At 57.1% G+C, this 51,672-nt stretch carries 51 protein-coding genes (1 of these 51 cut by a window edge); 33 read left to right on the top strand and 18 right to left on the bottom strand.

The genetic code is table 11. The features are described 5' to 3' along the window. On the bottom strand, positions 1 to 189 hold a 189-nt coding region (locus WD823_RS08330), incomplete at its 3' end, for a hypothetical protein (protein WP_368429029.1). 72 nt (positions 190 to 261) lie between these two features. Here WD823_RS08330 and WD823_RS08325 point away from each other — a divergent pair. From WD823_RS08325 to WD823_RS08290, 8 genes are all read left to right on the top strand, one after another. Further along, complete coding sequence (locus tag WD823_RS08325) at positions 262 to 1,449, top strand: O-succinylhomoserine sulfhydrylase (protein ID WP_368429028.1); 1,188 nt, start codon at positions 262 to 264, stop codon at positions 1,447 to 1,449. Between the two features lie 44 nt (positions 1,450 to 1,493). Then, positions 1,494 to 2,228 (top strand): (Fe-S)-binding protein, encoded by a 735-nt coding sequence (locus WD823_RS08320; protein ID WP_368429027.1) that lies wholly within the window; start codon positions 1,494 to 1,496, stop codon positions 2,226 to 2,228. Beyond that, positions 2,228 to 3,634 carry a LutB/LldF family L-lactate oxidation iron-sulfur protein gene (locus WD823_RS08315; protein ID WP_368429026.1) on the top strand — a complete coding sequence of 469 codons (1,407 nt, stop codon included), beginning with the start codon at positions 2,228 to 2,230 and terminating at the stop codon, positions 3,632 to 3,634. Before WD823_RS08320 ends, WD823_RS08315 begins: the two co-directional genes overlap by 1 nt. Beyond that, positions 3,631 to 4,278, top strand: coding sequence for a lactate utilization protein C (locus WD823_RS08310; RefSeq protein WP_368429025.1), 648 nt, complete (start codon positions 3,631 to 3,633; stop codon positions 4,276 to 4,278). The genes WD823_RS08315 and WD823_RS08310 overlap by 4 nt, the downstream gene beginning before the upstream one ends. A 24-nt stretch (positions 4,279 to 4,302) precedes the next feature. Then, positions 4,303 to 5,805: a CoA-acylating methylmalonate-semialdehyde dehydrogenase gene (locus WD823_RS08305; RefSeq protein ID WP_368429024.1), complete on the top strand. Its 1,503-nt coding sequence runs from the start codon at positions 4,303 to 4,305 to the stop codon at positions 5,803 to 5,805. 183 nt (positions 5,806 to 5,988) lie between these two features. Further along, positions 5,989 to 6,135 (top strand): hypothetical protein, encoded by a 147-nt coding sequence (locus WD823_RS08300; RefSeq protein ID WP_368429023.1) that lies wholly within the window; start codon positions 5,989 to 5,991, stop codon positions 6,133 to 6,135. Positions 6,136 to 6,155: 20 nt separating this feature from the next. Beyond that, on the top strand, positions 6,156 to 7,394 hold the full coding sequence (locus WD823_RS08295; RefSeq protein WP_368429022.1) for a glycerate kinase: 1,239 nt from the start codon (positions 6,156 to 6,158) through the stop codon (positions 7,392 to 7,394). 6 nt (positions 7,395 to 7,400) lie between these two features. Further along, positions 7,401 to 8,120 (top strand): hypothetical protein, encoded by a 720-nt coding sequence (locus WD823_RS08290; RefSeq protein WP_368429021.1) that lies wholly within the window; start codon positions 7,401 to 7,403, stop codon positions 8,118 to 8,120. A 78-nt stretch (positions 8,121 to 8,198) separates the two neighbouring features. Here WD823_RS08290 and WD823_RS08285 read toward each other — a convergent pair whose 3' ends face one another. Both WD823_RS08285 and WD823_RS08280 read right to left on the bottom strand, forming a co-directional pair. Then, on the bottom strand, positions 8,199 to 8,960 hold the full coding sequence (locus tag WD823_RS08285; protein ID WP_368429020.1) for a UDP-2,3-diacylglucosamine diphosphatase: 762 nt from the start codon (positions 8,958 to 8,960) through the stop codon (positions 8,199 to 8,201). 17 nt (positions 8,961 to 8,977) lie between these two features. Next, entirely contained in the window at positions 8,978 to 9,478 is a 501-nt protein-coding gene (locus WD823_RS08280) for a peptidylprolyl isomerase (protein ID WP_368429019.1), read from the bottom strand. A gap of 179 nt (positions 9,479 to 9,657) precedes the next feature. Here WD823_RS08280 and gltX point away from each other — a divergent pair, with 179 nt between their 5' ends. The 11 genes from gltX to rimI all read left to right on the top strand — a co-directional run bounded on the left by gltX (position 9,658) and on the right by rimI (position 21,380). Beyond that, positions 9,658 to 11,067, top strand: coding sequence for a glutamate--tRNA ligase (gene gltX, locus WD823_RS08275; protein ID WP_368429018.1), 1,410 nt, complete (start codon positions 9,658 to 9,660; stop codon positions 11,065 to 11,067). 6 nt (positions 11,068 to 11,073) lie between these two features. Beyond that, the gene (gene cysS / locus WD823_RS08270) at positions 11,074 to 12,459 is read left to right on the top strand and encodes a cysteine--tRNA ligase (RefSeq protein ID WP_368429017.1); all 1,386 of its coding nucleotides are present in this window, start codon (positions 11,074 to 11,076) and stop codon (positions 12,457 to 12,459) included. A gap of 172 nt (positions 12,460 to 12,631) precedes the next feature. Then, a complete protein-coding gene (locus WD823_RS08265; RefSeq protein ID WP_368429016.1) occupies positions 12,632 to 14,365 on the top strand; it encodes an acetolactate synthase 3 large subunit in 1,734 nt (577 codons plus the stop codon). Further along, complete coding sequence (ilvN, locus tag WD823_RS08260) at positions 14,365 to 14,856, top strand: acetolactate synthase small subunit (protein ID WP_368429015.1); 492 nt, start codon at positions 14,365 to 14,367, stop codon at positions 14,854 to 14,856. The genes WD823_RS08265 and ilvN overlap by 1 nt, the downstream gene beginning before the upstream one ends. Before the next feature lie 26 nt (positions 14,857 to 14,882). Further along, positions 14,883 to 15,899: a ketol-acid reductoisomerase gene (gene ilvC / locus WD823_RS08255; RefSeq protein ID WP_368429014.1), complete on the top strand. Its 1,017-nt coding sequence runs from the start codon at positions 14,883 to 14,885 to the stop codon at positions 15,897 to 15,899. Between the two features lie 22 nt (positions 15,900 to 15,921). Further along, positions 15,922 to 16,566, top strand: coding sequence for a phosphatidylserine decarboxylase (locus WD823_RS08250; protein ID WP_368429013.1), 645 nt, complete (start codon positions 15,922 to 15,924; stop codon positions 16,564 to 16,566). 21 nt (positions 16,567 to 16,587) lie between these two features. Beyond that, on the top strand, positions 16,588 to 17,364 hold the full coding sequence (gene pssA, locus WD823_RS08245; protein ID WP_368429012.1) for a CDP-diacylglycerol--serine O-phosphatidyltransferase: 777 nt from the start codon (positions 16,588 to 16,590) through the stop codon (positions 17,362 to 17,364). A 273-nt stretch (positions 17,365 to 17,637) separates the two neighbouring features. Further along, positions 17,638 to 19,185, top strand: coding sequence for a 2-isopropylmalate synthase (locus WD823_RS08240; RefSeq protein WP_368429011.1), 1,548 nt, complete (start codon positions 17,638 to 17,640; stop codon positions 19,183 to 19,185). A gap of 51 nt (positions 19,186 to 19,236) precedes the next feature. Then, entirely contained in the window at positions 19,237 to 20,115 is an 879-nt protein-coding gene (locus WD823_RS08235; RefSeq protein WP_368429010.1) for a hypothetical protein, read from the top strand. 36 nt (positions 20,116 to 20,151) lie between these two features. Then, entirely contained in the window at positions 20,152 to 20,874 is a 723-nt protein-coding gene (locus WD823_RS08230; RefSeq protein WP_368429009.1) for a uracil-DNA glycosylase family protein, read from the top strand. Next, positions 20,871 to 21,380, top strand: coding sequence for a ribosomal protein S18-alanine N-acetyltransferase (rimI, locus tag WD823_RS08225; protein ID WP_368429008.1), 510 nt, complete (start codon positions 20,871 to 20,873; stop codon positions 21,378 to 21,380). The genes WD823_RS08230 and rimI overlap by 4 nt, the downstream gene beginning before the upstream one ends. 12 nt (positions 21,381 to 21,392) lie before the next feature. Here rimI and WD823_RS08220 read toward each other — a convergent pair whose 3' ends face one another. After that, positions 21,393 to 22,184, bottom strand: a complete 792-nt coding sequence (locus WD823_RS08220) for a M48 family metallopeptidase (protein ID WP_368429007.1) — start codon at positions 22,182 to 22,184, stop codon at positions 21,393 to 21,395. Between the two features lie 141 nt (positions 22,185 to 22,325). On the opposite strand from WD823_RS08220, the gene WD823_RS08215 reads away from it, so the two are divergent. The 5 genes from WD823_RS08215 (at position 22,326) to WD823_RS08195 (ending at position 27,122) form a co-directional block, all read left to right on the top strand. After that, positions 22,326 to 22,937: an NUDIX hydrolase gene (locus tag WD823_RS08215; RefSeq protein ID WP_368429006.1), complete on the top strand. Its 612-nt coding sequence runs from the start codon at positions 22,326 to 22,328 to the stop codon at positions 22,935 to 22,937. A gap of 681 nt (positions 22,938 to 23,618) precedes the next feature. After that, a complete protein-coding gene (locus tag WD823_RS08210; RefSeq protein ID WP_368429005.1) occupies positions 23,619 to 24,560 on the top strand; it encodes a hypothetical protein in 942 nt (313 codons plus the stop codon). 199 nt (positions 24,561 to 24,759) lie between these two features. Further along, the gene (locus WD823_RS08205) at positions 24,760 to 25,017 is read left to right on the top strand and encodes a hypothetical protein (RefSeq protein WP_368429004.1); all 258 of its coding nucleotides are present in this window, start codon (positions 24,760 to 24,762) and stop codon (positions 25,015 to 25,017) included. A 189-nt stretch (positions 25,018 to 25,206) separates the two neighbouring features. After that, the gene (locus WD823_RS08200; protein WP_368429003.1) at positions 25,207 to 25,410 is read left to right on the top strand and encodes a cold-shock protein; all 204 of its coding nucleotides are present in this window, start codon (positions 25,207 to 25,209) and stop codon (positions 25,408 to 25,410) included. A gap of 131 nt (positions 25,411 to 25,541) precedes the next feature. Next, positions 25,542 to 27,122, top strand: coding sequence for a peptide chain release factor 3 (locus WD823_RS08195; protein ID WP_368429002.1), 1,581 nt, complete (start codon positions 25,542 to 25,544; stop codon positions 27,120 to 27,122). Between the two features lie 43 nt (positions 27,123 to 27,165). Here the strand turns inward: WD823_RS08195 and WD823_RS08190 are convergent, their stop codons facing one another. Both WD823_RS08190 and WD823_RS08185 read right to left on the bottom strand, forming a co-directional pair. Next, on the bottom strand, positions 27,166 to 27,873 hold the full coding sequence (locus WD823_RS08190; protein WP_368429001.1) for an FKBP-type peptidyl-prolyl cis-trans isomerase: 708 nt from the start codon (positions 27,871 to 27,873) through the stop codon (positions 27,166 to 27,168). A gap of 210 nt (positions 27,874 to 28,083) precedes the next feature. Then, the gene (locus WD823_RS08185) at positions 28,084 to 28,335 is read right to left on the bottom strand and encodes a hypothetical protein (RefSeq protein ID WP_368429000.1); all 252 of its coding nucleotides are present in this window, start codon (positions 28,333 to 28,335) and stop codon (positions 28,084 to 28,086) included. Positions 28,336 to 28,374: 39 nt separating this feature from the next. Here WD823_RS08185 and WD823_RS08180 point away from each other — a divergent pair, with 39 nt between their 5' ends. Together WD823_RS08180 and WD823_RS08175 are read left to right on the top strand one after the other, a co-directional pair. Beyond that, positions 28,375 to 28,524: a hypothetical protein gene (locus tag WD823_RS08180; RefSeq protein ID WP_368428999.1), complete on the top strand. Its 150-nt coding sequence runs from the start codon at positions 28,375 to 28,377 to the stop codon at positions 28,522 to 28,524. Positions 28,525 to 28,684: 160 nt separating this feature from the next. Then, positions 28,685 to 29,272, top strand: coding sequence for a glycine zipper 2TM domain-containing protein (locus tag WD823_RS08175; protein WP_368428998.1), 588 nt, complete (start codon positions 28,685 to 28,687; stop codon positions 29,270 to 29,272). Between the two features lie 42 nt (positions 29,273 to 29,314). On the opposite strand, the gene WD823_RS08170 is transcribed toward WD823_RS08175, so the two are convergent. The 4 genes from WD823_RS08170 to WD823_RS08155 form a co-directional block, all read right to left on the bottom strand. Next, complete coding sequence (locus tag WD823_RS08170; protein ID WP_368428997.1) at positions 29,315 to 32,269, bottom strand: valine--tRNA ligase; 2,955 nt, start codon at positions 32,267 to 32,269, stop codon at positions 29,315 to 29,317. 76 nt (positions 32,270 to 32,345) lie between these two features. Next, the gene (locus WD823_RS08165) at positions 32,346 to 34,049 is read right to left on the bottom strand and encodes a hypothetical protein (RefSeq protein ID WP_368428996.1); all 1,704 of its coding nucleotides are present in this window, start codon (positions 34,047 to 34,049) and stop codon (positions 32,346 to 32,348) included. 2 nt (positions 34,050 to 34,051) lie between these two features. Then, entirely contained in the window at positions 34,052 to 34,498 is a 447-nt protein-coding gene (locus WD823_RS08160; protein WP_368428995.1) for a DNA polymerase III subunit chi, read from the bottom strand. Then, entirely contained in the window at positions 34,495 to 36,006 is a 1,512-nt protein-coding gene (locus tag WD823_RS08155) for a leucyl aminopeptidase (protein ID WP_368428994.1), read from the bottom strand. The genes WD823_RS08160 and WD823_RS08155 overlap by 4 nt, the downstream gene beginning before the upstream one ends. 215 nt (positions 36,007 to 36,221) lie before the next feature. On the opposite strand from WD823_RS08155, the gene lptF reads away from it, so the two are divergent. Together lptF and lptG are read left to right on the top strand one after the other, a co-directional pair. Continuing rightward, positions 36,222 to 37,319: an LPS export ABC transporter permease LptF gene (gene lptF, locus WD823_RS08150; protein WP_368428993.1), complete on the top strand. Its 1,098-nt coding sequence runs from the start codon at positions 36,222 to 36,224 to the stop codon at positions 37,317 to 37,319. After that, entirely contained in the window at positions 37,316 to 38,395 is a 1,080-nt protein-coding gene (lptG, locus tag WD823_RS08145; RefSeq protein WP_368428992.1) for an LPS export ABC transporter permease LptG, read from the top strand. The genes lptF and lptG overlap by 4 nt, the downstream gene beginning before the upstream one ends. 40 nt (positions 38,396 to 38,435) lie before the next feature. Here lptG and WD823_RS08140 read toward each other — a convergent pair whose 3' ends face one another. Next, a complete protein-coding gene (locus WD823_RS08140) occupies positions 38,436 to 38,927 on the bottom strand; it encodes a disulfide bond formation protein B (RefSeq protein WP_368428991.1) in 492 nt (163 codons plus the stop codon). A 156-nt stretch (positions 38,928 to 39,083) separates the two neighbouring features. On the opposite strand from WD823_RS08140, the gene WD823_RS08135 reads away from it, so the two are divergent. The 3 genes from WD823_RS08135 to WD823_RS08125 all read left to right on the top strand — a co-directional run bounded on the left by WD823_RS08135 (position 39,084) and on the right by WD823_RS08125 (position 43,458). Then, entirely contained in the window at positions 39,084 to 40,268 is a 1,185-nt protein-coding gene (locus WD823_RS08135; RefSeq protein WP_368428990.1) for a nitrate/nitrite transporter, read from the top strand. Between the two features lie 239 nt (positions 40,269 to 40,507). Next, positions 40,508 to 42,340: an SLC13 family permease gene (locus WD823_RS08130; protein ID WP_368428989.1), complete on the top strand. Its 1,833-nt coding sequence runs from the start codon at positions 40,508 to 40,510 to the stop codon at positions 42,338 to 42,340. A gap of 176 nt (positions 42,341 to 42,516) precedes the next feature. After that, positions 42,517 to 43,458: a prenyltransferase gene (locus WD823_RS08125; RefSeq protein WP_368428988.1), complete on the top strand. Its 942-nt coding sequence runs from the start codon at positions 42,517 to 42,519 to the stop codon at positions 43,456 to 43,458. A 168-nt stretch (positions 43,459 to 43,626) separates the two neighbouring features. On the opposite strand, the gene WD823_RS08120 is transcribed toward WD823_RS08125, so the two are convergent. From WD823_RS08120 to WD823_RS08105, 4 genes are all read right to left on the bottom strand, one after another. Next, positions 43,627 to 44,058: a hypothetical protein gene (locus WD823_RS08120; protein WP_368428987.1), complete on the bottom strand. Its 432-nt coding sequence runs from the start codon at positions 44,056 to 44,058 to the stop codon at positions 43,627 to 43,629. Between the two features lie 59 nt (positions 44,059 to 44,117). After that, positions 44,118 to 44,288 (bottom strand): hypothetical protein, encoded by a 171-nt coding sequence (locus WD823_RS08115; protein WP_368428986.1) that lies wholly within the window; start codon positions 44,286 to 44,288, stop codon positions 44,118 to 44,120. 96 nt (positions 44,289 to 44,384) lie between these two features. Continuing rightward, the gene (locus WD823_RS08110; protein WP_368428985.1) at positions 44,385 to 45,029 is read right to left on the bottom strand and encodes a hypothetical protein; all 645 of its coding nucleotides are present in this window, start codon (positions 45,027 to 45,029) and stop codon (positions 44,385 to 44,387) included. 740 nt (positions 45,030 to 45,769) lie between these two features. Continuing rightward, positions 45,770 to 46,162, bottom strand: coding sequence for a hypothetical protein (locus WD823_RS08105; protein WP_368428984.1), 393 nt, complete (start codon positions 46,160 to 46,162; stop codon positions 45,770 to 45,772). A 372-nt stretch (positions 46,163 to 46,534) separates the two neighbouring features. Between WD823_RS08105 and WD823_RS08100 the strand changes: the two genes are divergently transcribed. Continuing rightward, a complete protein-coding gene (locus WD823_RS08100; protein WP_368428983.1) occupies positions 46,535 to 47,482 on the top strand; it encodes a transposase in 948 nt (315 codons plus the stop codon). Positions 47,483 to 47,630: 148 nt separating this feature from the next. Here WD823_RS08100 and WD823_RS08095 read toward each other — a convergent pair whose 3' ends face one another. Together WD823_RS08095 and WD823_RS08090 are read right to left on the bottom strand one after the other, a co-directional pair. Next, entirely contained in the window at positions 47,631 to 48,185 is a 555-nt protein-coding gene (locus WD823_RS08095; protein WP_368428982.1) for a hypothetical protein, read from the bottom strand. 39 nt (positions 48,186 to 48,224) lie between these two features. Beyond that, positions 48,225 to 50,294, bottom strand: a complete 2,070-nt coding sequence (locus tag WD823_RS08090) for a redoxin domain-containing protein (RefSeq protein WP_368428981.1) — start codon at positions 50,292 to 50,294, stop codon at positions 48,225 to 48,227. On the opposite strand from WD823_RS08090, the gene WD823_RS08085 reads away from it, so the two are divergent. After that, positions 50,289 to 50,675 (top strand): hypothetical protein, encoded by a 387-nt coding sequence (locus WD823_RS08085; RefSeq protein WP_368428980.1) that lies wholly within the window; start codon positions 50,289 to 50,291, stop codon positions 50,673 to 50,675. The genes WD823_RS08090 and WD823_RS08085 overlap by 6 nt on opposite strands. A gap of 14 nt (positions 50,676 to 50,689) precedes the next feature. Here the strand turns inward: WD823_RS08085 and WD823_RS08080 are convergent, their stop codons facing one another. Then, positions 50,690 to 51,672 carry the 3' portion of a hypothetical protein gene (locus WD823_RS08080; RefSeq protein WP_368428979.1) on the bottom strand. It continues 1,408 nt past the right edge of the window, so only the last 983 of its 2,391 coding nucleotides appear in the window; its start codon lies beyond the right edge, outside the window; its stop codon occupies positions 50,690 to 50,692.

The raw sequence follows: 51,672 nt of genomic DNA, 5'->3' as shown, positions 1-51,672 counted from the left end.
TCGATTGGCGCCGATTTGAGCTTCAGCTTGCGGGCGCGATACAAATGCCGCTAAAGCGAGAGTATCCCGCTCTAGCCGCATTCGCGGCTTTTTTCGTTTCTGGACTCCCGCAAGCCCGTGCAGTGACACCTGCAAAAGCTCTATCGAAGGCAAAATGTCGTCATGCCGGTGAAAACCGGCATCCAGCATATTAATCTGGATTCCGGCTTTCGCCGGAATGACGGCGATAGATAAAAGTTTTAAGAACAGGAGCAGCAGGCCATGACTGATGATTTTGAAAAATGGGGTTTTGATACCCGGGCGGTAAGGGCGGGGCAGCATCGCACCAGCGAGGGCGAAAACTCCGAGCCGCTTTTTGTCACCTCGAGTTACGTCTTCAAGAACGCCGCGGAGGCGGCGGCGCGGTTTGCCGGGACGATGCCGGGGAATATCTATTCGCGTTTCACCAATCCCACGGTGCGCGCGTTCGAGGAGCGGCTGGCGGCGCTGGAGGGCGGCGCGACCTGTGTCGCCACCGCCTCCGGCATGGTCGCGATCCTGTCGACCTGCCTGGCGCTGTTGAAGTCGGGCGATCATATCGTCACCTCGCGCAGTCTCTTTGGCGCGACGATCCTGTTGTTCAATAATTATCTCGCCAAGTTCGGCATCGGAACCACTTATGTGCCGCTGACGGATTACGCCGCCTGGGAAAAGGCGATCAAGCCGAATACCAAGCTGCTGTTTCTCGAAACGCCCACCAATCCGCTGATGGAAATCGCCGATATCGCCCGACTGGCGAAAATCGCGCATGCCAAAGGCTGCCTGCTGGTGGTGGATAATGTATTTTGCACACCGGCACAGCAGCTGCCGTTTAGGTTAGGTGCCGATATCGTGATCCACTCGGCGACCAAATACATCGATGGCCAGGGACGATGTATCGGCGGCGCCGTTATCGGCAGTCAGGAGCTGGTGGGAGAGAAGGTCTACGGTTTCATGCGCACCTGCGGTCCGAGCCTGAGCCCATTCAATGCGTGGGTGTTCCTCAAGGGTCTGGAAACTTTAAGTCTCAGGGTCAAGGCGCACAGCGCGAATGCATGGGAACTGGCGCAATGGCTCGAGCAGCAACCGCGCGTCAAGCGCGTTTATTATCCCGGGCTCGCTTCCCACCCGCAGCACGAGCTCGCGAAGCAACAACAGTCCGGTTTTGGTGGTATCGTGTCGTTTGAAGTGAAGGGCGGGCAGGAAGCGGCCTGGCGCGTGATCGACAGCGTGCGTGTTATTTCCATCACGGCGAATCTGGGCGACGCCAAATCCACCATCACCCATCCGGCCACGACCACGCACGGCCGGCTGGAACCCGAACAGCGCGCCGAAGCCGGCATCAGCGATGGCCTGGTCCGGATTTCGGCCGGACTGGAGGACGTTGAAGACCTCAAGAAAGATCTCGCGCGCGGGCTGACACAAAAGTAAGATGCGCCTTGCGTATGAGGCCGGAAAATTAACTGAGGAATGTCATGCGTGTTGGCCTGTTCGTAACCTGTCTTGTCGATCTCATGCGGCCGAGAATCGGATTTGCGGCCATCCGCCTGCTGGAATCGGCGGGATGCGAAGTTGTCGTTCCGGCCACCCAGACCTGCTGCGGCCAGCCGGGATACAACTCGGGCGAGCAGACATCCGCCAAAGCACTGGCCAGGAAACTTATCGGGGAATTCGACGGCTGTGAATACGTAGTCGTTCCTTCCGGCTCCTGCGCCGGCATGATCCGCGTCCATTACCCGGCGCTGTTTAAAGATGATCCTACGATGATTGATGCCGTCAATCGGCTTTCATCGCGCACTTATGAGCTCGCCGATTTTCTCGCGAACGTGGCCAAGCTGAAGCACATTCCCGGCCGCTTTTCTGGATCCCTGACTTATCACGATTCCTGCTCCGGCTTGCGCGAATTGGGGGTGCAAGCGCAGCCGCGCGCGTTGCTTTCGAAAATGCCGGGGGTAAGCATCACCGAGATGCGCGAGGCCACAACCTGCTGCGGTTTCGGCGGCACGTTTTCGGTCAAGTTCGGCGAAATTTCCGCAGCCATGGCGGACAAGAAATGCCAGCACATCGCGCAGACCGGCGCCGATGCCGTCGTGGCCGGTGACTTGGGCTGCCTGCTGAACATCGAAGGCCGCCTGCGCCGCCGCGGCGATGTGCACACGCGTGTGCTGCACGTTGCGGAAGTCCTCGCCGGGGATGAACGGGAGGGCTGATGCAAGTAACCGCGATGCATTTCAAGCGCAAGGCGGCGGAAAATCTGCACAATGAAAAATTGCAGCGCGCGCTGGAAAGGCTTCAGTCGAAGTTCGTGGACAGCCGCGCGGCGGCCAACGCGGAACTGCCGAATTTCGGGGAAATACGCAACGCGGCGGCGGAAATCCGCCGCAAGGTGACCGAAAATCTTGACCGTTATTTGCTCCGGTTTGAACAGGAAGCCACCGCGCGCGGCGCCGTCGTGCATTGGGCGGAGACTCCGGACGACGCTAACCGTATTGTGGCCGACATCGCGCGCCAATACGGATTGCGCAAGGCGGTAAAATCCAAATCCATGGTCTCCGAAGAATGCGCGCTCAACGATCATCTGGCCAGCGAGGGTGTCGAGGTGCTCGAGACCGATCTCGGGGAATACATCCTGCAGCTGGCGAAGGAACCGCCTTCGCATATCGTGGCCCCGGTGGTGCACAAGAGCAAGGAGGACATTTCCGATCTGTTCGAGAAAAAGCACCATCGAACGCGCACCACGCAGATCGGCGAACTCTGCCGCGAAGCGCGTGAAATCCTGCGTCCCGGGTTTCTGGCGGCGGAGCTGGGAATCTCGGGCGGAAATTTCATCATCGCCGAAACCGGATCGGTCCTGATTGTAACCAACGAAGGCAACGGGAGGCTCACCACCACGCTCCCCCGGGTGCATGTCGCCATTACCGGCATAGAAAAGGTGGTGCCGACCCTTGAAGACGTGACAACACTCTTGCGCCTGTTACCACGCGCCGCCACCGGCCAGTCCATCACCAATTACGTTTCGGTCTTGACCGGGACCAAAGGGCAGAAAGAAACGGACGGCGCCGAACGCTTTCACATTATCTTGCTCGACAACGGCCGCAGCCGATTGCTCGGCACCGAGTTGCAGCCGATGCTGCGCTGCATCCGTTGCGGTGCGTGCATGAATCACTGCCCGGTGTATCAGAACGTGGGCGGACACGCCTACGGTTGGGTCTATCCGGGTCCCATGGGCTCGGTCCTGACGCCGGCTTTCGTGGGCTTGGCCAACGCGCTCGATCTGCCCCATGCTTCCACGTTTTGCGGCGAGTGCGCAGTGGTCTGCCCGGTGAAAATCCCGCTCCCGGATTTGATGCGGCATTTGCGCACCCGGCAGATGGAACAGCGGTTACGCCCCTGGACGGAGCGCGCGGCGCTCGGTGTCTGGTCATGGATGGCGCGACGTCCGGCGGTCTACGCCGTGGGCGCGCGCATTATCGCGCGATTGTTGCAACTGCTGGCCGGTGATAAAAAGCGGTTACGTTATTTAATAGGCGTTTCCGGCTGGACGAAGGGGCGCGATTTGCCTGCGCCCGCGGGCCGTACTTTCCGCGATCTGTACAAATCGGGGAAATCGTCATGAGTGCGCGCGAGAATATATTGGCCCGGATTGCCCAGGCGCGGAATCCCCGAGTCGAGGTGGATGTTGACAACGAAATTCGCCGACACGCGCGCGGCCCCATCCCGCCGCTTGAAAAAGACCTGGTGAAACGTTTTTGCGAACAGGCAGCCCGCTTGGCGAGCGATGTCGTCTCCGTGGCGACAACTTCGGATGTGTCGGGTTTGGTCGCGAGATATTTGAATGAGCGCCGGCTTCCGTTGAAAGCGGTTTGTTGGCCCTCGATGGCAGCGCTCGACTGGCGCGCGGCTGGCATCGAGGTGGAACCGCGTGCGGCGCGCGGAGACGACTTGGTCGGAATCACCGGGACGTTCCTTGGTATCGCCGAAACCGGTACACTGATGCTGTTATCCGGTCCCACCACGCCGGCAACGGTTAGTTTGCTGCCGGAAACGCACGTGGCCGTGGTGGAAAAACCGCAAATCGTGGCCACCATGGAAGACGCGTGGGATCGGCTGCGCGCGGAACACAGGGTGCTGCCGCGCGCCGTGAATTTCGTTTCCGGCCCCTCACGCACGGCTGACATCGAGCAGACGGTGACGCTTGGGGCACACGGACCTTATCGGGTATTGATTATCGTGGTGGACGGACAGGTTTCCGGCCAGTGAATTCTCTTCTAGCGAGGTAGTGTCATGTCACAACCAGTCTTGTCCTTGTGGATCAATGGCAAAGCCCAGGCGAGCACGGGCTCGCGCACGGCTGAAATATTCAATCCGGCGACCGGCAAAGCGATACGTCGCACGTCCCTGGCCAACAAGCAGGATGTCGATCTCGCGGTTGCCGCGGCCAGCGCGGCGTTTCCCGGGTGGCGCGATACCACGCCGCTGCGGCGCGCGCGTGTTCTGACCCGCTTTCGCGAGCTGATGGAGGCACACAGCGGCGAACTCATTCATCTTACAAGTGAAGAACACGGCAAAACGCACAGCGATGCCGCCGGCTCGCTACAGCGCGGCATCGAGGTCATCGAGTTTGCGAGCGGTGTACCGCATTTGCTCAAGGGCGAAAAGGCGGAGGATGTAGGCCGTGGCGTGGATTGTCATTCGCTGTTGCAACCGCTGGGGGTGTGCGCCGGCATCACGCCGTTCAATTTTCCGGTCATGGTGCCGCTGTGGATGTTTCCCGTCGCCATCGCCTGCGGGAACACTTTTGTTCTCAAACCTTCGGAAAAAGTGCCTTCGGCGAGCTTGCGCATGGCCGAATTATTCCGCGAGGCGGGCTTGCCGGACGGCGTGTTCAATGTCGTCCCCGGGGACAAAGAGGCCGTGGATGGATTGCTGACTCATCCGGAAGTCCGCGCCGTGTCGTTCGTCGGTTCGACGCCGGTGGCGAAATATATTTATGAAACCGCGGCGCGCCATGGCAAGCGGGTGCAGGCCCTGGGGGGCGCGAAGAATCACGCCGTGGTCATGCCCGATGCCGATCTCGATTTTACCGCCGATGCCTTGATCGGGGCGGCCTACGGCTCGGCCGGCGAGCGCTGCATGGCGATCTCCACGGTGGTGGCCGTGGGTGCGGCCGGAGATCCGCTGGTTGAGAAGCTGCGTGACAGAGCTGACCGAATCAAAGTCGGGCCGGGCGAGGAAAAAGATACTGACATGGGCCCGCTGATCACCGCCCCGCATCGCGAACGCGTGCAAAAGCTGATTGACAGTGGTGTCTCCGAAGGGGCGAAGCTCGTGCGAGATGGTCGCGGGCTCAAGATTCCCGGTAAGGAAACCGGTTTTTATCTCGGGCCATCCCTGTTCGACAAAGTCAGCACGACCATGGAGATCTATAAAGAAGAAATTTTTGGACCCGTGTTAATCGTGTTGCGGGCCAACAATATCGATGAAGCGATACGGATCATCAACAACAATCCCTATGGCAACGGCACCGCCATATTCACCCGCTCGGGCGCGCACGCGCGCCGCTTCGAGCACGACATTGAAGTGGGCATGGTGGGCATTAATGTCCCGATACCCGTGCCCATGGCGTTTTTCTCCTTCGGCGGCTGGAAGGCCTCATTGTTCGGTGACTTGCACGTGCACGGCATGGAAGGGGTTAATTTTTACACCCGCAGCAAAGTCGTCACGAGTCGCTGGCCGGCCGTGGAAGAAGAAAGTTCCACCAGCCTGTCGATGCCGACACTCGGCTAGTTAAGGTATTGAAAGCGGATACCGACGGGCAGGATTCTATTTTTTGAACTTACCCGATATTCCCCGTTCCCAGGTTTCCACCGGGCCGGCGATGAGGTAAAACAGCGGATGCGGTTTTAACGCGGCAATCCGCGGGAGTGAACGCAGTCGGTCTGATGCCCGCCTACGCAGTTTAGACGCCAAATGGCGAAATTCGTGACGCAACCGGCTGTTCGTGACGGCCATTCGCCCCGCGCGCCAAGAGCGTCCGATGCGACGGCGATCGAAACGGTAACCGCGATTACCGGCCTCATCGGCGACGGCTGCATGCGTTTGTCCTTCCGCGTTTAACCGGATAATCTTCCGGATTAATGCCGAACCGTCATCGGGAAAATCTTATATGCATCTTCCAGGCTGCGATCGCCGCGGTCAATGGACGAATTCGTGTGCGTGATTTTCTGAAAGATAAGCCGCTCCCCGGAAAGATTTATCTGGTGGCAATCGGCAAGGCCGCCTGCGCGATGGCCCAGGGTGCGCAGGATGCGTTGGACGGGCGCACCGCCGACGCACTGGTCATTACCAAAAAAGGCTATGCCGAATCCCTTCCCTGGCCGGTATGGGAAGCCGGTCACCCGCTGGTCGATGAGACCAGTTTGGAAGCAGGCCAACGCCTGCTCGCCTTTGTCGAAAAAATTCCAAAAGATAATCGGGTGCTGGTGTTGATATCTGGCGGTGCATCGGCTTTGGTGGAAGCGCTCCCGCCCGCGATAAGCCTCGAACAATTTCAGAATATCAATCGCTGGATACTCGCTTCGGGTCTCGATATCAATGATTACAACCGTATCCGGCGCCGATTGTCTCGTCTCAAGGGCGGAAGATTGGCCAAACTTCTTTTCCCACGAAATGTTTTGTGCCTCGCCATCTCCGACGTGCCGGGCGATGAGTTGCGCGCCATTGGTTCCGGACCGCTGACGTCCGATCCTGACCTGCAACAGCCATTAAGTATAACGGGCCTGCCTGATTTTATTACGCAAGCCTTGAGGCACATGCCGCCTGCTCCTGCGCCGACGGATGCCTGCTTTCGGAAAGTTAACCAGATAATCATCGCAAAACTTGACGATGCCAAGCGCGCGGCGGTGGACGCCGCCGTGGCGCTGGATTACCGCGCCACGTTTGAAACCGAATTCATATCGGGCGATGTCGTCGAGACCGGTACAACCCTCGGTAAGATGGCATTAACTGCCGAGCCTGGCATGCTCCGCGTTTGGGGTGGCGAGACCACCGTCCGGCTTCCCGAATCGCCGGGACGTGGAGGCCGCAACCAGAGTCTGGCGCTGGCGGCATCGCTCACGCTGCAGGGCCGCGACCATGTTTGGTTTCTCGCCGCGGGAACCGATGGCACCGATGGAGCAACGGAGGATGCCGGAGCGCTCGTAGACGGAGGAACCGTGGCGCGCGGCGAAGCAGCCGGCCTGAATGCCAGGCAGTCGCTTGAGCGGGCCGATGCGGGCACATTCCTCGAGGCGAGCGGCGATCTGATCCAGACCGGCCCAACCGGCACCAATGTGATGGACATCATGCTGGGGTTGAGAATAACTCCCGGAAGCTGACGAACCATGGTCAGACGTTTGTTGCTGTTGGTCATTATTTTTCACCTGTCAATACTGGCCTCCTGTACCGACCTGAGCACGCCAGCTACTCTGGTGTATCTTGTTGAGCAGGAATCGGGCGGCGAGCCGTACCGTACACGCCTGATCGTTACCGCCGGATTTATGCGCATGGACGGGGGAGAAAACAGCCAGGATTTCCTGCTCTTTGACCGGACCGACAACACCGTTTACAGCGTCAGCGGTGCGGACAGGCAAGTCCTGGTGATTCCCCCGCGCCCGGTTGAAATCAAGCCGCCGGTGAAATTCACACATCGCGTGGAGGCAGACCGCGATTCATTTCCCCCGGTCGCGGGATACAAGGTAGTTCATTACGAACTGCTGACCAATGGCAAGCGCTGTTATGACCTGTATGCCGCGGAGGGTCTGCTGCCCGACGTGGTCTCCGCGCTGCGCCAATTTCGATCAACGCTTGCCGGCGAGCATGCGTTGACGGTAACGGCCATTCCCGTGGAGCTGCAGTCATGGTGCGATATGGCGAACAATGTTTTTTACCCGACACGCCATCTGGAGCACGGATACCCGGTAAGGCGGGTGGATATGGCCGGCAAAAAAAGTGAACTCGTGGATTTCAACACGGAGTACCGCGCCACAGCCTCGGTACTCCGGCTGCCGCATGATTACAAGCGGATAATGATTGAGGACTTAAGAAAAAATAGTCAACGGTAAGAACGCTAATTCCATCGGTTTTGGAATAGCTAATCGCCCGCGCGTGCCGTCGGATTTAGCGGCATCGCCCCCGGAAAGCTACCGGAGATGTTGTGCCTGCCCGCTTTCAATCCTGTCGAAATTTTCCAGAACCCAGCCGCGGGCATGCACGCTCAGCACGCTACCCTGTTCGTACCAGTCACCGAGCACCATGCGGCGCGCGGGCTGTCCGTCCAGATTGAAAACATGTTCCTTCGGGCGATGTGTATGCCCGTGAATCAGGCGATAAACCCGGGATTCACGCATGATGTCATCGACGGCCCCATGATTTACATCCATGATTTCCGGTTTTTTGGCGGCTGTGGAATTTCTGCTTATTTCCCGGTAGTTATGCACGATCTGGTGGCGTTCCTTGACGGACTTGCCCAGAAATTCCCGCTGCCAGGATTGACTGCGAACCTGGGAGCGAAAATTCATGTATTCAAGGTCATCGATGCACAGGGTGTCGCCGTGCATGAGCAGCGTGGGGGTTCCGTGGAGATCAATCCGTACGGGATCGGGAAGCAGTCGCGCGCCAGTCGCCGTTTCAAATCCCCGCCCGATCAGGAAGTCGCGATTTCCATGCATCACAAAAACCGGCGTTCCCGAATCCGATAATCCACGCAGTCCGCGAACGATGGGCCGGAATTCCTTATGCTCGACGGCTTCGTCGCCGATCCAGTACTCAAACAGGTCGCCAAGGATATACAGCGAGTCGGCGGAACGCGCGCGGTGCCGCAGAAAATCGAGGAACAGTTCCGTGATCGCCGGGCGCGCCCCGCAAAGATGCAGATCAGAAATGAACAGGGTAGTAACCGGCATCTCTGTCTATGGTCCTCCTATTCCTCGCTGATGATTTCAATCTTTTCGATCAGCACATCGGTAAGCGGCACATCCTTGTGGCCGAGCTTCGAGCCGGTGGCCACACCCTTGATCTGATCCACGATGTGCATGCCATCAATGACTCGCCCGAATACACAATAACCCCAGCCGGAAGGCGCCGGCGCGGTGTAATTGAGGAAGTCGTTGTCGACGAGATTGATGAAAAACTGGCTCGTCGCGGAATGTGGGTCCGTGGATCGTGCCATGGCAAGGGTGCCCCGGGCGTTGCGCATTCCGTTGTTGGCTTCATTCTCAATCGGCTGGCGGGTCATTTTCTGCGTCATTCCCGGTCCGAAACCGCCGCCCTGAATGACGAACTTGTCGATAACACGGTGAAACAGGGTGTTATCGTAGAAACCGTCCTTCAAGTAGGTAAGAAAGTTGTCCACGGTCTTCGGCGCCTTGTCCGAGCTGAGTTCCACAACGATGGTGCCGTAGTTGGTTTTGATGTGAATCATCGGTTGTTGCCTTGGGTGCCGTATGTTTGATAGATGCCGCCGTCGGCGATTCTCCTGTATAGAGTTTACACTGTAATATCCCCTCGGGCACAACCCGGGGCTTCGCGCGAATGCCGGTTTCCGTTACCATGGCGCTCTAGAATCGTTTTCGATACTTCCTGCTGCCACTCCTGTCCACAATGGAATCGCGATCGTTTAAAACCCGTTTTGCTCCCAGTCCCACGGGTTTGCTCCATCTTGGCAATATACGCACCGCACTGTTCAATTATTTGCTGGCGCGGCATTCCGGTGGAACATTTCTCCTGCGGCTGGAGGATACCGATGCCATGCGCGATCATGAAAAATATGCCCGGGCGCTGATGCAGGATCTGCACTGGTTGGGTCTCGAGTGGCATGAGGGGCCGGAAGTCGGTGGCAAACAGGGTCCTTACTTCCAGTCGCTGCGTGATTCCTTTTATAAGGAGTACTTTTCGGCGCTCCAGAAAGACAAATCCGCCTATCCGTGTTTTTGCAGTGAGCGGGAACTCGCTATCGCGCGCAAGACTGCCTTGGCCGCCGGTCTTCCGCCTCGGTACTCGGGAAAATGCCGTGGGCTTTCTCAGGCCGAGGTTGAGGCGCGAATGGTCAATGGTGATCCGGCGACGCTGCGGTTCCGCGTTACCGAGGGCAAGCGGGTTGAGTTTGAAGACAAGGTGCGCGGGCCACAGGTATTCTATTCGGATGACATCGGCGATTTTGTCATACGGCGTTCGGACGGAACGCCGGCATTTTTCTTCTGTAATGCCATCGATGACGCTTTAATGGGAGTCACGCTCGTGGTGCGTGGCGAAGATCACCTGACGAATACACCGCGACAGATCATGTTGTTGCAGACGCTCGGATTGCCCGTGCCCGAATATGCGCATATTGCCATGGTGGTCGGCGCCGACGGCGCGCCGCTCTCCAAGCGCACAGGTTCAAAATCGGTTGAAGAGCTTCGAATCATGGGATATCTGCCATCCGCCATTCACAATTATCTGGCGCGACTGGGACATACCTATGACGCCAACGCGTTTATGGATTTGCAGATTCTGGCCGACAATTTTGACATATCACGTCTGCACCGGGCGCCGGCGCGTTTCGACGAAACACAGATGCATTACTGGCAGCGTGAAGCGATAATGCATTTGCCGTCTTCCACCATCAGTGCATGGATGGGTGAAGCGGTAAAGGAAATAGTGCCTGCAGACAGGCTCAGTGAATTTATCGAAGCCGTGCGCGGTAATATATCGTTTCCCATCGATGCCCTGCGCTGGGCGCAGATCGTGTTTACCGATAAGCTAACCGTCAGTCGTACCGCACAGGAGGCAATCACGGCGGCGGGAAAAAACTTTTTCGACGAGGCGCGCCGTGCCGTGGACAAACACGGATCGGATTTTAAAGCGGTAAGCGATACTTTGAAACGTAATCTTGCGTTGAGCGGGAAGCCCTTGTTCCAGCCGTTGCGGGCTGCGCTCACCGGAGAGCTCGATGGACCGGAGATGGCGAGATTATTACCACTGATCAGCGCCGATCGTGCGCGTGAGCGGTTTTCCAGATTTGCCACGTAGAGAACAATGATACAAATCTATAACAGCCTCACCAGGAAAAAAGAGCCTTTAACACCCATCATTCCCGGCCAGATCCACCTCTACGTGTGCGGCATGACGGTTTACGACTTCTGTCATCTGGGACATGCGCGCGTAATGCTGGTGTTTGATACCGTTACCCGCTATCTGCGGTCGCGCGGCTATCAGGTCACCTACGTTCGAAATATCACCGACATCGACGACAAGATTATCCAGCGCGCTCAGGAAAAAAACGAAGATATCCAGGCCCTCACCGAGCGGTTTATCGAGGCACTGAACCAGGATGCCTTGGCGCTCGGCCTGCTCCCGCCGGACAGTGAACCGCGGGCCACCACGCACATGCAGCGGATTCAGGAGATGATCGCGAAACTGGTTGATCGCGGATATGCTTATGTCGCGAAAAATAATGATGTTTATTTCCGCGTTCGCCGGTTTGCGCCTTACGGTTCGCTTTCAGGCAAGACGCTGGATGAACTCAAGATCGGGGCCCGCGTTGAAATCGTGGATGAGAAGGAAGACCCCCTGGATTTTGTGGTGTGGAAAGCGGCCAAACCCGGTGAACCGCTTTGGGATTCCCCCTGGGGCCCGGGCCGGCCCGGCTGGCATATCGAATGTTCAGCCATGTCCACGGCCAGCCTCGGAAATCATTTTGATATTCACGGCGGCGGGATGGATTTGAAATTCCCGCACCATGAAAACGAAATCGCCCAAAGCGAGGCAGCCACGGGAGACAAGTTCGTGAACACGTGGATGCACGTCGGTTTTGTGCGCCTCAACGAAGAGAAGATGTCAAAATCGCGCGGAAATTTTTTCACTGTACGTGAAGTGCTGAAGAAATTCGACCCGGAAGTGGTGCGTTGCTTTATTTTTGGAAGTCACTACCGCAGCCCGCTTGATTATTCGGATGAAAACCTGGAGGGCGCCAAAGCGGCGCTGACCCGCCTGTATCTGGCGCTTAATGACTTGCCGCCGACGAATGACGTCGCAAAACATTCAAACGACTACGTTGAAAAATTTCATTCAGCCATGGATGATGATTTCAATACACCCGGAGCACTGGCTGTGCTGTTTGAGCTGGCACGTGACATCAACAAATTGCGGGAAGACGGTTCAGCGGAGGCATCCGCGTTGGGAGCCATCTTGAAACAATTGGGGAATGTTATCGGTTTATTGCAGCACGAACCCCAGAAATTCCTGCATGGCGGGCCTACCGATGGCATGTCGAGCAGGCAGATTGAAGCATTGATTGAGCGGCGTGCACAAGCCCGACAGAACCGGAATTGGGCCGAATCGGACCGCATTCGAGATGAACTCAAGGCACAAGGAATAATTTTGGAGGACACGGCCGGTCGGACTACTTGGCGTCGGCAGTGAGTCCGTGTTTTGGCCTTTTGAAGCGTGCTTCTTTACCGCAGTATGGCAATTCCGCCGGCCGCTATTGACCCTCTGGATACTTATAAGTAAGTTCTTATGTTTGAACCGGCAAACGCAAAGCCCGCGCGCCCGGTTTGGGGCTCTCGCGGGTTTTTATTTCCTTGAGGTATATGTGGAATTAACTGGCGCAGATATTTTTGTCCGCTGCCTGGCTGACGAAAGCGTTGAATACGTTTTCGGCTATCCTGGCGGCGCGGCGCTGCACATCTACGACGCCTTGTACAAGCAGGAAAAGGTCAAACACATCCTGGTGCGACACGAACAAGGCGCCGCGCATGCCGCGGACGGTTATGCGCGCGCGACCGGGCGTCCCGGAGTGGTGCTGGTGACTTCCGGTCCGGGTGTGACCAATACCGTGACCGGTATCGCCACGGCATATATGGATTCCATTCCACTCGTGATTTTCAGCGGCCAGGTGCCGACCAGCCTGATCGGCGATGACGCCTTCCAGGAAGTGGACGCCATAGGCATCACGCGTCCGTGCGTCAAGCACAATTTTCTGGTGAAGGATGTGAAGGACCTGGCGGCGACCATAAAGAAGGCTTTCTATGTCGCCACCACCGGCCGCCCCGGGCCGGTGCTGGTGGATATTCCAAAAGATGTCACTGCGCACAAGCATGAATACGAATATCCGAAGAGCGTCATCATGCGATCCTATAATCCCGAGATCAAGGGTGAACCCGGTCAGATCAAGAAGGCCGTTGACATTATCCTGTCGGCCAAGCGCCCGATGATCTACACGGGGGGCGGGGTGATTCTCGGAGAGGCTTCGGATACGTTGACCGATCTCGTGCGTCTGCTCGGCTATCCTTGCACCAATACCCTCATGGGCCTGGGCGCCTATCCGGCCAGCGACCCGCTGTTTGTGGGCATGCTCGGCATGCATGGAACCTATGAAGCCAATATGGCGATGCATGAATGCGACGTCCTTATCGCCATTGGCGCGAGGTTTGACGACCGCGTGACCGGCGACCTCAATAAGTTCTGTCCCCACGCGCGCATTATTCACGTGGATATCGACCCATCGTCAATTTCGAAAAACGTCCCCGTGGAAGTCCCGATCGTGGGCAGCTCGGGGGCTGTGATGCGGGATATGATCAAGCTCATAACGGAATCGAAAATCAGGCCCGACAAGACAGCGCTGGTCGCCTGGTGGAAGCAAATCGATAAATGGCGTTCGTTGAACTGCCTGGACTACGATCGCGACAGCAAATTGATCAAGCCACAGTATGTGCTTGAAAAGCTCTATGAGCTTACCGATGGCGATGCCTACATCACATCGGACGTGGGTCAACATCAAATGTGGGCCGCGCAGTATTACAAATTTGACAAACCCCGCCGATGGATCAATTCCGGTGGCTTGGGTACCATGGGTTTCGGGCTGCCGGCGGCCATGGGCGTGAAGCTTGCCTTTCCCGAGGCCACGGTGGCTTGCGTGACCGGTGAAGCCTCGATCCAGATGTGTATCCAGGAATTGTCAACCTGCAAGCAATATGATTTGCCCATCATCATTGTCAATCTGAACAACCGTTATATGGGGATGGTGCGCCAGTGGCAGGAATTTTTTTACGACCGCCGTTATTCGCATTCGTACATGGATGCCTTGCCGGATTTCATCAAGCTGGCAGAGGCCTACGGCCATGTCGGAATCAAGATTGAAAAGCCTGCCGATGTGGAAGGTGCCCTCAAAGAGGCGATCCGAATGAAGGACCGGCTGGTGTTCCTGGATTTCATCACCGACCAGACGGAAAACGTCTATCCCATGATTGCCGCGGGCAAGGGCCAGAACGAAATGCACCTCAGCCCCCACAAAGCGGTGGTGACCCCGGACCGCGAGCTGGCCTGATGCGTCATATTATTTCGATGTTGCTGGAAAACGAAGCAGGCGCGTTGTCGCGCGTCGCGGGTCTTTTTTCCGCACGCGGTTATAATATCGAATCGCTCAACGTGGCGCCGACGGACGACGTCACGCTCTCGCGCCTGACCCTGGTTACCAGCGGCTCGGAAGAGATCATCGAACAGATTATCAAGCAGCTCAACAAGCTTGTGGATGTCGTTAAACTCGTGGACCTGACGGAAGGACCGCATATTGAACGCGAGATGCTGATCATCAAGCTGCATGCCACGGGCGCGATGCGGGATGAGGTCAAGCGGCTGGCGACGGATTATCAGGGGCGTATTATCGACAAGACCGACACGACATTTACGATAGAGGTCACCGATTCCAGCGAACGGCTCGATGCCTTTATCGAGGCAGTTCGCGCCGCCGGAGTCATCGAAGTGGTGCGCTCCGGGGTTTCCGGCATAGCCCGCGGCGAAAGCGGCCTGCGGGTATAATTTCAGACAACGACAGAAGAGGATGTATGAAAATATATTACGATAAAGACGCAGATCTTTCGATTATCCGCGGCAAGAAAGTCGCGATCGTGGGTTACGGATCCCAGGGACACGCGCATGCGCTGAACTTGAAGGACAGCGGGGTACAGGTTGTGGTGGCGTTGCGCGAGGGATCTAACTCGGTGGCCAAGGCCAAGAACGCGGGCTTGACGGTGAAAAGCGTTCCTGAAGCGGTGAAGGGCGTGGATATCGTCATGATCCTGGCGCCGGATGAACAGCATAAGAAGATTTATAACGAGCAGGTCGAGCCGAATCTCAAGCAAGGCGCGACCTTGGCGGTGGCGCATGGTTTTTCCATTCACTTTGGCTTCATCCAGCCGCGCGCCGATCTGGATGTCATCATGATCGCCCCGAAAGGTCCGGGGCATCTGGTGCGCACGATGTTCAGCCAGGGCGGCGGCGTGCCCTGCCTGATCGCGGTCAAGCAGAATGCCTCCGGCAAGGCCAAGGCGACGGCACTGTCTTATGCCGCCGCCATCGGCGGCGGCCGGGCCGGTGTGATCGAAACGACATTCAAGGATGAAACCGAGACTGATCTTTTCGGTGAGCAGGCCGTGTTGTGCGGCGGCGCCACCCATCTGGTGCAGGCCGGATATGAGACGCTGGTCGAGGCGGGCTACCCCCCGGAAATGGCATACTTCGAATGTCTGCATGAGCTGAAACTCATCGTGGATCTGATGTATGAAGGCGGTATCGCCAACATGCGCTACTCGATTTCCAATACCGCTGAATACGGTGATTACACGCGCGGTCCACGCATCATTAACGAACAGACCAAGGCCGAGATGAGAAAAATCCTCAAGGAAATTCAATCCGGCCAGTTCGCGAAGGAATGGATGGCGGAAAACGAGACCGGCGGCAAGCGATTCCCCGAGATGCGCAGTCAGGCGGCGAAACATCCGATCGAGGAAGTGGGCGGCAAGCTGCGTGACATGATGCCCTGGATCAAGGCCAACCGCGTCGTCGACAAGACCAAGAACTGAGCGCCCCCGATACGCGTCATTCATGACCGACTCCGGTTACCCGATACTGGCCCGCGAGGGCTGGTGGCACACGGTGTCAGCCGTTGCAGTCGCCGCGCTGGTTCATTTTTTTGCCGGCTATGCCTGGGCAATTCCCTTCTGGATTTTCGCTGCGTTTATCATCCAGTTCTTCCGTGATCCACCGCGCCAGATCCCGGATTTGCCTGGCGGCGTGATTTGCCCTGCAGACGGAACGATTATCGCACAGGGTGAGGTGGACGACCCTTATCTGAAGCGCCGGGCCAAGCGCCTGAGTGTTTTCATGAACGTATTCGATGTCCACTCCAACCGCATTCCGGTGACGGGGAAAGTACAAGAATGCTGGTATAACAAGGGGAAATTCATCAATGCCTCTCTCGACAAGGCTTCCAGCGACAATGAACGCAATGCCATGTGGATAAAAACCGATCAGGGGCAGGATGTGGTGGTTGTTCAGGTTGCCGGACTGATTGCGCGGCGTATACTGTGTTATGTGCAGTCGGGTGAGCGCGTTACACTCGGCGAGCGTTACGGGTTCATCCGTTTCGGCTCGCGAGTCGATGTCTATCTTCCGTTGAACGCGCAGTTCAGAGTATCACTGGGTGACAAGGTGAAGGGCGCGGCCGATGTGATCGCCCAATTGACATGAGTTCCAGGAAATCGAGATCTGATGGAACATTTGGATAACACGCCCGCGGTGGAAGAAAAGCGCCGGCGCCGGAGTATTTATATCCTGCCGAGCCTGTTTACCACGGCAAATCTTTTCGCCGGTTTCTATGCCATCGTCCAAGCAATGAACGGAAATTTCGAGCACGCGCCACTCGCCATTTTCATCGCCATGATACTGGATGCGCTCGATGGAAGAATCGCCCGGATGACACACACTGAAAGCGACTTTGGCGCTCAGTACGACAGCCTGGTGGACATGGTTTCGTTCGGTTTGGCGCCCGCGCTGATTATCTATGAATGGGCCCTCGCGGGTATGGGAAACCTGGGCTGGCTAGCCGCCTTCATCTTCACTGCCGGTGCCGGCCTGAGATTGGCAAGATTCAACACCCAGGTCGGGGTGGCAGACAAGCGCTTTTTTCGCGGCCTGCCCAGCCCGGCCGCAGCGGCCCTGGTGGCGGGTTTCGTCTGGGTGCTGCATGTCAATGGCGTACCGGGGAAAGAAATCAGCATCGCGGCGTTGGTTGTTACCGTGCTCGCCGGTGTTCTGATGGTCAGCAATATCCGCTATCGCAGTTTCAAGGACGTGAACCTGCGCGGCCGGGTCTCTTTTATGACCATCCTTGCCTTACCCCTGGTCTTTGTCTTGCTGTTTCAGGACCCGCCGCGGGTGCTGTTTTTGACCTTTCTGGCCTATGCGACGTCCGGGCCGGTCGCAACCCTGTTTCGGCGGCGTAGAGAAGACCGGGAGCATGCCAAAAAGCAACATCACGAAGCTTGATATCAAGCACCTGGTTTAAATTATCCTGTTTTTGATTTATGCTTTGCTCATGAAGCGTCGTACCTGCAGCTCCTTGAATGCCAGCCAGCCCCGCCGCCAGGCGGAAAGGGCTTGCATGACCGTTTCTCTTGCAAACCGACTGCTGCTGCGCCGCTAGGCGCAAAAAAATCCCCCTTCCTGGCGAGGAATAAAATACGCAACCAAAACCCTTTTTTTATAGTTCACATGATTTAGCAATAAGATCATGTGTGCGAAGCATGCAGAGAGAAGATCATGAAAGAACCATTGATTATTTTTGACACCACATTGCGCGACGGTGAGCAGAGCCCCGGCGCATCCATGACGCGTGACGAAAAAGTGCGTATCGCCAAGGTCCTGGAGCGCATGCGCGTGGATATCATTGAAGCCGGTTTTCCGGTGGCCAGTCACGGCGATTTTGAATCCGTGAAGGCCGTGGCGCAGGCTGTAACGGAAAGCATCATCTGCGGTTTGGCTCGCGCTGTCGCAGAAGACATCGATCGTGCCGCCGAGGCGATCAAGCCGGCGAGGCGCGGGCGCATTCACACCTTCATCGCCACCAGTCCCATTCACATGCAAAACAAACTTCGCATGACGGAAGAACAGGTGCTCGAGCGCGCGGTGTGGGCCGTAAAACGATCACGCCAGCATACCGATGATGTTGAATTTTCCCCGGAAGACGCGGGCCGTTCCGAAATTGATTTTCTATGCAGGGTATTAGAAGCCGTGATCAAGGTGGGCGCGCGAACCGTCAATATTCCGGACACCGTCGGTTACAACGTTCCGGATCAATTCGGATCTTTGATCAAAACCTTGCGGGAAAAAGTGCCCAACTCGGATAAGGCGATTTTTTCAGTACACTGCCATAACGACCTTGGACTGGCCGTCGCCAACTCGCTTTCCGCCGTGTTAAATGGCGCCCGACAGGTTGAATGTACGATCAATGGACTCGGCGAGCGTGCGGGTAACGCCTCGCTTGAGGAGATTGTCATGGCGGTGCGTACGCGCCAGGATATCTTTCCGTGCGATACACACCTCGATACGACCCAGATCGTTCCGGCATCGCGCCTCGTCTCGAATATCACCGGTTTTCCGGTACAACCCAATAAAGCGATCGTGGGGGCTAACGCCTTTGCGCATGAATCCGGCATTCATCAGGACGGTGTCATCAAAAAACGCGAGACATATGAAATCATGCGCGCCGAGGATGTTGGCTGGGCAGCGAACCGCATTGTGCTCGGCAAGCATTCCGGGCGGAACGCTTTCAAAAGTCGTCTCAAGGAGTTGAACATTGATTTCAAAACCGAACAGGAGCTGAACGCGGCGTTTGAACGATTCAAGGACCTGGCCGACAAGAAACATGAAATTTTCGATGAGGATTTGCAAGCCTTGGTCACCGAGGCAGATCTCGAACAGGGCAATGAGCATTATCGTCTGGTATCGCTCAAGGTCTGTTCCCAAACCGGCGAGACACCCTTTGCCAACGTAACATTGGCAGTCAATGGTTCTGAAAAGAAGGCCGGCGCCGGTGGCAGCGGGCCGGTCGATGCCTCGTTCAAGGCCATTGACAGTATTTCAGGCAACCGCGGTCAATTGATATTGTATTCAGTCAACAACATCACGAGCGGGACGGATTCTCAGGGTGAAGTGACCGTGCGGCTGGAAAGAGGCGGGCGCATTGTCAACGGTCACGGAGCGGACACCGACATCGTTATCGCATCGGCCAAGGCCTATATCAATGCCTTGAACAAGCTGATTTCGCCGGAGGAGCGGACGCATCCGCAGGTGAGCCAGCCGATATAAATAATATTCAGGGGACCCATGGTCCCCGGTTTTTTTTCAGGGGATTTCCTCGTGAAACTGAAATTCCATGGCGGGAGCACGATCCTCCCGCGCCATATTGTTCCAATCTTGGCGTACACGGTCATTGCCGCCAATACCGTGAGCGTCGTTGCCGGAACAGGAGATGTGGCCGCGGGATCAGAATGGGAATACCGCGTGGCGGCGGAAAATCTCCCCGGCATCGATAATCTTTGTTATTCCCCTGACGGATCCCTGTATGCAACGCAGGAACTTGGACACGGCGCGGGCCGGGTCATTAAACTGCCAGGCGGTAATGAATTTAATGTCATTGTTCCCGGATTAAACCGCCCGGACGGTCTCCTGCTTCGCGGAAATTATCTTTTTATCACGGAAGAAATCCCCGGTGGACGCGTAATCGAATACGATATTTCGACGAATAAATTACGTGTACTGGCAACACTGCGCTTTCCCGAAGGAATTGACATGCTGCCCGACGGCGACCTGATTGTGTCGGAGGATGCCATGAACGGTCGCTTGCTTCGAGTGCGTCGTTATGGCGATCAGGCGGTGGAAGTCCTGCTTGGGGGGTTAAATCGACCGGAAGGGCTGGTGCTGAGTCAGGATGGCGAAGTAATTTTCGCCGAAGCGGGGACCGGGCGAGTGCTCGCTTTCAAGAACGGCAAGCTGAGCGTGGTGCTGCATGATCTGGACGAGCCTGACCAGATCGAGATTGCGCCAGACGGCGCGTTATGGATAGCCGAGGATGTTTCAAATGGTCGGCTGTTGCGCTTCAAGGATGGCGCGCTGGAAACCGTGCTCTCGGGTCTGCAGTCGCCTCAAGGAATCGCTTTTGGTGCCGATGGAGTGATTTGGCTTGCCGAGCAGGGACGTCAGCGGATATTACTGATCCGGCGAAAAGCCCTTCCATAGCAACAGGTTTGACTTGTATTTCTATTTCCCTAACGTATGCTTGATGGCATGAACGCGCAGGAAATTCGGCGTCGGCAATATCTCGATGCGATGGGTGTTACGCTCTGGGTACCGCAACGAGAACCGGTTGGGCTTGTGCCGGACGGAGACCTCGCCTCTTTTGAGGAACCGGATAGCGCCAAGCAGTCGCGCCAGAGTGAGGTCGCATGCATGGACTGGCCGGATCTGGAGCGGGCGGTAAAGTCCTGTATCAAATGTCCCCTGCATGCCACGCGCACTCAAACGGTTTTTGGGGTTGGGCATCGCCAGGCCAAATGGATGTTTATCGGCGAGGCACCCGGGGGGGAGGAGGACCGTCAGGGAGAACCGTTCGTGGGCCGTGCTGGCCAGTTGCTGAACGCCATCCTGTTTGCCATCGGACTGAAGCGCGAGGAAGTTTATATCGCCAATGTGCTCAAATGCAGGCCACCGGGAAATCGCGATCCCCGGCCGGAAGAGGTAGCACAATGTGAGCCGTATCTTCTGCGGCAAATCGACCTGATCAAACCGCGCCTGATCGTGGCCCTGGGGCGGCACGCGGCCCACAGTTTGCTCAAGACCGAGGTGCCGCTGGGGAAGTTGCGCGGACAGCGACTGTCCTACCATGGAACCCCGCTGATCGTTACGTATCATCCGGCCTACCTGTTGCGCAATCCTGCCGACAAACGAAAAGTATGGGATGATCTGTGTCTTGCCAGATCTTTTGTGGGGGATCGATGAGCGCTGTTGCAATTGAACCCCAACCGCTCCTGCGGCCGATGACCGGGCACGACCTGGAAGCGGTGCTCAAGGTTGAGAAAGCGGCTTATGAGTTTCCCTGGACACTGCCCATTTTTCGCGACTGCCTGCGCGTTGGTTGCCATTGTTTTGTTTATGAAAGCCTACAGGGACTTATCGGACACGGCATCATGTCCATCGCCGTGGGCGAATGTCACATACTGAATATCTGCATCCATCCGGATTATCAGCAGCGCGGTCTAGGTGCGGACATGGTGCGCAACATGCTTGATTCTGCCCGAAGAAAAAAAGCCCGGGTTGCCTTGCTGGAAGTGCGAATTTCCAACACCGCGGCTTATCGTCTTTACGCCAAGTTGGGATTCGATGAAATCGGTTTGCGCAAAAATTATTACCCGGCACGCCTGGGGCGTGAGGATGCCATCATCCTTGCGCGGGATTTGACGCAAGGTCTGGACTCGGGATGGTTCCGGCCTGCGCCCAACATCTAAAAAAAGACGTCGCTAAGGTTTGCGGTATTCCATCTCGGCCTGCGGTAGCAAGTTTTCGAGTTGACGCATGCGTTGCGAATCGAGGGGATGTGTGCTCAAGAATTCGATTTGTTTTCCCCCTCCGTGTTTAACCTTGTACTCGGAGAATCGCTGCCAGAAAGTCAGCGCTTCCCGGGGCGGATAACCCGCGCGCGCCATGTACAGCAATCCCAGGCGGTCTGCTTCCAGTTCCTGTGCGCGCGAATGCGGGAGTGCCACACCCAGAGTGCTGCCGATGCCATAGGCCTGCTGAAGCGCTGTGCGGGCTGCCGCCGAACGGCCGACGGTTGCTTGATCCAGTATCTGTCCCCCCAGCTGGATCAAAATGCCTTGTGACATGCGTTCGGCGCCGTGACGCGCGACCGCATGAGCCACTTCGTGGCCAATGACAGTAGCAAGCCCGGCATCGTCCCGGGTGATGGGCAGTATGCCGCTGTAAATTCCGACCTTACCGCCAGGAAGACAGAAGGCATTGGGGACATCGGGTTTGTCAAAAAGGACAAATTCCCAGCGTGCATTCGGCAACTGCGCCACCGCCGCTATGCGCTGACCGACGCGCTGTAACTGGGTATTCGCAACCGCATCTCTGGATAGTGGAACTGTCTTTTTGAGCTTTTCAAATTCCTGGAAACCGAGCTGGGTTTCCTGCGCTGCACTAACCAGCAGAAGTTGTGAACGGCCGGTTTCCGGCACCGTAGCGCAGGAAACGAGCAGTGTAAATGTCAGCGCTACGGGAACAAACTGGAATTTGGCAAGGATATCCATAGGGACGCTAGTATTACCGGCTATAAACCCAAATTTAGATATTTTCCCTCGAAAAAGTTTCCTGTTATGCAGACAGTTATTCATTTTAATTAATTTATATCTGTTTTCACTGGATTCCCGGTCACTGTCCCTGGTATCTGATTGCGACCGGTTATAGTAATTGCTATCGGCTATGATATTCAGAATTCAATTCCTGGAACTTTGGAGCGTACCATGCCGGAAAATAAGAAAATTCTTTATCGCGGAAAAATTATTAACCTTTATGTGGAAAATGTCACGCTTCCCAACGGGGCAAGGGTCGAATTTGAAATTGTCGAGCACCCAGGCGGCGCTGCCATAGTAGCACTCGATGAACATAACCGTGTTTGCCTGCTGCGCCAGTATCGTCACGTAATGCAGGGCTGGATGTGGGAATTACCGGCAGGGAAACTGGACAGGGGGGAACCGCCACTGACCACGGCGAAGCGCGAACTGGAAGAGGAGGCGGGTTTGCGCGCCATTCACTGGATATCGTTGGGAAAAATGATCAGCTCACCCGGTGTATTTACTGAAATCGTATATTTGTATCTTGCACAAAATCTCGAGCATGTCCCAGTCAATACGGAGACGCACGAGCTCATTGAGGTGCACTGGATTCCATTTCAAGGGGCGCTGACAATGGCAAGTACCGATGAAATTACAGATGCCAAAACCCTGGCCGGGTTGTTTCGAGCCTGGCGGAAATTACATAAAAAATTCCTGGCATCGGATTGACGGTTTCGATGCAAGATCGAGGGTCGTGGACGGGCCGATGAGTACTTGCCGCACCTCCTCGGTCCAACGGCGGGAGCGTGATCATTTCAGTGTCCTTCCGACCTTCGACAGTCGCTCCGAGCCGGCACCACTGACAAGCCTTTCGTGCTTCGGAAGGAGATTATTTAGATGAAATCAGAGATTTTCTGTTCTTTATCTGCATAAACAGCATTTTGGTATTGGCTTAAATCAACAAACCCGCCGTTTCTTCAGATAATCGAATTACAGACTATAATAATTCGTATATCCGGCATATTCCTTGCAATGAATTAAGCACATTTTGATTCTGTAGGAATCAGAGGAAACAGGTTGTATGGGAATAATTGAATAGAAAGAATTTTTTATTAACGAATTTTCACTTATTTTTCTTGCCGATTACCATGATCGCAGACATGCAACGATATGAGCACAATTACGACATTCCCTAGTCTTGCCGGGATGTATGTCCTGATGCCCGATGGCCAGCTTGGTGTTTATGACCAGAATATGAAATTTGTCGTGGATTCCAAGCTCACGAAGGCCTTTTCCGAGTACAACTTGAGCTTCCTCATGAGTTATCATCAAAACCCGGAACAGGGAAATTTCCGGTTGGGGCTCATCCATCGGACCAGAGAAAAGCGGCCATGGGGTACCGATACACTATTGCTTGAAAAGCACGTGGTACGCCGGCTCTATCCCTTAAGCGGAACCACGGCGTCCTCAGACCTGACTACTTTCCAAAAGAAAAACCGTGAAATGAGCATATATCGCGGCATGGAACTTTTTCTTGAATACAAGGATACCTCTACACCGGAGCTGCCGGTGTACTGCCCGGTACTTTATGATCGAATCACCGCCCTTAACAGTTATGCGGCAATACTGGATCGTACCGTGACCTCCGATGATCGGGAGACGGCAGTCGTGGAAGTCGTCAATCTTTTGGCAGCGATTCCCATGGCAAAGCGGTTTTCGTCGGATATATCCAATTTGAGGGAAAGAATCTATCGAGGCATCGTCAAGAAAAATATGCGTAAAGGCTCAGGTTATACGCTGATCGACGATATCCGCCGTAACGCCAAGACCAGAAAAACCGATAAAATAAAAGATCCTTATGGAGATGTTGATAAACGGGCAGATCGCCAAGTGACCCTGGATACGCTGACAACGGTCAAAAATAGAAACTCGGGCCATGCTGTCAGTTCCTCCATACATAAACTTATCGGAGATTCATCGGACAAACGAACCGTTCCGGCGGAACCATTGATGCTGGCGAAATTCTCGAAATTCTCGCGGCTTGATCATAATAAACTGGAAAAGCTTGCAGCCCGTTCCCTGCTGTTCACGGTTCCACCCGGGACCAAGCTACTGGAGCGTGGCACAACGGATACCTGGAATCTTTACCTGCTCGAAGGAACGCTACAACTTGCTGCGGCTGATGGGGGAATCAAATATATCGAGGCCGACACGGAAAATGCGCAAAGCCCAGTCGCTTCCCTGAAACCGCGGATGTACACAGTATCGGCCCTGACTCGCGCGTCGTTTATCTGGATCGATGACAATGTAGCAGATCAAATTCTTCGGGGAGATATCGCGAGTAAAGGCTAGGATGGCGCGTCACAAATATTTATCGCCATGATCTGTTGTTCCATTGGCTTTGTTAATGGCGATCATCGCTTTTAAGACTAACCCCTGTAATTTTTTTCCTTGAGGCGACGAGCTGATTGATAACCGTGACAGGTGTCCTGAAGCAGGCATACCCGGGGGTCTATACTTAGCAGATAAGGCATCTGATTCTGAGCTGATCATGCGCTATACCTATCCGACGCCAGGCGAGATTGGATTGAAAATTCCGGTGTACCTGAGGGGAAACCGCTTTAATGCCGGATTTAAACATGCCCTGAAAGGCGGACATCTGACCGAAGTTGAATATTTCCGGCGCTCCTTTCGACTGGGATTTCGCGCCGCCAAGCTGTTCCTGCGAAATGAACGTCACCGTCGCGGAATACTGGATTTCCCGTTGCGCGCACGCATCCGGATTCGTACCTACTGGCATCATGACTGACTGCCTCCGCGGCCGTATGTCATGCCGGAAAATTTCACGGTTTCGCTCTGGTAATCCGGAATTCTATCGGCTATAGTGTGTTGGCTGCAGTTTGATGTCGGATTTTTCGGTAGTTCCTCTCGAGGTTGCTTCCGTTAATTCTACTCACGCTCTGCATCGCAAACATTATCAATTATTGAGGTTATTTTAATGCGTACTGGTACAGTAAAATGGTTTAACGATTCCAAAGGTTTCGGCTTCATCAAGCCGCAGGATGGCGGCGAAGATGTATTCGTGCATCATTCCGTAATTCAGGGCAATGGATTCAAGTCCCTGGCAGAAGGTCAGAGCGTTAGTTTCGAGTCCCAGAAAGGCCCGAAAGGAATGCAGGCAACCAAGGTTGTCGTCGAATAATCGCTGATTGCAGTTTACCTTATGAAACCCCGCTTCAGGCGGGGTTTCTTTTTTGCACAATACCTAACTGGCCCTTTACAGCTGATTTTGTATAATCGCGGGCTTTATTTTTATCAATCAGGCAACCGACAATGGCTGAATTAAGTCAGGAGATTGCGCGGCGGCGGACTTTCGCGATCATCTCCCATCCTGACGCGGGTAAAACCACGCTGACCGAAAAACTGCTGCTGTTTGGCGGCGCGATTCAGCTGGCGGGGGCTGTCAAAGGACGCAAGGCAGCGCGCCACGCCACATCCGACTGGATGGAGCTCGAAAAGCAGCGTGGTATATCCGTAACGTCCTCGGTAATGCAGTTTCCGTATCGACACCACATTATTAATCTCCTCGATACGCCCGGTCACGAAGATTTCTCGGAAGACACCTACCGTACGCTTACGGCCGTGGATTCGGCATTGATGGTAATCGACGGCTCGAAGGGTGTCGAAGAACGCACGATCAAGTTGATGGAAGTATGTCGTCTGCGAAATACGCCAATTATGACGTTCATCAACAAGTTCGATCGCGAATCCCGTAATCCCGTTGAGCTTCTGGACGAAGTCGAAGCCGTACTCAAGATTCGCTGCGCGCCAGTGACTTGGCCGATTGGAAGTGGCAGGCGCTTCAAGGGTGTTTATCATCTGATTACTGACAGCGTGCATCTTTTCAGTCCACAACACGGAGGCAGGATCCAGACGGGTGTCGTGATCCGCGGTATCGACAACCCGGACCTGGACAGCCTGCTCGGCCAGCAGGCAGCTGAATTACGCGCTGAAATAGAATTGATCAAAACCGCCAGTCATGAATTTCATCCTGGAGAGTATCAACGCAGTGAGCAAACGCCGGTTTTTTTCGGGTCGGCGGTGAATAATTTTGGCGTTCATGAATTGCTCGATCACTTTGTCCAGCATGCCCCGTCACCGCGTGCCGGTATAACCACTTCGCGGCCCGTAACACCAACGGAATCTCCGTTTACCGGATTTGTCTTCAAAATCCAGGCGAACATGGACCCCAAGCATCGCGATCGCATTGCATTCGTACGCATCACGTCCGGGGCATATCGCAAGGCAATGAAAATTTATCATGTCCGTCTCAATCGGGAGATTCAGATTGCCAACGCGATCACTTTTATGGCACGTGAACGCGAGCAGGTTGACTTTGCCTGCGCCGGTGACATTATCGGAGTTCATAACCATGGCACAATACAGATCGGCGACACGTTTACACAAGGCGAAAATCTAAAATTTACCGGGATTCCCTATTTCGCGCCTGAACTTTTTCGCCGTGTGGTGTTGCGCGACCCGTTAAGAATGAAAGCCCTGCAAAAGGGCCTGGATCAGTTGAGCGAGGAAGGGGCGACTCAGGTTTTCAGGCCACTCATCAGCAATGATCTGATTCTCGGGGCGGTCGGGACACTGCAATTCGACGTCGTTGCCTATCGGCTCAAGCATGAATACAGCGTGGATTGCAGCTACGATTCGATTGACGTTGCCACCGCGCGCTGGATAGAAAGTTACGATTCAAAAACACTGGATGAATTTCGGAAAAACGGTGAAACGCGGCTGGCGCTCGATCGAGCCGGAAATCTGACATACCTTGCACCGACAATGGTCAATCTCCATCTTACGATCGAGCGTTGGCCACAAATTAAATTTCTCGCAACGCGCGAACATTAACAACCATTTATCTGTTCCTCGCATGCTGGAATTCTCCTCGGTATTATTTGCTTTCCTTGCCTTCCGCCTCCGTCTTCACGGTAAGCAGTTCGATATCGAAAATCAGAACTTCATTCGGGCCGATGGCGTTTCCCGCGCCGTTTGCGCCGTAGGCAAGCTCCGCTGGAATATAAATCTGCCATTTTGAACCTTCTTTCATCATGGGCAGGGCTTCCTGCCAGCCTTTGATGACGCCATTAACCGGAAAAGTGGCCGGTTCGTTACGTTTGAAGGAACTGTCGAACTCCGTTCCGTTAATGAGAGTTCCACGATAATGGGCGATGACGGTATCCGCGGGTTTCGGCTGCTTGCCACTCCCTGTCGAGATGACCTTGTATTGCAGTCCGCTGGGTAAAACGACGACACCTGCTTTTTTCTTGTTGGCTTCCAGGAAGGCCTGTCCGGCTTCGAGATTCTTGTTCGCTTGTGCGGCCAGTTTCTCCTGTGCTCTTTTTTGGTAAGCCTGTACGGACGCCTGCATCTCTTCAGGTGAAAGCTTTGACGGTGTGTCGCTCAGTGCATTCCGCATGCCCTCGGCGGCAATCTTCGGGTCAACCGCGAGTTTTTGGCGCTTCAGGTTTTGCCCAAGCTGATATCCCACCGTGTAGCTGAATTTCTGCATGTCCGTTTTAAGCCCGGTTGATGGGTCTTTCGCGTAGGCGTTAACGGCTATAGCCGTGAAAAAAACGCCAAGCAGTAGGCCAGTCTTCATAGTTGCTCCTTTTGATAACTTATGGAAAGAAATTCACGGGAAATAACCGCCAACACGTTATGGTCGCACATAGCGACAACGCGACCAAGCAATTGGCAATCTGTGTCAGCCGCTTATTCGAAACCGTTGCGAGGGGGAATATCCGTTATTACCCTCCGATGCTTCCATCGGAGGGTAATATTCGAACTGAAATGGTATGAATTTCGGTCTTTACTGGATTTTCAGAATCTGCTGGGCTTTGCCGAGAGCGTCTAACGCTTCCTGGTGTTTGCCCGCCTTGTGGAAGGTCTCACCTTCGGCGCGCAACTTTTTCACTTCCGTCATTTGCGCTGAGGTCAGCTGTGGCTTCGCCGCCAACGCCGCATCGATTTTTTTCATTTCTTTGGGGCAGTGAAAAGCGAAGGCACTGGTCGATATCAGCAACAATACTGTCGCTAATGTAGTGAGCTGAAACTTCTTCATGTCTGTCTCCTTGAGGGTATGGGGAAAGTGGTTGTTGTGGTGAATGAAATCATTGACACGCCAGGTCGTTCATCCTTGATTGTCGGGGAAAAGCCTGATGCAGCCTGGCTAATCGAGCGATATTATTATCTGGATTGCGATACCAACGCCAATCCACGCCAACTTGTGCAGCAAGACCTTGTTGTCTAATGGAATTCCCGCCGGTTTTTACGGGTTTCAATTGTAAACTTTGTTGAAGTTGGCGCGTTAATGCCTAATGTCTGGGCTATATTATCAGAAGATTGCTGGAAGCGGCTTCCCTGCTTTCAAGGGGCGTTAGTGAGGCCCACGTGTTCATACAGGAGGTTACATGGCTATATCTGGAAACAAAAAAATGCTCGCGGCTATCGCCGCCGGATCCTTGCTCGTGGTTGGAGCAGTTACCGCCGCTGTGATGACCGGCGTGATCCCTTATTCTCCGTCCCAGGCAAAACCGGAAGAAACTGCCGGGACCCATCCGACTGCTGCCGCGCCGACCTCAGGAATCAAAAAACAGACCGCGAGTAAAACGACCGCACCCGCAAACAAAGTCGCCAACACCGCCGCTGTATCCGTGCCTAAAACTTGCGCCGACTGCGGCGTGATTGAATCTATCGAGCGCTTCACGGAAAAAGGCCAGGCGACCGGAGGCGGCGCGATCGCGGGCGGTCTCGTCGGCGGCATTGTCGGGCATCAAATCGGAAAAGGGCGCGGTAAGGACCTTGCCACCGTGGCCGGAGCCGTCGGCGGCGCCATTGCCGGACACGAGATCGAAAAGAATGCAAACAAAGTCGAGCGCTATCGTGTCGGTGTGCGCATGAATGACGGTACCAGCCAGCAACTTATCCTCGCCAATTCACCCAATGCGGCCGTGGGCGATCGTATCAGGATCGTAAATGGCGAGTTGATCCGGGATTGATCCGGCATCGTGGACAGCTTCAGCCCGGTGTCGCGGGATGACTCAGCCGGGCAGGGCTTTAACCTTGGCGAACTGGGCGCGAAGCTTTGACAGGGTGGTTTCGAACCGCAGTACACGCTGGTTTTCCTGCTCGACCACATTCTTCGGCGCCCGATCGACGAATTCGGGATTTGCCAGTTTGGTTTTCGCCTTGGAAAGATCCCTCTCGATTTTCTCCATTTCCTTTCCCAGCCGCTCGAGCTCCTGATTCTTGTCTATAATCGATCCAAGTGGAATCAGGACCTTCATGTGACTGACCAGTGCTGTGGCCGATTCCGGCGCATCCGTGCCTTTTTCAAGCCAGGAGATCGATTCAGCCCTGGCCAGCGTCTCCAGATAATGCCGGTTCGAATCCAGATATTTCCTGTCACGGGCGGTACCGTCCTGCACCAGCAGGGGTAGCCGCTTGCCGGGCGGAATGTCCATTTCACCGCGAATATTTCGTACGCTCGTGATCACGCCCATGACCCAGTGCATTTCATCGATGGCGGTCGAATCAGCTTTTTTCATGTCGGGCACCGGGTAAGGTTCGCGCATAATCGTCATTCCCGGCTTGCCCGCGAGTTTTGCCATACGCAGCCATATCTCCTCGGTGATAAAAGGCATCACCGGATGCAGCAAACGCAACAAGGATTCGAGCACTGCCACCAATGTCCGGCGAGTTCCGCGCAACAGCTCCGAACCGCTCTTGGAATCGGTCAGCACAACCTTGGAGAGCTCCAAATACCAGTCGCAGTATTCATGCCATACGAAGCTGTATACCGCCTGCGAGGCAAGGTCGATCCGGTAGTCACGGAAGGCGCTTTCCACTTCCGCGGAAACTTCCTGCAAGCGTGCAAGAATCCAGCGGTCGGCAACGGTGAGTTCGACGGAATAGAGATTCTTACCTGCTTCCCCTCTCCCTTTGGGAGAGGGCAAAGGGGGAGGGAGATCGGCCCTCACCCCCATCCCCTCTCCCGCTGGGAGAGGGGGGCGAGCCGAGGGCGCTTGCGCGCCATCCTCGTAAGATTGGCCGCAATCCTCGCCCTCGGCGTTCATCAACACGTAACGCGCGGCATTCCACAGTTTGTTGCAAAAATTCCGGTAGCCGTCGATCCGGCCGAGGTCGAACTTGATATCGCGCCCTTGCGTGGCAAGACTGGCGAAGGTAAACCGCAGGGCGTCCGTGCCGTAGGCCGGGATGCCATGGGGGAATTCCTTGCGCGTTGCCTGTTCGATTTTCTTCTCCATCTGCGGCTGCATCAGACTGGCCGTGCGTTTGACCACGAGGGATTCGAGATCGATGCCGTCAATCAGATCGATCGGATCGAGAATATTTCCCTTGGATTTGGACATTTTTTGTCCGTGGGCGTCGCGCACCAAGCCGTGAATGTAGACCTCGCGAAACGGCACATCGCCGGCGAATCTCAGCCCCATCATGATCATGCGCGCCACCCAGAAAAATATGATGTCAAAACCGGTGACGAGCACGCTCGTGGGATAAAAGGTTTTCAGTTCCCGGGTCTGTTCCGGCCAGCCGAGCGTCGAGAACGGCCACAGCGCCGAGGAGAACCAGGTGTCCAGTACGTCTTCATCCTGCTCGAGCGGGATGTCCTGCCCGTGCTGCTGTTTCGCCTGGGCATGCGCCGCGGACGCGCCGCGCGCCACATAAACCTGGCCATCGGCGTCATACCAGGCCGGGATGCGGTGGCCCCACCAGATCTGGCGCGAGATGCACCAGTCCTGGATGTTGCGCATCCATTCGTAATAAGTCTTGGTCCAGTTTTCCGGGACAAACCGGATGCGTCCGGTTTCAACCGCCTTGATGGCTTCGGCGGCCAACGGGCCGACTTTGACGTACCACTGATCGGTGAGAAAGGGCTCGATCACGGCGCCGGTGCGGTCGCCGCGCGGCACCATGAGCTTGTGGTCTTGTATTCGTTCAATCAGCCCCAGTGCTTCCAGATCTGCGACTATCTTTTTCCGTGCCATGAAACGGTCCTGACCGTGATACGGCGAATCGGGCAGATTAATGCAGGCATCGGAATAGAAAATGTTGATAACCGGAAGGTTATGCCGTTTTCCCACCTCGTAATCATTAAAATCGTGCGCCGGGGTGATCTTGACGCAGCCGGAGCCGAACTCGCGGTCCACGTATTCATCGGCAATGATTGGAATCTCGCGGTCGGTGAGCGGCAGCGCGACGAGCTTGCCGATGAACGGCTTGTAACGTTCATCTTCCGGGTGCACGGCTACGGCGGTGTCACCCAGCATGGTTTCGGGCCGTGTCGTCGCCACGACGAGATGTTTGTTTGTGCCCGCAATCGGGTAACGTATGTGCCAGAGATGGCCGGCTTCTTCCTCGGAGATTACTTCCAGGTCGGAAACCGCCGTATGCAATACCGGGTCCCAGTTGACCAGCCGCTTGCCGCGGTAGATCAATCCTTCTTCGTATAGCCGGACGAAGACCTCGGTTACTGCCTGTGACAGGCCATCGTCCATGGTGAAACGCTCTCGCGACCAGTCGAGCGAGGCGCCCATGCGCCGCAGCTGGCGCGTGATCGTACCGCCGGATTCGGCTTTCCATTTCCAGACACGCTTAACGAACTCGTCACGCCCCAGATCGTGGCGGGTTTTGCCTTCGGCCTCGATCTGGCGCTCGACGACCATTTGGGTGGCGATGCCCGCGTGATCCGTCCCTGCCTGCCACAGCGTGTTGTCGCCCCGCATCCGGTGATAACGGATAAGCGTATCCATCAGCGTGTCCTGGAATGCATGGCCCATGTGCAGGCTTCCCGTGACATTAGGCGGCGGAATCATGATGCAGTACGGTTTTCCACGACCGCTCGGCGCGAAAACACCCGCCTGTTCCCATGTTTGATAAATCCGCTGCTCGATGGAGTGCGGATCGTAGGATTTGCTCAGGGTGCTTTCGAGAGGCGAATTCCCGCCAGCGGGTTTTTGTGGTTTCTGGCTCATTGAATCAGTTGCGAATGGCAGCGAACAACATTCTAGATGTGCAGGCGCAGATTTTCACTAATTTAGTCAGCGGCCTTCATTCGTCTCCGTCTTTCTCGAGTTGCTCTTGTATTAACTTTTGCAGGCGGAGGATGGTTTTTGTGTCGATCCCGGTGCCGCCCGACTTGCGCATCTCGACATTAAGTTTGGCAACGGCGCGGACGACGATCTCACGCGCGCGGTTCGGTCTGGGCAGACGATCCTTGGAGGGTGTCGAGGATGGTTCAGTCTTCAGCGTACTGCCGGTCGGAGGCGAAACCACGTCCTTCAGAACCGGGATATCATCGAGGCTGGAAGCTGAAGTTGATTCGGGAATTTCAGGTTTTGACGCGGATGTCCTCCTGGTTTTGCGTGATTTCCGGGACTCGGGAGTTGCCGAGCGGTTGTCCGGCGTCATCTCGTTGCCCGCTTCCGGTTCGCCCTCAACTCCGATTTCTCGGGATGTCGTACCTCGGGTCCCGAGGGGGGCTTCATCCGAGGCTTCCGGAAGGGTCGTTGTTTCTACCCCGGACTTGTCGTCGGAGGAAATCGCAGGCGGCTGTTGCTCTTCCCTCGGCGGCACAAGCGAAACGCTGTCAAAGTCGACAACAGGCAGCTTGTGATCCCCCGTGTCGGATTCTTCAGCGATTTCGAGCGTGAGTCCGTTATCGTCGGGCGCCTTTGATACATGCTCCGGTGGGGGTTGGGTTTCCGTTGCCGGCGCCAAGTCCTGACCCCGTTTTTGCTGTTCACCGGTTTCCGAGGTTTCGGATTGACGCGGAGCTTCGGATTCGGGCGGAGTGCCTAGCGCGGTGACGATAATTTCCTGTATCTCTTGCAGCTCGGAGGGCAGGGTTTCCGATGGTGGTGTGTCAGGTTGAAAATAGTTGTTTTCATCGAACGTTTCCTCGACATCTATTGTCGGTAGCGGTTCGTCAATTCCGCCGGCATCCGGGGAACTCTCGGCTTCGATTCCCGGATCCGCTTCGGGTTCCTGAATGTCATTCGGCGCAAACGCTTCGCTTTCATTTACGCGTGGCGGCAAATCATCCAGCATGAATTCCTGCTGATCACCCGCATCGATATCGGCTTCGCCTTTCGGTTCCGGCGACGCCGAGGCCGGCTCACTATCCGGTTCTCTGAGCAATTCTGGCGAGATTTCACCGGGAAGTTCAGGCACTGCATCGTCGGGTGTCGGGGACGGAGCGATGTCAACCGGCCCCTCGATACTCAGCTCTTCATCCAGTGGCGCGAATTCATCAGGTGCGAGTTCATCGGAGGTTTGATCATTCACGGGTGACAAGGATTCATCCGCCGGCGCGGACTCCTCGCCGACAACCGGCGATTCCGTATCCTCGAATGTCAGCTCCTCATCGAGCGGGGCAAATTCCTCGGATTGGCTTAAATCCGCGTTATTTTCATCCAGAGCGGTCCGGGACGCGATAGCGTCAGGACGGAGATGATCGCCTGTGTCGAGCTCATTGCCGATCAGGTCCTTCAAGGACCGCATCACGGCGTCGAGGTTGACCGGTCCCGAACCGGCGGTTGCCGGCGCGAAGTCTTCCCTGATTGGTCCAGGACGGTTGCCGCGATCCACCGGCTTGGTGGCGGAGGGGGATGGTTGAATTTTTTCCGCTGGCGCGTCTCCCCGTTCACCGTCCAGGAGATCGTTGCGAATCATGTCTTGAAGCGATTTCAAGACCTCTTCGAGAGTATGTTTTTCCGAAGGTTTGTGTTTGTATTTCGAATCAGGCGTGGTCATGTTCAGGCCCACCCGGAATCCAGCGCCAGTTTATGCGTTTGCAGCGTATAACCGCGGTCTCGGTAAAACCGGAATCGCTCGCGGCCGCGCGCCTTGTCGTCTTCGTCGCCATTCACCACTTCCGCCACGCGCTGGAACCGGCTGAAACACTCCGGAACCCGGGGAGCGAGCGTAATCAGGACATCATCGAACGCGGAGGGCGGCTCCTCTTTTCCGATGAGTACGGGAAGTCCGGTGTCTTCCGATTGCATGTTGATGCCATGGGGAATGAAACTGCCGGCATGGAAGGTCCAGAGCAGTTGATCCAGGCGTTGCGCGTCATTATCGTCGGCCGTCAGGATGTATACGTGATGACCGAGCCGAAATGCCTTGTGGGCCAGCTTGCAGACAGCGGCGTCTCTGCCGCCTTCGGTCGAGTGGTCGAGCAAGTAAAAGTCAACGCGCGTCATGTATCCATGTCGGCGCCATCCTTGCGGGCGCGGTTGATGAGAAACTGTACCAGCAGCGGCACGGGCCGGCCAGTCGCCCCTTTTTCCTTGCCGGTTTTCCAGGCTGTGCCGGCGATATCGAGATGTGCCCACTTGAAGTTTTTTGCGTAACGCGAGAGAAAACAGGCACCGGTAATCGTGCCGGCCTCGCGCCCGCCGACGTTGGCCATGTCAGCAAAATTACTGTCGAGCTGTTTCTGATACTCATCCCAGAGGGGCATTTGCCAGATGCGATCATACGTGTATTTTCCGGCGTTGCCGATTTCTCGCGCCAGCGGGTCATGGTTGGCCAGCAATCCGCTGGCATGCGCACCGAGGGCGATGACGCACGCTCCGGTGAGTGTGGCAATGTCGATGACGAATGCGGGTTTATACCGCTCGGCATAGGTCAGCGCATCGCACAGAATCAGCCTGCCTTCAGCGTCGGTATTCAGGACTTCAACGGTCTGGCCCGACATGCTGGTGACAATATCCCCCGGCTTGTTGGCGTCGCCATCGGGAAGGTTTTCCGAGCTGGGGATGATTCCGACAATATTAATCGGAAGTTTCAGTTCGGCCGCCGCTTTTACCGCGCCGAGCACGGATGCCCCGCCGCACATATCGAATTTCATCTCATCCATGTTGGCCGCCGGCTTGATCGATATCCCACCGGCATCAAACGTCAGCCCCTTGCCCACGAGCACAACCGGTGCTTCCCCCGCTTTGCCACCTTGGTATTCGAGCACGATCAACTTTGGCGGCTGACGGCTGCCGCGCGACACGGACAATAAGGCGCCCATACCCAGCTGCTGCATGTCAGCTTTTTCCAGCACGGTGGTTTTCAGCCCATAGAGCTTCCCGATTTCCACCGCTTGCTCGGCGAGATAAGTGGGGGTGCAGAGATTGCCGGGGAGATTGCCGAGGTCGCGCGCCAGTCTTACCCCTTCCGCGATGGCTCGTCCTTCGTTGATAGCCTGTTCGCCCGGACCCAGATCGCTGCGCTTGGGAACCGCGAGCACGACTCGACGCAAGGCGCGGCGGTTGTTATTCGATTTGGTCTTGAGCTTGTCGAACCGGTATAGCGCGCTTTCGCTGACTTCAACCGCCTGACGCACTTTCCAGAATATGTCTCGACCTTTGACGTCGAGTTCGGTGAGATAGGACGTGATCTCCGTCGCGCCGGTGTCCTTGAGTGCCGTCACCGCCTTGGCGGTGGCATCGCGATAGCGGCTGTCGGTGAATTCTTTTTCCTTGCCGCAGCCGACAAGCAGCACGCGTTCGCTGGGTAGATTGGGGATATTGTGCAGCAACAGTGTCTGACCCGGTTTTCCATCGAGATCGCCCCGGCGGACGATGGCGCCGATGGCGCCGCCTGAAACTTCGTCGATTTGATGCGCCACGGCGGAGAGTTTGCGCGATTCGAATACACCCACGACGATGCAACCGCTACGCTGTTTTTCGGGGGTACCGCTTTTTACAATGAATTCCATGCCGATTCCCTGAATTTATTTCCCGCCTCTCCGGGGGAAGATATGATATATTTTTGTTGACTTCGGGTAACGGTTCCGTTTTGCAATCAAGTCCTTATGGGCGACTGTACGGAAAAAAGCGGTGTTTTTGATTGCTAGTCCTCCAGATTGGTTTCCGGGAGGCATTTTCCAATGTTTGCTTGTAACTTGTCAAAACCTGATATGGCGTACCTGCCGTGATCATTGACCGCGCCTTTTACCGCGAGGCTGCGGCGATGATATTGGCCGTTGCCGTGGTGCTGCTGATCGTCGTGACCCTGATGACCCTGACGCTCCTGCTCGGCAGGGCCGCACGCGGCGACCAGTCTGAGGCCGTGTTGTATGTCCTGCTCGGCTATCAGATGATGGCGAAGATCGACATACTCTTGCCGCTGGCTTTTTACCTCGGGATCCTCCTGACCTTAAGCCGCTGGTACCGTGACAGCGAAATGACGGTGCTGGCCGCCTGCGGGGTGGGGGTGATGCATTTCCTGAAACCGGTGACCTGGCTGGCGCTGGCATGCGGGTTCGCCGTGCTGATCGGTGCGTTCTATCTCACGCCCCTCGCGGCCAGGCAGATTGAACAGGTCAAGATGGAAAGCACGCAACGTTCTGAACCGGGTCTGATCTCCCCCGGTGTGTTTACCGAGGCGCAGGGGACGGGGAGAATCGTCTACGCGGAAAAAGCCGCGAAGAACGGCGATCTGGAGGGAATTTTTGTCAGCAGCATGGAGCAGGACCGACAGGGGGTGCTGATCGCCAAATCAGGACAACCATTCACTGACGGTAAAACCGGCGACAAGTTTCTGGCGCTCCGGGACGGAGTGCTCTACGACGGAGAGCCGGGGACGGCCGATTACCGCATCCTCGAATTCGCTGTCTATAGCCTGCGTATCGAACCAAAAAAACCCACGGAGGCGCCGGTGCCGACGGCGGGATTGCCAACCCTTGACCTGCTGTCGCAATACAGCGATCGTAATGTCGGTGCCGAGCTGCATTGGCGATTGGGGAAAACCATCGCCCTGTTTGTATTGATGCTGTATGCGGTTGCGATTTCCTATACCGACGTGCGGCGCGGACAAATGTCGAATCTGTTCGCGGCCATCGTTGTCTACTTTGTGTACTCCAATCTGCTGGGCGTTGGCGAAACCATGCTGCAAAACGGCCGCGTGCCGCTGGCGCTCGGCCTGTGGTGGGTACACGGCGTGATGGCGTTGGTGGCCGCCTATCTGCTCTGGCGACGCGCCCACAATCGCCCGCTGATCGCTCTCCCCGCCGTATGGAGTCGCGGATGATACTCTCGCTGCTCGACCGGCTTATCGCGCGTCACGTGCTCAACAGCACCTTGCTGGTGTTGTATGTACTGGTGTCGCTGGCGGTTTTTATCATCCTGATTGACAGCCTCAAGGATTACGGCAAGGCCGGTTTCGGTCTGTTTGAAATGATCAAGTATGTGATCCTCAAGCAGCCACAACAGGTGTATGACCTGTCCCCGGTCGCCGCTTTAATCGGCACGATGATCGGGTTGTCCACCCTGGCGCTTAATTCCGAACTTACGGCCATGCGGGCGGCAGGGGTATCGGTAACCCGGATCGTCGTAGCCACGATGAAAATCGGGACGGCGATTATAGTAGCGGTGTTTTTGCTGGGAGAATATGTCGTGCCCGTTTCGGAAAATCTTGCGCAGCTCGGTCGCGCCAAGGCGCTCGAAACGTCGCTCCAGAAGAAAAGCTCCGGCATTTGGCTTCGCAGCGGGAGCTCGTTTGTGAATATCGGTGAAGTACTGCCCGATCTCACCCTGCTGCGATTGAATATTTTTTATTTCGACGGTTACACGCGTTTGCGCATGCAGACATCCGCGCAGCATGCCCAACATGACGGGGACAAGTGGATGCTCAGAGATGTGAGTGAGAGCGTGATTGTCGGAAAGGAAGCGGTGCAAACACGGCATGCGCCGAAAGAGGAATGGCGCTCGGAACTTTCGCCCGAGGTGGTGTCGGTATTCGCGGTTCGGCCGGGCAGCCTGTCGATACAACAATTACGCTACTATATCGGGCATTTGCAAAAGAACAATCAGGACACGCGGAATTTCGAATTGGCATTTTGGCAGAAAGTTTTCAAGCCCCTGGCAACCCTGGTCATGATGTTGCTGGCGACGCCATTTGTCTTCCGTCACCTCCGCAGCGGGGGCATGAGCCAACGCGTGTTTATCGGGATCATGCTGGGGCTGCTGTTTGTCATCATCAATCAGAGCCTGGGATTTGCCGGGGTGCTGTTTGCGTTCCCGCCCCTGATCGGGGCATTCATTCCCATCGTGATCTTTTTTGTATTGGGGATTTATCTGCTTCGTCGAGCGGCGCGAGGTTTGTGACCGAATTAATACCTTCGCCGCTAACAGGCGAATTGAACGTTCAGCGCCGGCCTAAATTGGTAAAAATCAGCATCAGACCCAGCCCGGTGAAACCGATGAAAAAAAGCAACGTCCAGGTCGGCATGCTGAGTCCCAGGAAAGTCCAGAGCACCTGCGCGCAGTCTCCGGATCCGGCAAACACCAGTTTCAGCGTCTTGGTGAGCGGGAAATTGTCGAGCATGTATTCGAATTCGTAGCTGCACCCCGGTTGCCGGTCGAAAGGCAGATTTTGAAGCCACACATGCCGCGCGGCGATGCCGGCGCCGGCGGCGGCGGTAAGCACGGTTAATCCGCCGTATGCGCGCCGGCCCCACGCGCCGGGATCGTGCAACCCGCCGATCAACAGCACCAGCCCGGTTCCGATAACGGCGATTCGCTGGAAAATGCACAACGGGCAAGGTTCCAGTCCCAGGACGTGTTGAAAGAACAGCGCCGCCGCCATCAGGCCGGCACAAACGAGAAAACCACCGAGAAAAATCATTCGTTGCGACATGCGTGTTAACTCCACTCTTTTGTTAACAATTGTTACCAAACATAACATCCGGAGGATAATCGTGCATTATACAACTGGTTGGCAGGGTTGATGGTTTGAGACTATCGTTCTGCTCCCTTGAGATCGACTCCGTCTGCTCGAACCTGACCTGCAACGATGCTCCGCCGTCCAATCGCCATCATCGTATTTGCCCAGCTCTTCGGAACATCACTCTGGTTCAGCGCCAACGGGGTCGCGGGTGATTTGGCCCTGCTCTGGGGCTTCGGAGCCGCCGAAATCGGTTATCTCACCAGTGCGGTGCAATTCGGATTTATTGCCGGCACGTTGATTCTCTCTCTAACCGGCCTGGCTGACCGATTTCAAGCGAGCCGGATCTTCGCCGTCTCCAGCTTGTTCGGCGCGGCCGCTAACGCTGCGCTCGCCTTCATCGCCGACGGCCTGGAAACATCGTTGGTATTTCGCTTTTTTACCGGCCTGGCCATCGCCGGAATCTATCCCGTGGGCATGAAGCTCATTGTCAGCTGGGCGCCGGACAAAGCCGGTCATTCCCTGGGATTGCTCGTCGGCATGTTGACGCTGGGTACCGCGTCACCGCATCTGATCAAAGGGCTTAGCGTCGGCTGGGACTGGCAATGGGTCATTCTTGCTTCTTCCTTGCTGGCGTTAGTGGGGGGCGCCGTCATCTACCTGCTTGGAGACGGGCCGCATCTGCCCAAGCCGGCGCGGCGGGTTGGCATACATGTGTTGTCGGTGTTCCGTCTGCCGCGCTTTCGTGCCGCGGCGTTCGGTTATTTCGGTCACATGTGGGAACTCTACGCCTTTTGGACGATTGCGCCCCTTTTAATCCTGGTGGCATTGCAACCGGCTGGCATGGCGTCGGACCGGAATATCTCCCTGGTTGCCTTCAGCGTGATCGGTATCGGCGCTTTGGGATGCTTTATCGGCGGGGCGATCAGCCGCCGCGTCGGCAGTGCCCCGGTCGCCGCTGTCGCGCTGGCTATATCCGGATCGCTGTGTCTGATTTACCCCTTGCTCATGGCGCAGCCGACAATCGTGCAGTTGGCGGCGCTGGCGGTCTGGGGCGTGTCCGTGGTGGCCGACTCCCCCCAGTTTTCCGCGTTATCCGCCAAGGCATGCCCGCCGGAATTCGTGGGCAGTGCGCTGGCGATACAAAACAGCATCGGTTTCCTGATAACCATTTTCAGCATCAGCGTGATTACTCATGTCTATCCGGACTGGGGAGTTTATGTCGCCTGGATTCTCGCGCCAGGCGCATTGTTGGGATTGATCGGGATGCTGCCTCTGCGTCATTCGGAAAATTCGGTTGATTCCCCGGCATAGCTGGCATGCTGCGGACTAAGACGGCTCTAACCGGTTCAGTTTCAATCACTAATTGATCGTGGACGAGTAACCTACCGGGGATACGAACGATCACAATATATTTTAGTGATCGGCTGTTTTGTCGTGCTGTGCTGAATTAAGATAATATATTCACGGCGCAGTGATTCAAAAAGCTAGACTCATCCAGCGATTGGAGCCTGCATCACAACGAACGGAGTCAACTTTGATTCTCACGCGACATGCCTAGCCTGCCGGATCCACATGCCATCGCCGTAATCATCCTTACCTTGTTCGCGTTTTATCTGTTCTCGCGCGAAATCGTAACACTCGAAACGACCGCGCTGATCGTATTGGTTGCGCTGTCGGTCGGGTTTCAGCTGTTTCCGTATGAACGCAACGGTATCACCGTGACTCCGGCCGATTTCTATCTCGGTTTCGGCCACGAGGCGCTGGTTACCATCTGCGCGCTGATGATCCTGGGCCGGGGATTGGTAGTCACCGGCGCCCTCGAGCCGGTGGCGCGCTGGTTTTCGCGGCTCGCTTCGTCCTGGCCGCAAACATCGATGCTGGTTTTGCTGGTTTTCTGCGCCGCGGCCAGCGGCGTGGTGAACGACACGCCGATCGTCGTCCTGATGATGCCGATTCTTGTCAGCGTGGCGCTGCGCACGAAAACCTCGCCGGCCAAGTCGCTGCTATCGATGAATTACTCCGTCTTGATCGGCGGCATGTCGACCGCAATCGGCACTTCGACCAACCTGCTGGTGGTGGCCATCGCCGCCGATCTCGGCATGCGGCATCTGGGTATTTTCGATTTCACGCCGATGGCGGCCCTCGCCGCCGTGGGCGGTCTGCTTTATGTATGGCTGGTGCTGCCGCGGCTGTTGCCGGATCGTACCTCGCTCATGGCGGACACCTCACCCCGTATATTCAGCGCCGTGTTGCATGTGAAGGAAGACGGCTTCGCCAACGGCAAGACTCTGTCTGAAATTCTTGAAAAGACCGACAACCGGATGAAATTGGATCGAGTGGAACGCGGCGAGCAAATGACACTGGCCAGGCTTCCGACGGCGAAGTTGAACGCGGGAGACCGGCTTTTTGTTTCCGATACCCCCGAAAACCTGAAAGAATTCGAAACACTGCTCGGGGCGACCTTGCACAATGTGGATGAACTCGAAGAACCCATCGGCGATGAGCATCCCTTGACGGCATCGGGACAGCAGCTGGCGGAAGTCGTGGTGACCGAGGCATCGATGCTGCATCAAACGACATTGCGGCGCACGCGGTTTTCCGACTTCTACAACGTTATTATTCTGGCGTTGCACCGCAGCAATCTGCGTGAAGTCGTCAAGATGAGCGACATCGGCGATGTATTTCTCCGGGTCGGTGACGTGCTGCTGGTGCAGGGCTCCGAGGAAGCCATCAAAAATCTTCGTGAGAATGCCGGCCTGCTCGTGCTGGGAAAGACGACCGATTTGCCGCACACGAGCAAGGCGCCCATCGCGCTGGCGATCATGGCGGTGGCCGTGACGGCGGCCGCCCTGAAGCTGGTTCCGATATCGATCAGCGCGTTGTTCGGCGTGCTGGCCATGCTGCTCACGCGCTGCCTGGACTGGAAAGATGTCGGTTCCTCCCTGAGCACCAAAGTCGTCATGTTGGTTGTCTCGAGCCTGGCGCTCGGCGCGGCATTGACCTTCACCGGCGGGACGGATTACATCGCGCAAGTCTTTCTGGTTGCGGCCAAAGACTTGAGTCCGGAGATGCTGCTCGGTTTGCTGATGCTGCTCATGGCGTTGCTGACAAACTTTGTTTCCAACAATGCCGCGGCCGCGATCGGCACGCCCATCGCCATGAGCATCGCGCAGAATCTGGGAGTGTCGCCGGAACCGTTCGTCCTCGCAATCATGTTCGGCGCCAACTTTTGCTACGCCACGCCGATGGCCTATCAGACCAATCTGATGGTCATGAGCGCCGGCGGTTATCAATTCTCCGATTTCGTCAAAGCCGGCGTCCCGCTCACCCTGATCATGTTGACAATCTATACCTTCCTGCTGCCGCGATTCTTCCCGCTCTAGCCGCTTTCAAACACCGCAACCGTACCAAGTCCACCCACGTTGATTTGACCGCGTGAGTTTCCGGCGTGACATTTGGCGGCGACCGGATACATCTCTTATCGCAGTCTGGCGCTGACGGAGATCTTGCCTGAAAATAACGAAAATTCCGCGGTTACCCGAAAACAGAGACCTGAACGATGCAACCAGCCGAACCGACCCTGGCGGCCCTGCCTAACGCGGTGCAACGCTACTTCCTGGCGACCCGACCGGCGTTTCTGAGTGTAACCCTGTTCAGCTCGCTGATCGGGTTGGGCACCGCACACGCCAGCGGCATTGCGATCGCCTGGCCAACGGCGCTCGTGACCCTCGTCTTCGCCCTGCTGGCCCACGCCGGGGTAAACGTCCTGAATGACTATTACGATGCCCTGAACGGCACCGATGAAATGAATACCGAACGTGTGTTTCCCTACACCGGCGGCAGTCGCTTTATTCAGAACGGCGTGCTTACGGCTGCCCAGACGCTGCGTTTTGGTGTCGCCTTGTTCGCCGCCGTCATGCTCGCCGGAATATGGCTGGCCGCGGTCTCCGGAAGCGGCCTGTTGGTAATCGGCCTGGCGGGGCTCGTGATCGGCTGGGGTTACTCGGCCGCGCCGCTCAAGCTCAACAGCTGCGGGGCCGGGGAGCTGTGTGTCATGGCCGGGTTCGCCCTGATCGTGATCGGCACCGATTATGTGCAGCGGCACGCGTTCGCGACGATGCCGGTCGTGGCTTCGGTGTCGTACGCGTTGCTCGTTACCAACGTTCTCTATATGAATCAGTTCCCCGACCGCAAGGCCGATGCCGCCGCCGGCAAGCGCCATTGGGTGGTGCGTCTGGCGCCGGAACAGGCGCGGTGGGGCTATGTCATGATCGCATTGGCCGCCAACGCCTGGTTGATCGGCGCGGTGCTCGCTGGCGCGCTGCCGGTGCTGGCGCTGATCGCCCTGGCAGCCGCGATACCCAGTGCTCAAGCCGCGGTGGATTTGTTCCGCTATGCGACCCAGCCGCGCGCGCTCACGGCCGCAATTCGCCGTACCATCGTGGCGGCCTTGCTGCACGGCCTGTTGCTTGCGGGCGCGTTGTTTTTATCTAGTGTATAAAGCGTAACCACCAACCCCTTGAGAGTTATTTCCGCACTAGATGATGTGGGCAATACGTAGCGGGGTACGCGGGCCATGGATAGCTCCGTTGTCGTTATTCTGGCGGCAACTATACCCGGTCAGTCTGTTTCAATCGAGTCTGACCCTATTGGTCGCTGAAGGAATTTCCTATCCTTTCCCTATCTGGAAGGCACCGACGGCATCGCGCTCGACGCCGCGGGCAACATCTGGAACTCGGCCAACGAGCGCAACGCCATTGTGGTCCTCACGCGGCAAGGCGGGGTTGTGGAAGTGTTTCGCAACCCGCTGAATATGGCGGGTCTGCGCAATTCCGCCGACGCCTCGGTGGGGAACAGCCACATCCTCGAGTTTCCGAGCAGCCCGGTGCTCCTGGACAAGATCTTCTGCACGAACGATAAACGATAGGAAAATCAATCCGGCGCCGATTTCGCCGTGCCGCGCCCGCGCGCCGGCAGCAAGCGCGAAAGCGCTCGCAGCGTGCGCATATTCGGTGTTATGTCCATGCGGGCTGCCCCTCCCCGGCAGACGACCGCGATCCGGGCGGGTCGTGAGCGGGATCAGCGGTCGATTACCGAGCAATCTATTCCAACGGCGAGATCACAGCAAGCCCTTTCCCGCCCCTTGGCTATCGCAAGGGGTTAGGCGATGTCGGGAACCGGGTGATAGGTCAACGGCAAGTTGGCATGCCGGGGCCAACTCGCGGCACCCAGCGGCGGACTGCGCTCGGTGGCGAGCGGCGCCCACCATCCAAGGTGCTCGAGGATACGCCGGATGACGCCCGCATCCTCGATCACCGCCATGACCCGCATCGGCCCTTTGCACTTGGGACACTGCAGCGGATCGGCCTCGTAGACCTTGCGGATCAGCCGCGCCCAGGCAGCCCTTGCGCGAACGCCTTAAGATGGTTAGGCGCGTCGCTTGAACATCTGGCGTGCCGCTTCCCGATAGAAGCGCCCAACCTGCCTGTATTCGCTGTGACAGGACTTGTACACGATGTACGGCTGCGGGCTCCAGACTGTCGCACCGAATGTTGCAGCGGCGTCCGCGCTTCCCGGCGACCGGTCAATGTCCCAATGGAGCACGTAGTCAACGCTGAATGTTTGCCCGTTGACGGCTTCCAGATTCAGCGGCAAAACGTGCCTCGACAGGGGAACATGCTCGACACTGTACTCGTAGTCAACCTTTAGGTATTCGAGGTGGTATGGGACATTTGATAGGACTGTTTCTGCCTCGCCGGGCATCTGGCTTCGGATCACACGGGAGCTCCAGAGATAGGCAAGGCCGATCTCGTCGGACGAGAACCATCCACCCTCAAGGCCGCTAACTAGCGCCCACACGAAGCCCTCGAAGTCCAGCCCGATCTCCGTCACGGTCGCCGGTTGTGTCATCTGTATGGAGGCATGAACTGCAAGCCATCCCCCGGAAGACGTATAGCCGTTGTAATCATTGACGGAGTCCGTAAGGCTGAAATAAGGCAGGCCCCCGATCATGGTAGGCGCAAGATAGAACTCGAGCGGCGTAGGCAGCAGCGCGCTCCACGGGCCGCGCATGTGCTCTTTCTGCTCCGTGCAAATTTGACGCAGACACTCCAAGATCGTTACGGTGCGGAATCGGCATGCTGGAAGGATCGTCCCGAGCGGAGGAGTCCATCCGCCCGGCATATTCGGTCGGATGTAGTCACTTTTGCTTAGAATGCTCCTGCGCGTTGGCTGTGGTGCCGCCTTGTTGGTCGCGCTTGCCCACATTCTCTTCGCTTCAGCGGAACGGCCCGCAAGCAGCTTGCGCTGTGCCGCCATCAACCTCTTTGCCGCCGGGCCCGCAGGGAACATCTGCGCTCGGATCTTGCTCGGCGCTGGCTTGTGCCGAATCGGCTTGATCGCCGAAAGAGGAAGATTCTGCGATTTGATTCCTTGCGATCCTCGCTTAATCGCCGAGAAGGCCTTGGAGCCACGATCTCGTTTAGCCATTGCACACCCCCTTGGTATTAGGACATTGGCTTGCTCGAGCTAACTGCAGGTCGAATATGAAGAGTGAAATGCAATAAACGATAGGAAAATCAATCCGGCCGTGGTCCCGCCGCGCCGCGCCCGCGCGTCGGGAGCACCTGCGAAAATGCTCGCACACTGCGCATAAGGGGCCTTATGTTCATGCCTGCTTCCTCCTCCCCACGAAAAAACCGCAATCGAAGCCGGCATCAGCGCTGAATACTGGAAAATCTACGCCAAGCACCAGAACGAAGCAAGCTCTTTCCCGCGCCTTGGCTGTCTCCAGGGGGCTTATTTACGCCAGCTCATGCAATGTCGGGAACCGGGTGATAGGTCAGCGGCAGGCTGACATGCCGCGGCCAACTCGCGGCAGCGGGTGGCGGACTGCGCTCGGTGGCGAGCGGCGTCCACAATCCCAAGTGCTCGAGGATGCGCCGGATCACGCCCGGATCTTCGATCAGCGCAATCACCCGCATCGGGCCCTTGCACTTGGGGCACTGCAGCGGATCGGCCTCGTAGACCTTGCGGATCAGCCGCGCCCAGGCAGCCCTTGCGCGAAGGGTGTTTTCCGAGCTTAGAGCCCCATTTTCAAGCTCAGAAAGGCCTCTATAAGGGCGTCTGGATTCCTGCAAGGCAAAGCTTTCGCTAGCGGGAGCAACCTCCCGTCCCTTCACTCTCTCGCCAAGCTCGTGTTTCACCGCTTGAACAAAGGAGGCGCTCTCGACGGCGACCGAGTGTGACCAGCAGTCGTCGCGTGCGGCGGCCCCGCAAGCGAGCGCGTTGGCCGAAAGTAGCGGTTGGCGCGTGGCATGCTGTTCTGAATCCTTAGAAGGCGCTTTTTGATCTCAAAAAGTGGCTTCTAAGCACTCAAGAGACTCGTTTTTCAGTCTCTAATCTCACTGAATCAACGCGTTGCCGTGGTCCGACCCCGTTCTTGCTTGAGCCGTCAATCTGCGCCCGCGACCGGAGCCGAACCATGAAGCAAGGTGGAGTCTAAGGAGTCTAGAGTCTAAGCGACATAAACGCTATTCTCAGACGGCCCGGCGCGGGGGGGGGCCGACCCGAGCCCGATGCTACAGGTGGAGACGCCCATTCATTATCCGACGGACAGCTCCTTGCTCGTCGACGGCATCCGCGTGGTCACGCGCACGCTGAAGCGGATCCAAACGGTGATCGGCCGGGGCCGCCGCGCCGTGCGCAATCGGCTGCGCCGCGCCGTGCGCCGGACCTTTGAGATCAAGGCCTTCGCCCGGAGCCCTAAAACCCGTGAGGGCTTGGTGCGCAGCTATCGGCGCTTGCTGGCGACGACGCGTGCCGTGCTCCGCGACGCCGACCGGATGACCCGCCGCGTGGGGCAACGGCTGCGCACGGTCGATGACCAGACACGGCGGCGACTCCGGCGCCTGCAGGCGCAGGTCCAGACGGTCCGCCCCTTGCTGCGGCGCGTCATGGCCCAGACGCGGGCGCGCGTGCTCGGCGGCGACACGCACGTGCCGGACAAGGTCATGAGTCTGTTCGAGCCGCACACCGAGGGGATTCGCAAAGGCAAGATCGTCAAGCCAACGGAATTCGGGAAACTGGTCACGATTCAAGAGGCCGAACACCAAATCGTCACCGCGTACACCGTGCACGCCGAACGCCCCGCCGATTCGACGCTGTGGACGCCTGCCCTCGCGGCCCACGTGCAGACCTTTGGGCGGGCGCCGGATCTGGCCGCGGCCGACCGCGGGTTCGCCTCGACGGCCAACGAGCAGGCAGCGCTCGACCGCGGCGTGCGGCGCGTCATCTTGCCCCGGCCCGGTCCCAAGTCGCCGGCGCGGCGCGCCCACGAACGGCAACGCTGGTTTCGGCGCGGGCAGCGGTGGCGCGTCGGCTGTGAAGGCCGGATCAGCGTGTTGAAGCGCCGACATGGCTTGCAGCGGTGCCTCTACCATGGACACGACGGCATGGAGCGCTGGGTCGGCCTCGGGGTGATCGCCGGGAATCTGCTGACCATCGGCACCGCGGCGCCACCGTAGTCGTGGCGGCACGCGTCGTAGGGCTTCTCCTCGACGCGGTGGACCACAAAGACGCCGCGGCGAGGGAGCGCCGGCCGGCCGCTGGAACCTGAATGCATGCGTGACACTTACGAAACCGAATTTTTCACCGGAAAGTAACTAGGGGGGGCTAGGGGCAGGGCTCTTTCCTGGAGCGTTGCGCCCTCACGCTGTCAATCCACGGTGATTCGAGCACCCACCCTGCTGGCTTTTTCTCGACTCCGATTATTCTCTCCGGCGCCGCTGACCATTCGACATTCTGCGGGCCGCGCCCCCAGGCACGCGCCTTCATGACGACCGTGCCCGTCCAGTCGATCTTGTTGAGCCTGTCTATGTCGGTGAGGGGGCGCGGGTGAGATTCGAATGTGACGTCCAGATACCGCTCCGAGTGATTGACCGCGCGGCCCACTACCGGCCCGCCCGACGGCCCGCCTCCGCCGATGGGCTCGAACACTGGATAGTGTGTCACGTACTGGTTGCCGCACGAGTTGAAGTAAGCGCCGAGTTGCTCGCGCGTCGCCGCGATGGCCGCGCGGTCGGCCGGTGGCTGATTCCGCATACCACCTCCGCTCACACCCGGCGGGGGTTTGCGCGTGGTGTCGCCTTGCGGGTCGATGAGATAAGCAATCACCGCTATCAGCCCGATCGCGATAACGACGGCCACAAGCAGTTTGAGGATTTTCATGTCCAATCGCCTCGGTTGCTGAACGGGTTCTATCCGGACCTACGAATGGTTCAGAAGGTGTTGGGCGTATCTCGGAAACACGTGCTCCTCCAAGCCGCCCTCTATCGATTCGAGGATGGCCTTGAAGATCCTGCGATCGCGAGTCACGAAGAAAGTCGCCCACGATTTGGGACTCCCAATCCACTCAGTCTGAACGGATTCGGTGCCTCGCAGCACAGGATACGTCGTCCCGTGTCTGGCGATAGCTCGCTGCACATCCGCATCGCTGTCGAACAGATTGATCCCGACGACCTCAAGACCGGGGGTGCGATGGGTTTGCGCGATCGAGTTCAGCACTCTTCCTGCCCAGGCGGCGGTTTCCGCGGTGAAGAAGTTCACGATGAGCGGCCGACCCTCGAAGCTCGCCGGCGTGACCGTCCTCCCCTGAAGATCGAGCAGCGCGAAGCCGGGAGAGGCGGGAAGCTGCCGTGACTCGATGGCGGCTGCCCGGGGCGCGGATTCAGCGAGCGCCTGAGTGACGGCCTGCTCCACGCGGCGCCATGAAGCGTCGTCGCGGTCGAGACCGAGGTACACGAACCGGCCGTGGCGCGTGACAAGATAGTTGCCGGGAGTGTCTCCCGGCGTTTCCCGCAGGATCTCCCGTTTAAACTCGGCCTGATCATTCAAGCCGATCGGCCAGGTGATACCGTGACGTCGCAGATACTCGGGGATGGCCGCGACAGACTCTCGAGTGTCGTCGGAGACGCCGAGTATGACGAGCCCTCGCTCGCGGTAGCGCTCGTACAGACTGACGAGACGTGGGCTTTCGGCCGCAGAGAAGCCGCAGCTCGTGCGCCACCAGTTGATCAACACGACCTTGCCCGCGTAGTCGGCGAGCCGGATTAAAGCGTTGTCCGTGGCCGACGGGAGGGTGAAATCAGTTGCTGGTTCAAGGCCCGTGGCAATTGGCGCCGCCTCGTCGGGAGCCGCCGAGCGCTCGGGTAGTGTGGGAGACGCGCGAGGAGCCCAGAGATTCACGACCATGATGTCGTTGGTAGGATCGAAGTCCGGCTTCGATTGCCGAAGACCAAAGACAACTGTCTCGATCTTTCCATCATAGTCGAGCGGCATCTTGACGGTCTTGCTGGCATCCGGCGCCAGGGCGGGAATCTCGCGCTCAGCGAGAACTTTCTCGCCGTCGCGCATCTCCAGGTGCGCGGGCCGGGATGTGCCCTCCCCGAGATTCGCAATCGTGATGTCGAACTCGACCACGCCTGGTTCCGGCGCCGCGACCGGCAGGTCTAGATCGTTCGCTAACACGGCCAGATCGTGCTGGTCGTGATTTACGACTTTCTTCTCCATGCTCTCGAGAACCTCTTCCGCGGAAGACGCGAAGGCGAAGTGCTCGCTCCACTGGGTGCGCACGGAGAGACGGAACTCGCTGGTCGTCCTGTAGCTCCCGCCGTTGGAGTGCCAGCTGCGGATACCGAGGCGATTCACGGCGGGTGGCCCGCTCGAGGTTTGCACGCGGCTCGGATGGATCCGGAACAGATACCGCCCTTGCGGAACTGTTCTGGGGAAGACCTTTATCCATTCGTCATTGAGCGTCACCAGGACATCGTGCGGACGGTAATACGATCGAGCGCTAGTCAGTCCGAAATTCAGCGTCAGCCAGGTATCGGTGACATTGCCGGCGAGCGACGGGATCAGAATGGGTACCGTGTCGGGCAGGCGCAGAAGCCAGAGGGCGTCGGGACCATGATCGCTGCGGCCGATGAACGTGATCCGCAAGTCGTTGCCGCTGGTCGCGAGCGTTGGCCACGACGGGTCGCGTGCCTGCATGGTTTCGGCCTCGGACCAACGAGTGCCGCTCGAATGGCGAAGCTGTACAACTCCGTTCGACACGTACGCCAGATGCGTTGCACCGTCCGCTGTGCGGGCGAGCGACGGTCGCGCACCCCGGTCGATAGCGGTTCCATCGACCAGGACCTGGCCATTGCGCTCCGATGCGATCGTCGCGCGGCCACCACCGTCGAGGATGAGAGCAGGCTGGAAATAGGGTTCCCGCCGTAGACGCTCGAAGCCCGTGTCGTTGAGCTTCCAGAGGCCCTCCGTGGTCGCCGCATGCAACGGAGTACCCGGACCGAACGCGATCGCCGCTTCACGCCCAGGGAGCGCGATCTCATCGCTCCACGAGTAGTGATCGTGCACCCGCACGACGAACTCGCCGGAGCGACTCCACGCGACCGCTGTCCTCCCGGCCTCGGCGGTAAGGCGTGGCCAGCGACCGGAACCAAGCATCATCGGCTCCACGATTGGAGCGCCTCGGCGATCGAAGGCAGCGTAGACGATCTCATCCTCTACGCCGTGCCAGGCAAAGCACACTCTGTCGCCGGCGTGCCAGCTCGCCGGTGTCGCGCTCGAATCGGCGGCGTCACCCTCGACGCACGCGGCAAACGCTCCGTTGTGCGCTCTCGTGAAGCCGGCTCGACGTTGCAGCGCCTCGAGTAAGCCGGTTCGAATGTTCAATATCCCTCCACGATTCTCACGTTCGACCAGTCAAACCCGTCGTAGACGGGGTGCGTTCTAAGCTCGTCGAGGAAGTCCTCAAGGATTTGTTTGGAACGGGGATTGTCCACAACCCATTCCAGTCCGTTCAAGTCGTTTTCCCTGACGAACTCGAGCTGCTTCTGGAACTGCTCCTTCCTCTGAAGGAGTTTTTCCGGATTTACGTCTTCGAGCACTGTGTTCAACGGGCCGGAGGCAAGATCACTCGGATCGCTCGGATACGGATCCAACAGCGATCCCGGCTCGCTGTCGGCGGGTTTATCGAGGTAGCTCCGCGACTTCGCATCGACGACGACGCCCCCCGGTGTGATGTCGTCCAGCTCGATCCCGGTGCCGTCGCGAAGTTTCCCTCGGAAGGAGAAGCCATGACCGGTCCCCGCTCCTTCATACGCACTCCCTCTGCTCACCCCCCGGCGCTTGGGTAGGAGGTCAGCGTCGTTCAGCTTCGGGAATTTCGTTTTCAGGGCAGCAACTTCTTTCTGCCACCCGGCAGGGTACTCGGTCGGTTGTTTCAGGTGCGGAGGCTTCGGCGTTGGTCTGCCACTGCGCTCGACCGCTTCCTTGATCCCCTTTGCAAGGGCGTCCTTGCCGAGCTCTTTCGCGATCTTACGGCTCGCCCTCACTCCGAGCTTCGTGACCGTGGCGCCGGCGCCAAGAACCGGAAGAATCGCAGCGGTCGCCCACTTGGCGTTGTCCATGTCTCCTTCGATGACATAGAGGCCCGCATTCAGTGAATCTGGTGCTGCGCCGAGAACGGGAAAAAGGCCGGCGAGGTCCAGCCCCAGGTGAACCCACCAGAGCTCTTCCGCCCATTGCATTAACGCGTCCTCACGCATTTTGGTAATTTCGTCCCAGGCGTAAGTGGCCAAGTCTACCGCCGGCCCCAGCGCACTCAGGCCGAGAATGTCGAGGAGGATGTTCGGCCTGTTGGTGCAGTACC

Origin of the sequence: Sulfuricaulis sp. (assembly GCF_040901545.1) — a bacterium.
Classification (GTDB): Bacteria; Pseudomonadota; Gammaproteobacteria; order Acidiferrobacterales; family Sulfurifustaceae; genus Sulfuricaulis.
Note: the sequence above shows the minus strand (reverse complement) of the source record. Positions and strands in the feature narration are given on the sequence as shown.

Coding starts and splice junctions, on each gene's coding strand:
- WD823_RS08325 (WP_368429028.1), top strand. CDS start 262: ATGACTGATGATTTTGAAAAATGGGGTTTTGATACCCGGGCGGTAAGG.
- WD823_RS08320 (WP_368429027.1), top strand. CDS start 1,494: ATGCGTGTTGGCCTGTTCGTAACCTGTCTTGTCGATCTCATGCGGCCG.
- WD823_RS08315 (WP_368429026.1), top strand. CDS start 2,228: ATGCAAGTAACCGCGATGCATTTCAAGCGCAAGGCGGCGGAAAATCTG.
- WD823_RS08310 (WP_368429025.1), top strand. CDS start 3,631: ATGAGTGCGCGCGAGAATATATTGGCCCGGATTGCCCAGGCGCGGAAT.
- WD823_RS08305 (WP_368429024.1), top strand. CDS start 4,303: ATGTCACAACCAGTCTTGTCCTTGTGGATCAATGGCAAAGCCCAGGCG.
- WD823_RS08300 (WP_368429023.1), top strand. CDS start 5,989: ATGGCGAAATTCGTGACGCAACCGGCTGTTCGTGACGGCCATTCGCCC.
- WD823_RS08295 (WP_368429022.1), top strand. CDS start 6,156: ATGCCGAACCGTCATCGGGAAAATCTTATATGCATCTTCCAGGCTGCG.
- WD823_RS08290 (WP_368429021.1), top strand. CDS start 7,401: ATGGTCAGACGTTTGTTGCTGTTGGTCATTATTTTTCACCTGTCAATA.
- WD823_RS08285 (WP_368429020.1), bottom strand. CDS start 8,960: ATGCCGGTTACTACCCTGTTCATTTCTGATCTGCATCTTTGCGGGGCG.
- WD823_RS08280 (WP_368429019.1), bottom strand. CDS start 9,478: ATGATTCACATCAAAACCAACTACGGCACCATCGTTGTGGAACTCAGC.
- gltX (WP_368429018.1), top strand. CDS start 9,658: ATGGAATCGCGATCGTTTAAAACCCGTTTTGCTCCCAGTCCCACGGGT.
- cysS (WP_368429017.1), top strand. CDS start 11,074: ATGATACAAATCTATAACAGCCTCACCAGGAAAAAAGAGCCTTTAACA.
- ilvN (WP_368429015.1), top strand. CDS start 14,365: ATGCGTCATATTATTTCGATGTTGCTGGAAAACGAAGCAGGCGCGTTG.
- ilvC (WP_368429014.1), top strand. CDS start 14,883: ATGAAAATATATTACGATAAAGACGCAGATCTTTCGATTATCCGCGGC.
- WD823_RS08250 (WP_368429013.1), top strand. CDS start 15,922: ATGACCGACTCCGGTTACCCGATACTGGCCCGCGAGGGCTGGTGGCAC.
- pssA (WP_368429012.1), top strand. CDS start 16,588: ATGGAACATTTGGATAACACGCCCGCGGTGGAAGAAAAGCGCCGGCGC.
- WD823_RS08240 (WP_368429011.1), top strand. CDS start 17,638: ATGAAAGAACCATTGATTATTTTTGACACCACATTGCGCGACGGTGAG.
- WD823_RS08230 (WP_368429009.1), top strand. CDS start 20,152: ATGCTTGATGGCATGAACGCGCAGGAAATTCGGCGTCGGCAATATCTC.
- rimI (WP_368429008.1), top strand. CDS start 20,871: ATGAGCGCTGTTGCAATTGAACCCCAACCGCTCCTGCGGCCGATGACC.
- WD823_RS08220 (WP_368429007.1), bottom strand. CDS start 22,184: ATGGATATCCTTGCCAAATTCCAGTTTGTTCCCGTAGCGCTGACATTT.
- WD823_RS08205 (WP_368429004.1), top strand. CDS start 24,760: ATGCGCTATACCTATCCGACGCCAGGCGAGATTGGATTGAAAATTCCG.
- WD823_RS08200 (WP_368429003.1), top strand. CDS start 25,207: ATGCGTACTGGTACAGTAAAATGGTTTAACGATTCCAAAGGTTTCGGC.
- WD823_RS08195 (WP_368429002.1), top strand. CDS start 25,542: ATGGCTGAATTAAGTCAGGAGATTGCGCGGCGGCGGACTTTCGCGATC.
- WD823_RS08190 (WP_368429001.1), bottom strand. CDS start 27,873: ATGAAGACTGGCCTACTGCTTGGCGTTTTTTTCACGGCTATAGCCGTT.
- WD823_RS08185 (WP_368429000.1), bottom strand. CDS start 28,335: ATGAAGAAGTTTCAGCTCACTACATTAGCGACAGTATTGTTGCTGATA.
- WD823_RS08175 (WP_368428998.1), top strand. CDS start 28,685: ATGGCTATATCTGGAAACAAAAAAATGCTCGCGGCTATCGCCGCCGGA.
- WD823_RS08170 (WP_368428997.1), bottom strand. CDS start 32,269: ATGAGCCAGAAACCACAAAAACCCGCTGGCGGGAATTCGCCTCTCGAA.
- WD823_RS08165 (WP_368428996.1), bottom strand. CDS start 34,049: ATGACCACGCCTGATTCGAAATACAAACACAAACCTTCGGAAAAACAT.
- WD823_RS08160 (WP_368428995.1), bottom strand. CDS start 34,498: ATGACGCGCGTTGACTTTTACTTGCTCGACCACTCGACCGAAGGCGGC.
- WD823_RS08155 (WP_368428994.1), bottom strand. CDS start 36,006: ATGGAATTCATTGTAAAAAGCGGTACCCCCGAAAAACAGCGTAGCGGT.
- lptG (WP_368428992.1), top strand. CDS start 37,316: ATGATACTCTCGCTGCTCGACCGGCTTATCGCGCGTCACGTGCTCAAC.
- WD823_RS08140 (WP_368428991.1), bottom strand. CDS start 38,927: ATGTCGCAACGAATGATTTTTCTCGGTGGTTTTCTCGTTTGTGCCGGC.
- WD823_RS08135 (WP_368428990.1), top strand. CDS start 39,084: ATGCTCCGCCGTCCAATCGCCATCATCGTATTTGCCCAGCTCTTCGGA.
- WD823_RS08130 (WP_368428989.1), top strand. CDS start 40,508: ATGCCTAGCCTGCCGGATCCACATGCCATCGCCGTAATCATCCTTACC.
- WD823_RS08125 (WP_368428988.1), top strand. CDS start 42,517: ATGCAACCAGCCGAACCGACCCTGGCGGCCCTGCCTAACGCGGTGCAA.
- WD823_RS08115 (WP_368428986.1), bottom strand. CDS start 44,288: ATGCGGGTCATGGCGGTGATCGAGGATGCGGGCGTCATCCGGCGTATC.
- WD823_RS08110 (WP_368428985.1), bottom strand. CDS start 45,029: ATGCGCGGCCCGTGGAGCGCGCTGCTGCCTACGCCGCTCGAGTTCTAT.
- WD823_RS08100 (WP_368428983.1), top strand. CDS start 46,535: ATGCTACAGGTGGAGACGCCCATTCATTATCCGACGGACAGCTCCTTG.
- WD823_RS08095 (WP_368428982.1), bottom strand. CDS start 48,185: ATGAAAATCCTCAAACTGCTTGTGGCCGTCGTTATCGCGATCGGGCTG.
- WD823_RS08085 (WP_368428980.1), top strand. CDS start 50,289: ATGCAACGGAGTACCCGGACCGAACGCGATCGCCGCTTCACGCCCAGG.